The organism is Nonomuraea sp. NPDC003201, from assembly GCF_053590415.1.
On the sequence record NZ_JBSFTC010000001.1, the window covers coordinates 279,470 to 337,140 of the forward strand.

The following is a 57,671-nucleotide window of genomic DNA, read 5'->3' on the forward strand; positions in this document are numbered from 1 at the left end:
CACGGGCAGGCGATGCACACCGAGGGCCACAGCCCTCCGCTGCACCACCATGCGCGCCACGTGACCTCCCGCAGTCCAGAACCGGCCTCATTTGTCGTGAGGCCGGTCCATGGACTCACCCCTCAACGGTCCGTAACCGTAGCAGCACTCAACGTTGCCGCAAGAGCTTTTCAACGGAGACCCAGAAATTCGCCAACTCCCCACGGGCCAAACCGCCACCAACTGCCTCAACACCCTCTGGTGTACGTCAGCAAGGCCCCATCGGGAGCTCCCGCCCGCCCCATATCCGGGCCCGCGGAGACACCTCGGAGGGGCGAGCTGATTCTTGGTATGACGCACCCCTCAGAGTTTGCTAACCTTACTGAGCCGACGCGAGATGACGGTCCCGCGTGCAGGCACCAAGTCCGGGTGGCGGAATAGGCAGACGCGCTAGCTTGAGGTGCTAGTGCCCAGTGATGGGCATGGGGGTTCAAGTCCCCCCTCGGACACAAACCGGTCGCCTATGGGGTCCTGGTCACGTGCAGACGTGACCAGGACTTTCTGTTTTGACGGATGGTAGATCAGCCGCAGCCCGATGTTCGCGTAGATCTTGGCCTTCCGGATCGGGTCAGCATTCGAGAGAACTCGCACCATGTCTCCAAGCCTGTGCGTGATCTCCGCCAGCTCATCACGCCCCAGCCGCCTCTGAGGCAGTACGTGCGCGCGGCTGAGACGTTGCTCGGCCGCGCTCTTGCGGACAAGCTCTTCCTGGGTCCATCCGGCGACGAGCGCCGGGTCGGCGCCCGCCTCAAGGGCAGCTCGATGCTGGGCGAGCTTGCGGTCACACTCGGCGATCTGACGGCGTGCCATGGCGAGTGCTTGTGCCTCGGGCGGTGTCAGGTCCTGTGCGGCCGTCAGGACGTCGAGGGTCTGGTCGACGTTGTGGGGCGCGAACAGCCGGCCGAGCCAGCGGTCCAGCCGCGGGACAACACGGTCTTCTCGTAGATAGACGTTGCGGGGATGCATGAGGTGGTTGGCCAGGGCGTACTCCTCGGGGAAGCGGCAGCGGTAGTAGGCCGCGTCGTTGACCCATTGGCCCTGCATCCTGCGGTCGCAGACGCCGCAGTACAGCAGCCCCCGGAGCTGGTATGGCTTGGGGGTGCGCTTGCGGGTCTTGTCAGTGTGGCGATCGCCTCGCCCCGTCAGCGTCTCTTGGACGGCGTCGAAGTCCTCCGTGGACACGATCGGCGGGTGAACGACTGTCTCCGACCAGATCCAGTCCTGTTTGGAGTTCCACCTGAGCTTCGTGGTGTGGCCCAGCCCGACGTCGTCCACATCGATGAGGACCTCGTCCTTGCGCTGGCGGTTCCACACCTGGTGGCCGGTGTAACGGGGGTTGGTCAAGATGGCGCGCACCGCGCTCTTGGACCAGGCGATGCCGGAGCGGTGACTGTTCCGGCCGGGATCGTGAGCTGATGGGCTGGGAATCCCGTTGCGGGTCAGTCTCTCGGCGATGGCGAACAGGCCGTAGCCATCGAGAAAGGCCGCGAAGATCTCTTCCGCTACAGGCGCGGCGACGGGATCGAGTTCCAGCCGGTGAGCACGCTTGCCGTCGGCCGCCTTGGCCGGGTTGGGGTGTGGACCCGCGTCGGCCAGCCGGTAGCCATAAGGCGGCCGACCTCCCAGGAAGCGGCCTTCCATCTGAGCTTGGGCTGACATGGCGCTGCGCACGCGGATCTTGATGCGGTTGCGCTCGCCCTTGCTCATACCGCCGAACACGCTCATGACCAGGTCATGGGCCTCGTTGTTCGGGTCGATGGGGCCGCCCACCTCGGGCACCCAGAGCGGGACCCCGAAGTGCTCGAAGACGGGGAAGGTCAGGCCGTACTGGTTGCCGTAGAAGGCCCGGTGCGGCTCACCGATCACCACCGCGTCGAAGCCTCGGTCGGGGTTGCGCAGCTCGGCGAGCAGCGCCGCGGCGTACGGGCGGCGCTGCCAGGGGATCGAGCGGGACTTGTCGATGTCGAAGAACTCGGTGACGATCACGCCCCCGCGCGGCTCGATGAGCGCGCGGGAGCGGGTGATCTGCCAGGCCCGCGAGGACTGGGGATCTTGGTTGTCCTCGGTGGAAACCCGGCCGTAGAAGGCGAAGGGGATGGCGTCCATGGATTCCTCAGGCCGCGTCCGGGCGGCTGGTCTGCAGATTTTGGTGGGCCTCTAGCAGGATGGCGAGCAGTTCTGTCGCAGCGCCTGGCGTCAGGCGGGGCGGTCCACTTGGTAAGACAACGTGCGGAGTCGGTTGGTTACGAATGGTGGATGCGGACATGATGTAGGGCACTCCTATGCGTTCGTTTCTGGCGGTAGGGGTGCGGCCCCGGCGACGTGCTTGGCGGTACTGGCGTCGGGGTCGCTAGAAGTCGTGCTTCTGCGTAGATGCGCAGGTGGCGGGTGATGGCTCGGCAGGGCGGGAGATCGAAGACCGATTCCGTCCGCAGGGATGCCACGGCGGCACAGAGCACACGCGCCGGGACGGGAGTCACCGTGGATGCACACTGCGGTCTGGGCTTCGGCCACGGTGCGCCCATCCACGTAGGTCCGCCGGGATTTACGCGGTGGATCAGGAAGGTCGGCCAGGCGAGACACCAGCACGGCGTACGGGTTGCGTATTCCAGCGGTGTTGGCTCCCACGTACTCGGCGAGAACGTCGGGATCCCACCCAACGGCGAGCGCCTCAGCGACGGCGGGGATGAGGCGGCGAATCTGGCTGTGAGACAGCGGCCAATCGGGACCGAGCTTGGCTACGAACAGGTGAATCGAGGTGTTAGGGGCTTGCTCATGACTCCCGAGATCCCCGCCGCCCGTCCACCGGCTGTCCACACTCGCGCTGGCACTGAAGCCTGCCTGGGCGGCCGGAGGTGATTCATTTTTTGGTTCAGTGAAGGGTTCGGGTGCAACCGCTACACCCCGCGACTGCGCTGGTTGCACCTCGTCGCTATGTTGATTGCACCCCGTGGAGACAACGGGGTGCGTACGCTGCACCCCGCCTGCACGGTTATCCACAGGCTGTGTGCGAAAGTTATCCACAGGTGCTTCGTCGGCGGCCTTCGCCGCGTTCACGCGAGCGGTGACACCGGGAAACATGGCCTCCAGGGCTTTGAGTTCCTGAGGCTTCAGATCGGTACGTACGCGCTCCATCGCCAGGTCCCAGCCTTGCGGACGCCGGTCACCGCGCTTGATGTGTGCGGCCACGATGGCCGGATCGCAGGGCCGGATGATGGCGTGGGCCTCCAAGCGGTCGAGTGCCGTGCGGACGGTGCGCTCACACAAGCGGCTGTAGCGCACGAGCTTCCTGGTGCTGGGGAAGGCCCCAGTCCCGTCCGGGCCGGCATGAGTGGCAAGGCCGACCAGAACCGCGGCGCACGAAGCGCTGGGCGTACCGTTGGAGTTCATTGGAACGGGCGCGAGGTTCAGCGCCCAGTTGAGTGCTTCGAAGCTCATCTCTCGTCTCTCGTGGTTACCTGGGCAAAGTTCTGATGGCGAGCGAGACTCGGACGCTCATGGGCGTCTCCGATGTCGCCAGCCGCCGATGAAGTGACGCGCCTCTTCGGTCTCGGACCGGGCAGCAGGCCGCCGTCGCAATCGTGATCTTCACCTCCATCTGACAGATGCAGGCTGGCGGTGGTGTTGAACACTCGATCGATTTGGGCGGCGAGGTCCCGTGCCATCTCTCGGGACGTGGCCAGTTCTGACAAGACCCTGTCAAGACGCTCAGCGGGGTTGCCGAGGTCGTCACCCAGCCGACCTGATGCCTGCATGCGCCGCAGCGCCTCACCGAGTTGCTTCAGCAGTTGGTCGAGCCCCGCTGCGGCGAGAGCGACACTGCCGAGCACGTCATAGACAGTGGATGGATACGTGATGCCAACGCGTGATCGCGTCGCGTGGTTGAGGACGCGAACCGCCCCGGATAGGACGCCAGCCACCTCGCCGGTGTAGTCGTCACCGTGAGGACCGTCCGACGACAGTCGAATAATCTCAATCACCGTCCTTGACTCCAGTGCCCAAAACTTGTCAATATGCGCTCTGGCCGTCAAAGTGGTGACCAGAGTCAGCAGCCGACATACGAGCAGCAGAGGCGCCTTGGGGATGTCCATGCTCACGCTGAAGGCACGCTGAACACGACCGGCTCCTCTGGAGCGGGTATGGCGGGAGGCCCGGCGCCCAGCGCCGGGAAGCATTGCGGCGTCGGGCTCTCCCCTGTAGCGGACTAGATCACGGTCTTCGACCCGAGTGTTGATCTGTCCGAGATCGTGCCGGACCATCTACCGGCGATCGGTGGGTCCTAGCGTCTCGCCCCCTTCCCTATATGGGGTCACGCCCATAACAGGTGCACCAACTATAAGCAACAATCACTATTGACGGAAAGTTAAACAGCTTGTCAGGTTTTGGGGGACCCCTGCTTTGACGTTTCGCTTCCCGGCCGCCCACCTCCGGCGAACTCACCCCAGCTCAGCCTTTCAGCACGTCAACCCATCCGATCCAAGATTCATACCGGGCCGGTCTCACCCGAACCCCATGCCGTCAGATCAGAGCGGCCACCCATGACTCTCAGCAAGCGCCACGCCCAGCACCTCCTCGCGAGAAGCATTCACAGACTAGGTAAGCATGATTGTACTAGTTCAGTCTAGGTCTAACTCAACACCTCTTTCCTAGTTCAGACCGAGGGCCTAGCCTGGACATCGTGTCGGTGCCTGACTTCAGCAATCCTCGGCCTGCCTACCTTCAGATTGCGGACGACCTTCGCCAAGAGGTGACTGCAGGCCGCCTCCAAGAGGGCGAGCGACTCCCGGCTCGACGGCAGTTGGCTCAGCGCTACGGCGTTGCCGTCGAGACGATCCGTCGCGCCTTGGACGAACTCGCACGTGATGGGCTGATCAGCACCCAATCGACACGCGGCACATACGTGGTCAAGACTCCTGACCGGCCCGAGCCGTCCTTCGAGCTGCACCAGATCATGAATGAGATGCGACAGCTGTCCGTGCGGTTGGAGAGCCTGGAGGCCCGCGTGACAGACCTCGAAGGCCGCTGAGCACTCCAAGTTTGCTACGGCGCCAACACGCTTCTGAGGTCACACTTGGGCAATGCCACGCACTCCCTCAGAGCCCTTCCCGTGGTCCTTCCTCGTCAGTTGCCGAGCGGCCGCCGTGAAGCCGCAGGTCCAGGTGGAGCGGACCGAGCGCAGCGAGGGACGGCTACCTGGAGGCGCGGCGAACGACGGCCATACTCGGCCTGCGAGGAGGGACGAGGTGGCGTCGAAATCTCACTACGATCAGGGGCATCACCGTATGACCTCCTGGACTCTCCGCCAGAGTGCAACGGTCCGCTGGGTGAGAGTGTCCGTCCGATCTTGCTGGTTATCGGCTTAGTCCTTGTCCACGACGGGGTTCGTTGCCATTGGGACGGCGTGGTGGTTGGTATGCCTGTGAAGGGCCACGCTGCTCGATGCCGCCACCGTGGTCGTGCGGACCTGTCTCTTGCCGGGCGTCGGCGTGCCGTGATGTGCCGAGTTGTTCGAGGTCGCGCTGGTCAGGGGCCAAGTCAATGCCCACGATCTCGCGTTGGATGGCAATGAGCTCGTGCTGGGCGGCAGCTTGAGCTCGGCGTTGCTCATGAACATGTACCCGGGCACGTGCGACATCGCGTTCTCGTGCCGCACGGAGGCTGACGTCGAAGGTACGCAGCAACTCGGCGTGGCGTCGACGCACCTGTGGCCAGGTGTCCGAGTGCGGGGCCTGCGCTGCGCTCTGGCGCGCAGCCTCGTCCAGGGCCGAGGCCTGCGCATGGATCGGTGCTAGCTGTTGGTTGAGGCGCTCCTGACCCTCGTGAAGGTCGGTCAAGGTGGCTGTCAGGTCGCGGCGGCGGGCACGCTGCCAAGGGCGCAGGCTGGTCAGCCCGTGCTCGACGGTGCGTTCTTGCCGGCGTAGCTCGGCCAGACGCCGGCGACCCTCGGTGACGGTCTGGCGAGCTTCCTGGAGCCGGTGGGAGGCGGCCTCGGCCGTCTCGATCCGACAGGTCTGATCTTCAAGGTTGGCGCGCTCAGCCAGCAAGCGGCGTTCGTGGCGCCCACCGCCTTCAGCGGCCAGGCGTTCCATGGTCTGTTCGGCGGCCTCGACGTTGACCGTGGTCGTGGTGAGGCGTTTGCCAAGCTGACTCATGCGCTGGCGCAGCTCGGCATCGCTCGCCAGGCCGACTCCGTACGGGGAGCTGGTGAGGGATTGCCGGAGACGAGCGCGTTGCACGGCGAGGTGAGCCTCGCGGTCGGCGGCCTGCAACTCGGCACGTGCACGCTCCAGCTCGGCATCGGGAGTCTCCTCGGCGGACGGGATGGGGCGTTGCTGCTGGGCGATGGGTTCGGGTTCGGGAGTCAGGAGGCGGTCGGCGCGGTCGCCGTAGAGGGTCGTGGCGTAGGCGGCGAGAGTACGTCGCAGTTCGTCGTCCGGGCTGTGGACGGGCCCATGGCGAAGCCGGTCCGCGTCGCTTTCCAGGAGCTCGCGCGGGAGGTACAGGTGGGCACTGTGCCGGTCGCGGCTCATGGCCGTATATAAGGTGTGCGGGTCCAAGCCCAGGCCGTAGATCAGGGTATTCCGGCTGGTGAGGCCCTGGGCGGAGGCTACGGTCATAACGGTGCCGTGCGACAAACCGCCAGCTGCGATGTAGGCAGGACTGACCCATTCGCGAACCAGAGCAGGTCCGTCCGGCCCGGTCCGGCACCATTCGACCTGTACGCCGCGCCTGCTGTCGATGGCGGTGATCTGACCCCGGTAGCCGTTGAGCACGTCCACGGGGCCTTCGCCACGGCGGGCGCGGTAGTCGTTCTTCCGTACTCGTACGTGGTCCCCGACGGCCAGAGCGATGCTGGCGCCGCCGGCCAGGTGGTAGACACGCTCGGGACCGGATAGCTCGCCCAGCTCGCGGCGGATCGCTCGGGCGGCGAGGTTCAGCCGGTTGGCAGCCTCGTTCGTTCCGGCCAGCACCAGCAAGTCGGCCAGCTCGTCATGCGCTCCTGGGCCTGCGGCGGCCCGGTACGGTTGCCGGACGGTCGCCCAGTCGGCGATCAAGCGCGCCATCGTGTCATCGGCTCCGGCCTCGGCATGTACGCGGCCGCCCGCCGCCCAGGTGTCCAAGGCCTGACGGCGGTGACCGGCCCGGAACAGCTCCAGTGCGCGACGTTCGAGGGGGTCACACTGGCGGCGGTTGTGCCGTAGCACCAGCCCATCGACCTGGCGGTGGATGGCGGCGAATCCGCCGCCCACCCCGATCGCACGCAACTGCTTGGGGTCCCCGAGGAGGACCACCTTGGTGCCGTGCCGTTCGGCGTCGGTCAGCAGTGCGGCAAGTTGACGGTCATCGACCATGGCGGCCTCGTCGACCACCAGCATGTCCGCCCCGGCCAGTCCCGGACCGTTGTGGATGCGTAACAGCCAGGTGGCGACGGTGTCGGTGCTGATGCCGGATTCGGCGCGCAACGTGGCGGCAGCCACCGCCGCTGTGGCCGCGCCCGCGACGACCAGGCCGCGGGCCTCGTAGGCGGTGCGGGCGGCGGCCATCAACGTGGTCTTGCCCGCGCCGGGAACGCCGATGACCGCCTCTACTCCGTGTCCGCCGCCCAGGATGCGTTCCAGCACGGCTCGCTGCTCGCCGCTAAAGGTCAGGTGGTGGCTGACTTGGAAGGCGTCCAGAGCCAGGTGGACGGCGTCGGCATCCAGTACGGCCACGCCGCCGTTGTAGCGGCGGCGCACAGTGGCCAGCAGCGCCTGTTCGGCGTGCAAGATGTCGGTGCTGGTGTAGCGGGCGGAGTTGGCCATGTGCCGGGCCCCGGCGTCGGGCAGACGTACTGCTGGGGTCAGCGCCAGCACCTCGTCGGTGAGCGTCTCGGCCTCGGCCAGGTCCGCCACGCCATCGGGCAGAGCATCGAGGACGGCGGCCAGCACATCGGCTCGGGTGACCTCCTTGCGATGCGCGGTCAGCCCGCCCTCGGGCCGCCAGATCCATGCCGCGATCTCCGCCGGGGAAGGCCGGGCGGGCAGCCGTGCGCCGCTGCGGCACGCCTCGACCAGCGCGACCGGGTCCACGCCAACCGCGACGAGCTGGCGGTGCCAGTCGGCCCGCAACTCGTCCTGGCCGGGATCGGTTCTGCGCTGACGGCTCTCGGCAGAGGCCACCTTCTTCGCCCGGCGGGAGGCCTCGCCAACGGCGAAGCCGAATTTGGCCAGCACCTGCTTGACCTGGCCGTCGCGCTTGGAGAACAACGTCCGCACCGCGGCAGGGATGGCCGCGATCTCCCACGCACCCGTCTCCGGGGCCCGCGTCCAGGCGATGCCGTGGCGCTCGATCGTCTCCCGACGCACCCGCGCCTTGAGGAAGGCGTCGGCGGCGTGCGCGTGCCGGTGCAGGTCCCGTCCTCCGGCCGCGACTGCCGACCATTTCCCATCCAGCCCCCGCGCCGCGTTCACGATCATTACATGCGCATGCAGGTGAGGATCCGGCGCCGCCGCCCCCACCGGACGAGCGGTGCCGTGCCACATCACCCAGCCGAGCATTCCCGTTGTGGCCATCTGACCAGCCACCTGACCGTCCCCTTGGTGGCCCCGCTGCCCGTAGCCCACCCACTGCTCCACCGCAGCAACCGTCTCGAACACCGCATCAACGACCACGCTCTCCAACTCGGCCGCGAAGCCCGCGTCGGCCAGCCCGACCAGCACCGATGTGGATTTGCTCACGTCCAAGGTCAGGTCATAACCGCGATTGCCGATGCGGACCCGGGAGTCGCGCCACTTGCGCGCGTACGCCAACACCTCCGGTTCATACACCTCGGCCAAGTCGACAGCGGCGGCGCGGGCCAGCTGTTCCAGATCGCCGATGCGAACCAGGTGCGCTTCGCCCTCCCGAGCGATGCCACGCGCCATCTGGGCCGCGCGCTTGACCATCGCCGGGCGGGCGGCCAGCAACCCGTCAACAGTGGTGCCGCGACCAGCGGCGGCCTCCTCCAGCGCTTCCCCGAACGGGGCTGCGGGCAGCTTGCCGCGTGGATCGACGGCGTGCTTGGCCTTCAACAGCAGCCTGCCGGTATTCGGGTCCTCTCCGCTCATCAGCGCTCGCGCTTTGCCGTGCTGGTCGGGCGTCAGCGAGGTGCCCGGAATGATGCCCACCTCGCGCAGACCCTCACCAATCCATACCAGGGCGCGCCCGCCACTCAGACGGTAGCTCAGCTGCCCGTCAGGCTCCTCATGGCGTTCGTGGCCGTGCTCGCCAGCCTGCGGCACGCCGCAGCCGGCGCCCTCCTGTAATCGGTAGTCGACCTGCTCCATGCAGGGGCCGAGCACATTCACCCATGCCATGCGATCCCCCGTTCGGAGAGCGGTAGCAGTGACGCTGGCAGGACCGTGGACGGTGGGTGCAGCCCTAGGCGTATCGCAGATACCTTTCGTCTATTCCTTGACTTGATCTTGTAAGTAATTGTGACAGATCATGTCGATATGTAGTAGTGGGGCCTATGAAGTATTTGAATGAATGTGCGAATTATTCTGAGTAGGACTTGCTGTGGATCTGGCGCTTTGGTGATCAGAAGATCGCTAAGTATCGTCACCGGCTTGGTGGCCCGGCTGGGCGCGCTGTTCGCTCCCCCGACGAGCCGTTCCCCGGTTGAGGCGAATCCGCCCGTCCGCCCCCTGGCCGTGGTTGTGTCTGTGGCCAGGAGGGTCCGTCGGATCGGGCGGTTCTGCTGCCGTATTGCCGCTAATCGTCTGCCGCTGGGATGCTGGCCGCGCGGGCCTACCTGTCGATCTCTGTCCAGTGTCCGGCCCAGGCGTGCTTGTTCAAGGTGCCGTCTCGCTGGATCTGCAGGTTCTGTGGCAAGCCGAAGGTCTGAAACAGATCGTCGACGAGACGGGCGGTGGCGCGCGCCAATGATGGGCCGTCGTCGGCCAGGTCATTGAGATGGGCGTGGGATTCGCCGTAGGCGAGCCGGCTGAACCGGGTGCCCACCCGCCGGTTGTATCCGGGGCTTCGTGCGGGAGTGTCCAGCGCGAGGCGATATCGCTCGAAGTCGGGAAAGGAGTAGGGCGTGCTGTCGCGTACCGCGTATGGCAGCACATCCGGGTGGAGGTGGGTGTCGCTGACGAGCATGACCCGCAGCAGCGCCGACCCGTTGACCGCGGCCCGATCACGGGTGTGCCTGGCCAGATAGCGCAGGGCGCTGGCCACCCTGCGGACGATCTCGGCGTCGAGTACCCGCACCCAAAGCGCTCCTCTTCGTCCGGGCTGTCGGAGGCGAGGACGGTGCCTGGATGCACGGTAAACGCAATCGTCATCTTGGGTTCTTGGCCCGTTCTCGCAGGTCAAAGTGAGATGATCTTGTCGGGCACGTAAGGCATATTGACCGGCGTTGAAGGCATGATGCAACGCTGCCGGTTGGAGTCGATGTCGGCGCTGGGGCCTGGTCGGCCGCTGCGTCGCCGTCATCGTTCTGCGGGGTCATGGTCGGCGGTGATGCGGGCAAAGGGCTCCTTGCTCAAGGGGGACGTTGCGGCCGAGGCCGGCCGGGTGCTGGTGACGGGACTTGGCCTGCGACTCGGGCGCGGTGCGGCCAGCGGCGGCCAGGTAGGGTCAGCGCCGAGTGGCGCAGTTGGTGTAGCGTCCAGCCGTCGCCGGGTGTGCGGCCGTGGGTCGCCCGCACGGCGACCATGCCCGTACCCAGCCTTTCAACATGATGATCAGCGCATGTCGCTACTGGCTGCTCGGCTGTTCCTCCGGGCCGGAAGCACAAGAGATGATCAACATGATGAGGTCGCGCATCGGGGTCAGGAGGTCCCGGTAGGCCTTGGCGTTGAGGTCGTACAGGCGCCGTTGCGCCGTACCGTCAGCAGATCCGCATCGCGCGTGATTTTGAGATGATGGGAGGTGGTGGGCTGGGGCAGCTCCAAGTGCGCAGCGATGTCACTGACGCTGCGTGTGGGGCCGCGGACTCCAGGAGGAAGACGTCAGCGGTCGCGGGTGCACGAGGTCTAGAGGTGGCGCGCGCTGGCCGGCCAGCAACATGGCCCGCTGATGCGGCTGGCCAGGAGACGCGGCAGTAGCCGGTCGGTGGCGGCAGCTCAGCGCACGTATCCGAAGGCGTCGCCTTTAGAGGCGGCGCGGGCGTGGCGGAACTCGGGATCGAGGTCCTCAACGTTGAGGAATGATCTCCCCTGCTCTGGTAGCGGCTTCGTACAGGAGCCTCCAGAACACTCGTTCCCGATGGGCGTGGGCGAGGTTGGTGAACAGCGTCTCCATCGGGCGGCAGGGATGGCGCGGTCGCGGCGGCGGGCGGGTGTGCGGCGCTGCAGGCGGCGGGCGGGTGTGCGGCGCTGCAGGCGGCGGGTCGGATTGGCGGCCAGCAGGTCCTGGGTCTGGGCGCGTGGGGCGAAGGGCGCCGCTGGGCAGAACTCCCGGATAGTACAAAGACGTCACCTTACGGAGTGTCACATACCAGTTAGGGCTGTTATCCGTTTTGTGATGATCGCGTGTCTTGCCGGGAACGTCGTATTTTCTTACGTTGATCGTCGGAATGTGATCAGCTCCGAGCCGCGCGACCCGGAGGGCCGTGGCGGAGAGCGACGGTTGGTGCCTTTGTTGGTGTCCTTCGTTGTGGTTCGGAGTGTGATAGCGCATGCGCCGGGTTTCGTCATGGCGTCGTTCGGCTGGGATGATCCTTACGCTTGCCGGGTTAGCGCCGGGTCTGCTTTTGCTGCAGGCGTCACCGGCCGCGGCTGTCCCCACGGTGGGCGCGGTGGCTGACCTTGGTGCCTTACCCGCAGTGCCGCAGCAGATGATGGGGTCGGCCACGACGCTGCCGCCGTTGGTGCCCGCGACCGAGGTTCCGGCCGCGGCAAAGCCGTCGAACGGGTGGCGCTCGGAGGTCCAGCGGCCCAAGGGAGCGGTGCCGCTGGAAGACCGCACGGTGGATGCGGCGGCGTCCTCATCTGAGGATTCCGGGCTGCCGGCGGGGACGTTGCGGGCCGAGGCGGCCGATCGGGCGGTCATGGCGGTGCCGACCCTGACGAATTGGTATCCGGCGCAGGGGCACCTGGTTGATTCGCTTACGCCCGCCTTGCGGGCGTGGGGGCTGAGCAACAACTCCAGCACCTCGAAGCTGTCGTATTTGTTCAAGCTGTGCGACAACGAGGCCATGACGACCGGCTGCACCGGCTCCGGCACGTATGTGGCGGGTAACGCCAACAGCTGGAGTGTTCCGGCGGCCGGGAAGCTGGCTTGGGGCAAGCAGTACTGGTGGACGGTCACGGTCAAGGACTCCTACGACTCCTCCACCACCACCTCGCCCAAGCTGACGTTCCTCACCGGAGTGCGGCAGCCGACGGTCACCTCGTCTCTGGCCTCCGCAGGGGTGGCCGGACAGGAGTTCAACCAGCAGAGCGGTAACTACACCACCACCGCGACGGATTTGCAGGTGGCGACCGCAGGGCCGCCGCTGTCGGTGGTGCGCACCTACAACAGCATGGACCCGCGCACCGATGGCATGTTCGGGGCGGGCTGGTCCACCCGCTGGGACATGAAGGTCGTCAAGGAGGTGCGTGGCACCTCCACCTCGGCGCTGGTCACCTATCCGGAGGGGCGGCAGGTGCGCTTCGCGTCGAACGGGGACGGGACGTTCCAGCCGCCGCCCGGCATGTACGCGACGCTGGCCGAGGAGAGCGGCGGTTGGCGGCTGAGGGACAAGACCAACGCCACCTACCTGCTCAATACCGCCGGTCGGCTGACGAAGATGACCGACCAGCGGGGACGCAGCAGTGAGCTGACCTACGACACGAACGGGAAGCTGTCGAAGGTGACCGGGGCCGGGGGTCGGTCGGTGACGTTCACCTGGCAGGGCAACCAGGTCGCGACGGTGTCCAGCGACCCGGTCGATGGCAAGGCGCTGACCTGGACCTACGGCTATGACCAGGGGCGGTTGACGCAGGTGTGCGCGCCGGTGGCGGCGCCGAACTGCACCGCGTATGAGTACGGGAGCGGGTCGCTGTATCGCAGCAGCGTGCTGGACTCCGACCCGTTCGGCTACTGGCGGCTCGGCGAGGCCAGCGGCAGCGCGATCGACCTGGGCTGGGGCGCGGGGGATGCCACCTATGACAGCACCGCCAAGCGGGCCCAGCCGGGCGCGCTGGCCGGCACGACGGACGGCGCGGTCGAGCTGACCACCACCACCGGGGTGCGGCCCAAGGATGGGATCGTGCCCAAGATCGGCACGTACGCGACCATGGAGGCCTGGTTCAAGACCAGCTCCACCTCCGCCGGAACCGTCATGTCACTGCGCACCAGCAGTAACGTCAAGGAGGAGGTGTTCGGGGTCGGCACCGACGGCAAGCTGCGCAGCTCCTACCAGCCGACCGCCACCCCGATCACCACCGCCGCTGCGGTCAACGACGGCGCCTGGCACCACGCGGTGCTCACCGTCTCCGGCAACCTGCAGACCCTGTACCTGGACGGCGCGGTCGTCGGCACACTTACCGCAACCATCACCGGCACCGAGAACCGGTACATCACCACGATCGGCGAGATAGCCGGTCTGGTGGACGAGGTCGCCATCTACGACCGCCCGCTCACCACGAACGAGGTGCAGCGGCACTACGCGGCCCGTGCCGCGGCCCCGAACAAGCTCACCAAGGTGGCGCTGCCCTCCGGCAGGGTGCACGCGGTCAACACCTACGACGACAAGACCGACCGCATCGCCACGCACACCGACGCGGACGGCGGCACCTGGAAGATCGGCACCGTCGGGATCGAGCAGCAGTCCGGCGAAGCGCAGGTGACCGTGTTGGACCCGGACAACAAAGAGCTCAAGTATCTGTATGACGCCTGGCGTGGCTATCGCATCCGCGGTGTGACCGACCAGCGGCAGTTCACCACCTGGTACGAGTACGACCAGGCGGGCTACTTGACCAAGGTGATCGACCGCAACGACATCGCCAACGACATCTACCAGGACGAGCGCGGCAACACGGTGGGCCGGAAGTACTGCCGGGCGCCGGGCGAGTGCGCGATCGAGTACTGGACCTACTACCTCAACGAGAACGACCCGTTCGACCCGCGCAATGACCAGGTGATCGCGTATCGGGACGGCCGGTCGGCGAGCGACACCGACCCCACCCACGCGACCACGACGGAGTACAACAGCTTCGGCGAACAGACCAAGGTGACCACTCCGGCGACGTCGGACTTCCCGCAGGGCCGCTCGGAGAGCATCGCCTACACCGACGGCACCGAGCCGGCGGTGAACGGCGGCACCACCCCGGCCGGCCTGATCAAGACCAAGACCGACGCGCGCGGCAGCAAGTGGCACTACCGCTACACCGCGGCCGGTGACCTGGCCGAGCAGAGCGACCCCAAGGGGCTGGTCACCAAGCTGGAGTACGACGTGCTCGGCCGTATGATCGCCAGCACACGCATCTCCGAGGCCTTCCCCGCCGGGGCGAAGACGACCTTCGCCTACGACGGCTGGAACCGCCTGACCACCTCCACCGCTCCGGCGGTGAAGAACGAGATCAGCAACGTCACGCACACCACTCAGACGCGGACCGGCTACGACCCGGACGGCAACCCGCTGACGGAGACGATCGCCGACCTGACCGGCGGCGACCCCGAGCGCACCACCACGTTCACCTATGACACGCACGGCCGCCAGGACTCAGTCACCGGCCCTGAGGGAGGCGTGGCCCGGCAGGAGTGGAACCACCGCGGCCAGGTCATCCGCATCACTGACGCGCGCGGCACGGTGATCGAGCAGGCCTACACCGTCCGGGGTGAGCTGTATACCAGCACGCTGAAGGGTTGGACTGGCAGCCCGGTCAACCCGCAACCGGCCAAGGACGTGCCGCTGGAAACTCGCACCTACGATGCGGGCGGACGGCTGACGTCCATGGTGGACGTGATGGGCCGCAAGACTACCAACGCCTACTGGATGGACAACCGGCTCCACGAGCAGATCGCCGACGACGCCATGCTGAACGGCTCCACCGCACCTCGTGACGTGGTGGTCAAGGCCGAGGAGTACGACGCGGCCGGCAACCTGACCGAGCAGATGACCGGTAACGGCATCACCATCAACACCTTCGACTATGACGCGGCCAGCCGGCTGATGGAGCAGGTGCTGGACCCGGGCAGGCTGGCCCGCGCCACCGAGTTCGTCTACGACGAAAACGGCAACGTCCTCAAGAGCACGCGAACCGCGGCGGGCACCAGCCGCAGCGAGTCCACGAGCTACGCCTACAACGAGCTCAACCAGCTCATTAAGCAGACCGTCGAGAACGGTGCCCAGGACATCGTCTCCACCACCGACTATGACGATCGCGGCCTGCCCGTCGCCAGCACCGACCCGCGTGGCAACGCCGAGGGCGCAAATGCCGCCAACTACACCACCACGATGCGTTACGATGCGCTGGACCGGCTGGTGGAGACCGTCGCTCCCGAGGTACAGGTGGACAAGAACGGTTCGGCGAGCGCGGCACGGCCGTCCGCCCGGGTGGGCTACGACGCGGTAGGCAATCAGACACATCAACGCGACGCCGAGGGCCGCACCTCCGTCTCCACCTACGACAAGGCCGGGCGATTGACCAGCGCGGCGGCGCCCTCGTACACGCCGCCCGGCGGCAGCGCGATCACCTCGATCGTCCGCCACGCCTACGACGCGGCCGGGCAGCGCAAGAGCACCACCGACCCGCGCGGCTACGTCACGTCCTACGACTACGACCAACTCGGGCGTCAGGTCCGGGTCACCGACCCCGCCGCCGAGGGTCAGGCCGCAGGCACGTGGGTGAGTGAGTATGACATGGCCGGGGAGAAGCTGGCAGACGTCGACCCGACCGGAGCCCGAACCCAGGCCACCTACGACGACCTCGGCCGCCAGATCACCGCCACCCAGATCGAGCGCAAACCCGCCAACACCAGCTACATCACGAAGATGGAGTACGACGACGCCGGCCAGCTGACCAAGCAGACCATGCCCGGCCCAGGAACCGGCACTAAGGTCACCAGTTTCGAGGTCAATGCGGCCGGTGAGACCATCACGGCAACCGACCCGGCGGGCGCGAGCACCATGGAGTACGACCTGGCCGGACGCCTGGTCAGAACCACCAATGCGAACGACAACGCCAGCGTCGCCGAATACGACCTGGCCGGCCGCAAGACCACGACCAAGGACCTGGACAAAACCGGCGCGGTGCTGCGCACCTACGAATCGGGCTACGACGCCGCGGGCAACCCGATCAGCGCCACCTCACCCGAGGGCCATGTCACCCGGCAGACCTTCGACGCCCTGGGCCGCCTGACCTCGCGCATCGAACCGGTCTCGGCCAGCCAGTCGATCACCACCAGCTTCGGCTACGATGCCACCGGCGCCCGCACCCGCATCACCGACGGGCGCGGCAACACCACCTGGACCAGCTACAACAGCCTCGGTCTGGCGGAAACAGTGACCGAGCCGTCCACAACGGCGCACCCGAACGCGGCTGACCGCACCTGGACCCACCTCTACGACGAGGCCGGCAACCCGACGGCCACCATCCAGCCCGGCGGGGTCCGCACCGACCGCATCTACGACCACCTGAGCCGCCTCACCAAAGAGAGCGGTGCGGGCGGCGGTGCCACCACGGCCGAACGCACCTTCGGCTACGACCTGGCGGGCCGCCGCACCGCCGCCAGCGACCTGATGGTCGACTACAACGATCGCGGCCTGCCCTTGAAGGTCTCGCGCGGCACCACCCAGGAGAGCGCCTACGTCTACGATGCGCTCGGCAACACCACCCAGCGGATCGACGCCGCTGGCACCGCCACCTTCACCTACGACATTGCTAACCGGCTCAAGACCGCCACCGACCCGGTCACCAGCCGCACCCTCACCTACGGCTACGACAAGACCAGCCGACTGGAGACCATCACCGCCACCAGCGGCACGGCCAGCACCCAGATCATCGGCTACGACGACATGGACCGGGTCACGAGCCAGACGCTGAAGAACGGCTCTGGTGCCCAGCTCGCCGCGATCGCCTACAAGTGGGACAAGGACGACAACCTCACCACCAAGACCACCGCCGGCACCGCCGGGGCGGGCACCAACACCTACGGCTACGACCACGCCGGACGCCTCACCTCCTGGACCGCCCCCGGCGGCGCGACAACCGCCTACGAGTGGGACGCCGCGGGCAACCGCACCAAGGCCGGGAACGCGACGTTCGCCTACGACGAGCGCAACCGCCTCACCTCCGGCGACGGCACCGACTACACCTACACGCCGCGCGGCACCCTGGCCACCAGCACCAAGGCGGGCACCACCACTCCCCACACGTTCGACGCCTTCGGTCGGCTCATCGCCGACGGCGACAGCCTCTACAGCTACGACGCCCTCAATCGGACGACCAGCCGGATCCGCGGCACCGCCAAGCAGACTTTCGCCTACTCCGGGCTGGGCAACGACCTGGCCGCCATCAGCGACAGCGGCGGCACCGTCCAGGCCAAGTACGCCCGCGACCTCGCCGGCGGCCTGCTCGGCCTGAAGGAGGGCACCGGCGCTTCAGTGGCAGCACTCAGCGACCTGCACGGCGACCTGGTGGCCACCTACACCACCAGCCTGCAGACCTCGACCGCCTACGACCCGTTCGGCACCGCCACCGCCCAGACCGGCACAAAGACGCAGCTCGGCTACCAGGGCGAGTACACCGACCCGGACACCGGCAAGGTCAACATGCACGCCCGCTGGTACCAGCCCGGCACCGGCACCTTCACCAGCCGTGACACCGCCACCCTCAACCCCAATCCGTCGGTTCAGGCCAACCGCTACACCTATGCCAACGCCTCACCGATGACCGGCACCGACCCCACCGGCCACGCCACCGTCATCGACAGCGGCTCGATCGGTGGATCCGGCTACGGCGGTTCTGGCTACAGCAGCTCCGGGTCGAGTGGCGGCTACACCACCATCCCCGCAGGCAGCTACAGCAACGGCGGAAGCAGCGGAAGCGGAACGTGCATCGGGAGCTGTGGCAGAGAAGATATCGGAGGCGGAGCAACTGCCTGCGACATCCAGTCCTGCGGAAGCGCTACCGTCGACCCGAGCTGGGCCCGGCTGATCGAGCTGGAGAACGAAAAGAAATTCTGGCTCGGAAAGGACGAGGTTGAGAGGCTGGGCTTGGAAGTCATGCCCAACGGCCGCCCTGTCGACCAGCCCAACTTCTGGTTCGCCAGCGAAAAGGTACAGAACGAATACATGGCGAACTGGTCGCCCACGATGACTGACAGGCAACTAGCATTCAGCTGGGTGAAAGCGGGCGGGCTGGAAAGCTTCACAGCCATGGAGAAGGCAGCCAAGAAGAATTCAAACGACGCAAGGCTTGGCGAATACCGGAAGATAATGCGGCAAGCCCATGCCCTCAACCTCACCAGACAAGGGGGGTTCGCAAAGAATCAGGTTAAGCTCAATGGAACCGCAGCTTCTAAATACTATTATTTCAGCAAGTATAAGGATATTATCTCATACAAAACTTATATAGTAGATGCTGCGCGGACTCACAAAATTAAGCCCAGAGTTCTGGCTGCGCTCATCATGTGGGAAAGTACACACGCGAGCGAAGGTGGCACGACCCGGTTTCATGCAGAGCTAGCCATGGCGGGAGATGCCTTTAAAAATGGCGGATGGGGGGCATCAATCGGGGTCGCACAGCTTGAGCTCTATAAAGCAATGATCATGCTGCGGAAACATTTCCCGAAGCAGTGGGAAGGCAAGATCAGTATAGACCGGGTAAAGGAACAGTTGTTGGATCCAAAGCAGGCCATCTGGCTAGCTGCTGCATGGCTGAGACACCTCAAGGAGACAATTAGTTACGTGCCTAGAGGAGAGACTCGGAAGCGGAATTTAAATGACGAGGAGGCGGCAATCGCCTACTGCGGCTGCTCTGGGGTGACGGTAAATAGCAGAAAGAAGCTCTTTGAACCCAAGCAGAACGCCGACGTCTTCATCGCGTGGATGCAGTCAAACAAACTAGATCGCACTAATCCCGATGACGGGATTAACAGGCGTAGGGATCTGGAGGAGCTGATGGCGGCAGGAAACGCGGGTGACGAATATTTCAGGTGCGCCATGGACCCGGCATGTCGATAGATCCGAAAGTCTTCAGAATGGCGACCCGGAGAACGCTCGGAGCGGCGCGGAGGCTAGCGGCTATTTTGTTTGGGTCAGCTCTCCTCGTATCTGGATGTGGTTTTTTCCCCCCGCCTGTTGACCGCGTACCCACTAACGCTCTGGATGAGGTGCGCAGTATCGGAGTGGTCCGAGGAGAGGGAAGTAATGAAGTCGGCCTTGCTGGCGAGGCCGAAGAGGTTCATACCTTCGTCATCGATGTTGGACAGACGAGTGCCAGGAGGGCGCTCGATAAAGCAGTTGAGGACATCGGCAAACGTCAGTGGGAAATTCTTGGCGAGAAGCAGCCGTCGATGGTCTCAATGAAGTCCACACGATGGGACGCCCATTTAACCGTAACCCCATTTTATCCAATCTATCTGGAACACCATCCCGAAATCCTGCAGACCATCCAGGGCGAATCGGTGAAAAAGGAAGGCCTTGTGATCGTTAAGATCGACGTTTATCAAGCTGGTTGATATGCGCCTGCTTCCTGTGGGGCCCTTGTCGCTGGGAACCACCGCTCGCGTGATTTTGATGGTGAGTAGAAGGAGCGTTTGCCGGTCAGTTTGGACAGCACTCGGGGGCCGATCGGGCCCGGAATGTCGGTGAGAAGTAGCAGCACCTGGAGGCTCGACTACTCGCCTTATGTGTTCATTTGATTGCTGAGAGGGTGTGGCTGAACTTTTGATCTTGGAGAGCAGCAATCTGGAGCAGCCGGCACAAGAGCCGTGATATCTCTTTGGCCCACAGCCCAAGTACGGCCGGAAGGGGCAGCCGGTCGACATAGAGTCTGATATCGGGCAGCAGCCACTACGGGAGACGGGGAGCTGCATCTAATGTAGGCGCTCCCGTCTTCTGGTGCCGCCGAGCGGGACGCAGGCGGTGAGCACGTTCCACACAGTTGGCCCCGAACCTTAGGGCGTGTTTGAGAAGATTGTTTATGTTTGGCGTGACGGCGTGACGAGAGGCGTTGATGTGTCAAGTAGGAGGTGCATCCGTGGTACGGGCTTGAGGCCTGCAAACCCCCGAACAGCTCCGCTATCACACGCCCGTCTCGCAGAGCCGTTCCTGCGCAGGCTGCGGTAAAGCGTCAGCTCTTCCGGAACAAGGATCCCGGCCGCTACAGTGACGCCTGCCGGTGATCACGATCATGACTCCAGGGCAGAACGCCTGGAAGGACGAGGAGATGGCGCGACGTGCAGTAAGGATGGGTGCCGGAACGCTGGCGGTCGCGCTGGGTCTCCTGGTATCAGGCACGTGCTGGCATACGCCCGGGGTGATGGCGACGCCGGTCGCCCTCGCTGGCCAACCTGCCAGGTCTGCATCCCCTCCAGACGCTCCGCCCTTTGGAAGTGAGCTGCGCGGACCGTTGAAGGGTCACACACGCGGCATCAGCGCGCTCGCGGTCGGCGAGCGCAGCGACGGCACCCGAGTCATCGTCTCTGCCGGCTTCGACAAGACGCTGCGGGTGTGGAGCCTCGACACAGGCAAGCCGCTCGGCAGGCCCATCACCGGCCATCACCGGCCGGCGTACGACGTGGCGATCGGCAAGCGCAGCAACGGCACTCCTGTCATCGTCTCCGGCGGTGAGGACGGCACCGTACGGATGTGGAACCTCGACACCGGCAAACCCTTGGGCAAACCGCTCAGAACCGGACACGCGCTCGTCCACGCGGTCGCCGTCGGGAAGCGCAGTGACGGCACGCCGGTCATCATCTCCAGCGGCGAGGGCCGCAAAACGGTGGCGCTCCACATGTGGAACCTGAACACCGGCAAGCTCATCGGCAAGCCGTGGTGGGGTCACTATTCCGGCGTCATGGACATCGAGGTCACCAAGCGCGCCGATGGGTCGCCAGTCTTTGTGACCGGCAGCACCGACGCAAGGATGCGGATCTGGAACCTCGACACGCGTAAACCCATCGGCAAGCCTCTCAACACCTGCTTCACCTGCATGGTGTACGGGATGGCGATCGCGGAGCGCAGCGATGGACAGCGTGTCGTGATCTCGGCAGAGGTCCCGAACTTCCCCCTGGACGAGGGAAGCCCACCAGCGACGCTGCGCATGTGGAGTCTGGAGTCGGGCCGGCCCCTCGGGGAGCCCCTGACGCATGAAGGTGATGCCCACCATCCTGTCGTCGTGGCGACCAAGGACGGTGACGGCACCCCGGTCATCGTCTCGGGTGGCAACGACCGCAACGTGGTGGTACGCAACCTCGACACCGGCCAACCTCTTAGCGGCCCCTTCACCGGCCACACCGACAACGTCAGCGCTCTGGCTGTGGGCACACGCGAGGACGGCACCCCCGTCGTCGTCTCCGGCAGCCTCGACACCACGATCCGGATATGGAGTCTCGCCTGAGCAATCCATCACTGAATCTTTTCCAACCTCCATGGCCCATCCCCTGATCACAGCGTGATCCCGAAGCCGCCGTTCGGCCGGTGACGTGAGAAAGCTCCTGGTAGACGGGTTGATCACCACAACCCACACCGTCGCAACCAGGAGCTTCCGGTGCTGTTCTACCGTGCTGCCGTCGATTTGTCGCATCGGACCCTGAACTACGTCGCCGGGATGATCCGGCGTCACCGGAAGGGGATCGGGTCGCTCTGGCGGAGGCTGAACCCCGGGCAGCAGGCCCTGCTGGTCCTGGTCTACCTGCGCAAGGGCGAGACCTTCGCCGAACTCGGGGCCGGCTTCGGCGTCTCCACGGCGACCGCGTGGCGGTATGTGGAGGAGACCGTGGCGCTGTTGTCGGCACGGTCGCCCAAGCTCGACAGGGCGCTGCGGAAAGCCAAGCGGGACGGGCTGCACTATCTGGTGCTGGACGGCACGTTGATCCGTACCGACCGGATCAAGGCCGACCGGCCGTATTTCTCCGGCAAGCACCGGGTGCACGGCATGAACGTGCAGGTCATCGCCTCACCGGACGGGACGATCCTGTGGACCTCGGGAGCGCTGCCAGGTAAGACACATGACCTGAGCGCCGCCCGGATCTGGGGCATCCTACGAGAACTGGAGAAAGCCGGGATCATCGCCCTCGCCGACAAGGCGTACCAAGGCGCCGAAGGCCCAGTTGTCACCCCATACAAGGGCAAGGACAAGCCCGAGTCCCAGAAGCAGGCCAACCGCGCCCACGCCAAGCTCCGCGGACCCGGCGAACGCGCGAACGCCCAGCTGAAGAGCTGGAAGATCCTCCGCAAGCTACGCTGCAGCCCTTCCAAAGCGGGCCACTTGTGCAAGGCCATCGCCGTCCTTCAGAACCACCGCGTCGCGCAGGCCGCGTGAGGTTGAAATTGGTTCACTGACGCGAGGCCGGGTAAGCCGCGAAAAGCGCGTATCCCAGATTGTCAGGACTTAAGTCTGTGAGGTGGGTCCGACACGCGCACGGCGGCTCGACCGATCCCAGGGTGTTGGTGAGCGCGCGCCGCCCCCATCGCTACCCCGCTAAACCCTGACCCCACTCGGCTCGCGGCAGATAGATGGCCGCGCCCGGACCCGCCCGCACGGGAGTCCGGGCGCTGTGGGGCACTGGCATGGTGACGGCGAGGCCATTGTGACCCCTGCGAGGCATGCCGAGCGGGCGGTGCCAGGTGAGGATGCGACTGTGGTCAGCCTCTGGCCGACGGCTTCCAAAACCTGAGAGGTGCACAGTGGAGCACAAAATACGCTTCCGGTCGGGCTCGCTCGTGGTGCTTGAGGGGCTGGATCGCAGCGGGAAGTCGACTCAGCGTGAACAGCTCTCAGCTCTCGACTGGGCCGCCCCTGGCCCACTGTTCACACACATGCCGTCTGGCTTGACTCGCGTGACAACGAGCATCTACGCACTCACCGAAGGTGTCGAGATCAAGTCGTCGCTAGCACGCCAGCTGTTACACCTTTCGTGTCACGCCGAGAACATCACCGCAATTGCTGACGCCCGTCGCGCCCGTGGCGTTGTACTCGATCGATGGTGGTGGTCCACTGTGGCCTATGGCTGGTATGGCGGCAATCTAGCTGACGCCGGGGTAGATGAAAGCTCGTTCTTTGGACTGATCGACTCCGTCTGGGCGAGCCAGCCAGCCGACGTCGTCTTCTTGTTCACCTCGCCCTTTGTAAGGGATGAGTTGAACCGCGACCAGGTTCGACGCAGTTACACGGATCTCGCTCGTAAGCATGCTTCCATCACGGTCGAGGTGCCTCGTGCGGACGAGGCGACGACTACAGCCTTCCTCCTTGAGCAGTTGGCTTTGCGGAAGCTGGTGACGGTGTAGCCGCGGACGACCCTACGTAGCACTGCACTGCGTTCTCAGAGTGATAGACCGCAGTGAGCTGCAGGACACGCCTCCGCCATGACCTCGCGCGATGTTTCCATTCGCCCGTGTCGGTGCTCTGACCTCAGTCGGCAGGCATGGGAGAAACGATGAGCGTCTGGGCGTGCATGTCCAGATCGATGACACCACCACCGGCTTGGCGCAGCTGTCGCCAAGCGGAGTAGCCACCCAGGATGGCCTTCTCCCAGTCAGCAGCACGATGGGCGGAGACTTCCAGGTGCCCAACCATAAAGTTGATGGTGTCGAGTAGCTCGTTGTCGATGCGGGCCTTGCCATCCAGGTAGTTGTGACGGCTGGCGTAGGAGAACACGAGTGCGGAGATGCCTTCCTCGATGGCGATGGCTCGGCCGCCGTCTTCCGCTTCGTCGATCTGAGGGTTGGAGCGGCGCTTGCGCCCAAGAAGGGCTCGCATCACCGGCGACCAGCCAAGGACCGCCGCGTAGGACAGGTGGAAGATGTCGTGCATCTTGTAGTCGTCGTTGACGTGGGACGCGTCGGTAAGCGGGTCTCCCACCGCCACGCCATCCCAGGTGAGCATCGACTTCGTGACGCCGTTCACTTCAGCGAGACGAAGAATAAACCGCGCGGTACGTGGGAGCTGCTCTTCGGGCGGATAATCCTCATCGAAGGGAATCTGATCTGCGGTGGTCGGCCGCCAACGATCAGCGATCTTGTGCAGGTTGGCGACTGCGACATCGGTTAGATCGAGGCCGGCCTGCTCGGTGAGTACGGCCAGGTACCACAGGGCATCGCCGAGCTCCTCCCGCAGTTGCGCTTTGAAGGTTGGATTGGCGCGCCCGTCACGTAGTTGCTTCTTGTAGGCGGTGGCAACGGCGCCGACCTCACCGATCAGCCCCAGGAGGGGCACGGCTACAGCGTCCGCACCTGCTTCTACCTGCTGAAGCGTCTTGCAGGCGGCCCGCTGGTAGTCGTTCAGGTCCACACTCACTCCTCTGTCGGGTTATCCGGCACGCCTTGAAGGATAACCAGGAGTGTGGCATTCTCGGACCAGGTTCGCAGGAAAATTCGACAGCCGAGGAGGGGAACATGGCTGCGGATATGACGCGGGAGGGAGTGATTGAGGTCACCGTCACCCTCATAGCCGCTGAGCAAGATCGAGATCCGGCTGAGCTGCGGGAGGAACTGGAGAGCAAGGGCTCCGAGCTTCCGATCGACTCACAACTGATCGCGGAGGTACTGGCTCGAGTTGAGGAACATTTCGGGGTGCGCATCCCAGCCGACAACGAGGCCGCCCGATCTCTCCGGTCGCTACACACGTTCGCTACCACGATTCTCGCCGCAGCCACCAGGGCTGTCGCGAGTCAGGAGGTTTCATGACTGTCCCTGAAGGTCAGATTGCGCGAGACTCCGACTGGGATCCGAGCTGGGAACTGGTCGGGGAGCGACTGCGTGCCGCCCGCGAATATCTGAACTTCTCTCAACAGCACGTCGCAGATCGGACAGGGATTCCACGAACCGCCATCAGCGACATCGAGCGTGGAGCACGGAAGGTTGACAGTCTGGAACTGCGCAAGCTGGCGCGATTCTATCGACGTCCCCTCGGCTACTTCCTAGACGAAGACGCCGAGGCTGCGATTGCCGACCACGCGGCCGCGATGCTCGCACGGGCTCTGGGGCCGCTCAGTGACGGCGACCGACAGCAGGTGGTCAAGTTCGCAGAGTTCCTTCAGTCGGCGTACGCGGCCGAACAGGAGCAGCGAGGGGATACCGGGGAGTCTGGTCGGTGACCTGGGGGCTGGCCCATGGGCGGGCAATGATCAGGGCGGCACATGCACATCGGGACCTAGGGCTGGACCAGAGCCAGTACATCGACGTGTACGAGGCACTCCACCGTGAGGACTTGCTGGTGTATTGCGCACCAATGTCGGCCCTTTTCGGGGCCTATCTGCCGGCCGCCATAGGCCCCACCGGCAGGAAAGCGGGCGTGCTGCTAAACGAGAATCGCAGCGTTATCGATCAACGCCATAGCGCAGCTCATGAACTGGGCCACCATGTTTTCGGGCATGGCGAGTGCGTCTCTGAAGGCTCCCAAGTCTTCGAGGATAATGATCCGGGAGCATGGCCAGTCCGCGAGAAGGAGGCCGAAGCCTTCGCTGCCTGGTTCCTGATGCCCCGCGTGGCGACTCGTAAGGTGATCGCCGCACTGGGCATTGCCGCTGTCACACAGCCCGACGAGGTATACCAGATAGCGCTTCGCCTGGGTACGTCCTATCGGGGGACGCTCCGCCACCTCGTCAATTTGAAGCTCATTTCCCAGACCAACGCCAACAGTTGGGCGCGACTGCCCAAGGGAAAACTGCGAGCCCGAGCTGGCGGTCGGCCCGTCTCTCGGGAGGTAGGTGATGTCTGGGTTCTCGGTCCGGCCGCACACGGCACTACGTTGCACGTGCTTTCGGGTGACCGGCTGGTGATTGACATGCCTCTGGTTGAAGGCTCGGCACAGCCACCAATCCAACCGGCTGGGATACGACTCGCTTACTCCTCTGATGGGGCAGAAGCAGGCATGCTGGAACTTGAGCCCCATCTCGGCCCCCTGGAACTCGACGTAACAACCCAGTTCAGCACTCGGGGACCGTTGCGACTCCAGGCACCGGGAGGGAGCGAATGGGAGGTGACGCTAGTTCCTGTCCGAGTTCCAAGGCACGGCTTCAACGAACCCGCTTGAGTTATGGATCGCAGGCAATCCGCGTCAGACCCAACAGGACGCGGCTTAATTCCCGTGTGACGCCTGCAGTCGAAGAAGCGTCAAACAGGCGTTCCCAGCGTAGGTCTTGGGGCCTGTAGGACCTGCCGTGGCAGGGCTCGTGACTGCGCAGCCGCTCAGCTCGACACCATGATCCGTCTACCGCGAGAAACGGACATCAGATGTCAGTCCTCTGCATCCAAGCATCGAACATCTCCGAAGCCTGGCTCCAGGCTGTACGCGAGCTCGACCGACGGCCAGACCCCCGCGCCCTGCACATGATCGTATCGATAGAGGCACCGACTATCGAGGATGAACCGATTCGAACTGCAGTCGACAGACTGTTGAACGATCTCAAGCAGCCGGGTATCGACACGGTCGCCAACACGATCTTCCCCGCTGCCATTGCGGCCGCCTGCTCCAATCACAAGGAACTCGTGGAGCGCTACCTGCGCTATCTCCCGAGGCTGCGCAAGTTTCCCGGCAATCAGTTCGGTACCTACTTCGCCAGGTTGATCGCATATCCCGGCGTCAAGGGAGAAGTCGATCAAGTCGCTGCCGTCGTAGACCGACTTCAGAAGGGCGGGCGCGCTCCGTTCACCCGCTACGAAGCACTCATCGACCAGCCTGAGGCCGATGGCGTCGTTGACGCCAGGGTGACTACGTTGCAGGGGGACGAATCGTCGAGCGCCGGGCGGGAACTGCATGACGTGGCGTCCGTTCCCATCTACACGCCCGGCAAGGATCGCACTCCAGGCCACTTCCCGTGCCTTAGCCATTGCTCATTCCAGAAGGACTCCGAAGCCCGTGTGCACTTGCTCGCGTATTACCGGAGCCAGTCGATGGTGGAGCGGGCCTACGGCAATTACCTGGGCCTGGGCCGGCTACTGCAATACGTCGCTGATCAGGCTGGGTTGCGTACCGGCCAGCTCACCGTGGTAGCAGGTCAAGCACGGATCGAGATGGCACGTCGCCAAGTGCGGCGCGTGGCGGCGCAACCCGAGATCCTTCCCGGGTTTGTCGCTCGTAGCCGGTGATCAGAACAAGGGACCAGCACCCAAGACTGACGCACGCAAGCTATGTGCATTAAGCACCGGTTGCATTCTGCCCTGATCAAACGGGGTCAGCAGGCGGAATATCGCTTTTATTAATCTTCCATTTGGGAGGAAACCACGCAGTAAGCTGAGATGAATCAGCCTGGTAGCTTTGCTTGATGCGGGTTCGACCACTGATGCCCTGCACGTCGGGGTGAGCGACCCGCGAGTATTTGTCAACTTCGCAGAAGAGGTTTTGACAGTCGATCAGATGCAGGCGCCTGCCAAACAAGCCAGGAAAGTGGAGTCCGAGGCGCTCAAACTGCTCCTCCTGCGTGTCCGACATGTAGCGGATCACCTCGGCCTCAATACCTTGAGCGGCTGGGCCAAAGCATTTTCGGATGCCGTCTCGGGCTCCCGGGCCAGCTACCACAAATTCCATCTCGCTGAAGCTCAAGGCTGACGTGTAGTTCAGGTCGATCAGGAACTGGTACGCGAGAAAGTCACCTATTCCGGGGTGTCCCTTTAGCACGTCAAAAGCGTCCGCCATGGTGGGTGCAGAGGCGATCTTGGCTGGCGCATCGGTTGCCATCATCAGCTCCAGCAGTCGCAGATGATTGCCGTACTTGCGATGCTCGCCAAGGGGCGGTTGCGGGATTACGTAGGCTGGCGAGTACAGACGCTGCCCATCTTCGAACGCAGCGCTAAGTACCGCGTCATATGCCTGCCATGAGTAACCGGACCAACTGATCTCACCGAGCTTGTTGCGCAACAACCGCCAGGTGGAGACTCGGTTGAACAACTTGAACAGCATTACGCGAAAGAACACTTCACGCCATTCGGGCGTTCCTCGATAGATGACTTGGGTGATGAGGTGTTGGCTAACCCGGTCGCTAGCCCGATAGCAATTCGTGAAGCGATGCCTGGTCAAGATCGGATCTGCCGTCCACGGGCCCGCCTGCCCGGCCAGCTTCCGCTCGTACACGCGTTGCCGCTCCGCCGCGAAACGCCAGTAGGTGTCGAACACCGTGGTGGGCATCAGCCGTCGACCTGCGATCATCATCTCCAGTGGGAGCTCGCTGCCGCGCCTCCGCCTAATCGTTGTCGCCGCCACGGGAGGATTATATAACTGATATACATCTCTCCCCAACGATCGAGAGAAGAAGGAGGCATGGAATTCCTCAAGGATTCAGCCAAGCGCACCACGTCCGTGCGGTGGCCGGACGCGATTGACTCCCGGCTTGAAGTCTTGGTGGCCGTGGCGTCTGCAGCAGGAGAGCAGGTTTCGAGAGCGCAATTGCTGGCGGCGTTGGTTGCCGCGGCATCACTCGACGAAGCCGATCTTGCAGCAACGGTGCATGCCTACAGGAGGCAGTTGCATGAGGAGTTCGCCAGGACCACAGCTCAGGTTGAAGATCTCCCACCGGTGAGGCGGGCAGGGCCCAAGCGGCGGCCGAACTGAATCTCTCCAGATTCCACTGTGAGACGGACGGTGAGAGCCGTGATACTCCATCCGGCTCTAGGTCCTCAGCGGCGCCGGCTGGCACGAACCGTCGTGCTCCTGCGGGTCGTACGGGCCTTGGCCGATGCCCCTCAAACCCATAGCGTGACCAAAGGCAGACTCTGGGCGCCCATCACCGAGCACGAGCGCTGGCCCGGAGCGCCAGGCGCAATATCAACCGGATGCCCCGGTGTCGTCGTGACCATCCCCGCAGAAGCATGCTGCGCCCCGATCGCACGTGAGCCGCTCTCGGAGACCGACGCCGCCGACCTTGCCACACTGTTGAAGGCGGTCGCCGACCCGGTACGGCTGCGCCTGCTGTCGATGATCGGCTCGCACCCGGGGGTAGGCGTGCGTCTGCGATCTCACCGACGCCTTCGACCCTGACGGCCCCCACTATCTCTCACCACCTGAAGGTGCGGCGCACCACTGGGCTGATCGACAGCGAGCGACGCGGCACCTCGGTCTACTACTGGATCGTCCCCAAGCAGGTGGCCCGCCTCGGCGAGCTGTTCACACACCACTGGCCGAGTCAGTCATCACTGCATGAGACCTGAGATCGAGATGTCGATCGTCGGTGGCTGCCAACCGGCCGGTCGCGGCCAGGCGTCTAGTTGCGGCCAGAGCGGAGAGACTTGACACGCATACGCCAGCAGTTGCTTCGGGCTACGGGCGGAGGTGAGCGTGGGCCGGAAGGCTTCTCGTACCTGATCGATCGCCGCCACAACATCGGATGGGCATCCGGCGCCTCGTACAACTACGGCGCGCGCTTCGAGTGAGGCTTGGTCGGCGAACAGCACCCCGATAGCCACGAAGTTGGTATTGGCCTTGCCCAGGAGACTCTGCAGCTTCCCTTCCCACACCCAGTCCGGCCTGATCGAAGCCAGGCCAGTCCGGCTAGCCTCCACCAAGAGCAGCGTGGGAGCGGCTGCGGCTTGGCGATTCTTGGCATCCTCGGTGAGCTTGCCGACGATGCGCATCTCGACCTCGCTCATATGATCGGTGAGCTCAGCGCCGGTGACCTCGTACGTCACCCATTCACCGGCTTCTTCGGGTGAGTCCTTCGCGGGTACGCCGCTGATCACCATGTCGACCGTCACCGGCGGGTAGCCGATCTTGAGTGCCTCGACGATCCGGAAGGGTCTCCCTGCCATGGCCTGGACGCGCACATTGGCGCGGATGCTCTCCCGTTCGGCGTCGCTGATGCGAACAGGAGCTACCTCGCACTGGATCTCGATCTGATACCCGGCGCCCTCCAGATCCATATCCAACTCGTCGCGCAGCTCTTCCAAGCTCGGGGTTCGTCGGCTGGTGACCTCGATGCGCAGTCCGCTCATAGCGGGGTTAAGCAGTGCAATGTCCGGCTGAGAAACTCCGCCTTCAGGAAGGAACTCGTATGCGATCCCCGCCTTGGTCAGGTGCGCCGCGACCAGGAACTCGGCGCGTTGTTGCAGACATTCCTCCATGGTGTTGGCAGAGGAGAAGATCTTGCGCTTGGAAGCGAGCCTGGCGGGATTCGCTTGTTGCAGGTCGCAAAGAAGCCGTTCCCACACGTCCAGCGACACGGCTCGTGAAGGCTTTCCCCTCAGGGCACGTAGTGGGTGGTTGGAGTTTCGACGAGTCCACTCGGTGAGCGTGGGCCAGCGGTCAGGGACGTCGGGAGACGTAGCGGCGGTCATTGCGAGGTGTTCCCTATGTCGAGGTGAAGCACCGAGCGCGATGCCACCGGCACGTTCGATCATCATGCCTCAGATCGGTACTGCGTCATGTCCCGTTACAACGAACACCACCCCTCTGCGCTGCCTGTGGGTGATTGCTGGAGCTCGGCGCCGCTCACCAGGCGCAACGTGCCGCCGACGTCGGCCAACGATCGACCTGGCGGTCAGCACGCGAGCCGTTCCGTCCTCCCTTGGGGTTAAGCCGCAGGCAGGATCTCGCTGATCAGCTTGTCGATCCGGGTGCGGATCTCGTCGCGGATGGGGCGGACGGCCTCTATGCCCTGCCCGGCCAGGTCCTCCAGCTTCCAGTTCTCGTACCGCTTGCCGACCTGCGGCACGGCATGTTGATCCGGACAGTTTCGTCTGAAGTCGTTTAGGTCTTCTTGTCGAGTGAGCCGGCGTGCGGTGCTCAAGGCTTCTCAGTTACCTGAGATGCGAGATGTACGGCTCAGTCCGGAGTCATGGGCTACCGCTATTGTCCGCGGTTGGTGGCCCGGTCGACGCCCTTGTGCACCCCGCACCGTGCGGTCGATGAGCTCACGCAGCGCGCTCTCGTCGACGTCGTTGAGCCGTTTCAGGTAGAGGTATCCCTTTCCGGTCCTGTGTGGACCGAGCCGGGCGAGCGCTGATCCGGACCTACCTCTGTACGGGCTGTGCGGCGATGACGCGAGCTGCCCGAACGTCCTAGAACGATCGCGTCTAGAGGGTTGACGGTAGCGCCGAGTCGTAGTCCCCTCGTGGTGAATGTTCTCGAAATCTTCTCTCCGGAGGCAGGTATGAGGGTTACGTTCCTCGGTTCGAACTCGCAGAACGGCGGCTCGCCCACGCTGTACGCCACAGACCGGGGCAGTCTCGTGGTGCGCGGCTACTGCATCACTGATCCGCAGGCGCTCGCCGATCTGGGGGAGGTTCCTGCCGGTGAGGCCGACATCGAGATCCCCCTGGAGTTGCTGAGCTTCTACCAGGCGCTGGCCGCCCACGACGCCGCTACGACCGCAGCGGCCGACGAAAGCGCTGAGGAGGCGCGTTGACCCTGGTTTCCGGCGACGCGTTCGGTGATCTGTTCAGGTCATTCGAGCACACAGCGTTCCGGCTGGAGCCGCGAGAGCGCTACAACTCTCCGGGCGAGCACGAGCCGCTCCGCAAGTTCCTCGCCGGTGAGCCCGACGACCTGGCGTGGAATCGGCCCTGGCTCGACCTCATGGCCGAACACACGGCCAAAGGGAAGTTCGTCCACCGGGTGCGGGTCGTCTCCGTTCCGCTGTCGGACTACTCCCGCTTCGGCTTGTGGTGCGCGGAGTACGCCATTCAGGCCGGCGAGGACATCCGCTACCTGAACCGGGCGCAGGCGCATGGTCTGCCCAACTTCGACTATTGGCTGTTCGACTCCAAGTGGGCCGCCCAGTTGAAGTTCGACGAAGACGATGTGCTGCTCGGAGCCGAGATCGTCACCGACCCGGCCATCGTGGTCGAGCTGGCGGCGGCTCGTGACGATGCTTGGCATCGGGCGATCACTCGTGATCAGTTCCTGTCCGACCTGGCACGAGGGTAGGACGTCTGAGTAGAAAAGGGGGCGTGACCAGCGTTCAGCAAGCCAGAGAGGCGCTCGGCAACAAGCTGCGCACCCTGCGTGCGTCCGCCGGCCTGACGGGCCGGGAACTCGCCGGGCGTCTTTCGTGGCCTGCCTCGAAGATCTCGAAGTTGGAGACGGGGAAGCAGACCCCCACCGAGGCCGATGTCATCAGTTGGGTTGGCGCGACGACCGGCGACGAGCAGGACAGCGCCTCGGTGCTGGCCATGCTGCGCACGATGGAGTCGGCGCACGCGGAGTGGCAGCGGCTTTTGAGCGGGGGCACCCGGCATCATCAGAGCACGTGGGCCGATATGGAGCGGCGGGCCACTCGGCTTCGAGTCTTCGAGCCCGCCTTCATTCCCGGGCTACTTCAAACAGCGGGATATGCCCGTCATCGGCTGGCTCAGGCCATCACCGTGTTCGGGACCACGAACGACATCGACGACGCCGTTCGCGCCCGGCTGGCTCGGCAGGAGACCCTCTATGACTCCCGGAAACGCTTTCACTTCGTGATCACCGAAGCCGCTCTCCGGTACAGGCTGTGCCCGCCGGAGCTGATGCTGCCCCAACTCGATCGGCTGGTGTCCGCCTCGACACTGCCCAACGTGCGGCTCGGAGTCATACCGTTCGGCACGCCGTTCGTCATCGGCCCTGGATGCGGGTTCTGGATCTTCGACGACCGCCAGGTGATCGTGGAGATCTTCTCAGCCGAATTGACGTTGACTCAGGCCCAGGAGATTGACCTGCACGAGAAGGTCTTCGGGGCGATGGCGTCCATCGCGGCCTACGGAGCCAGCGCTCGCGCCGTCATCACACAGGTGATGGGGGAACTCCGTTCGGCGCTGCCCGACGACGATGACGAAAGTCCCAGGACGTCGTAGCTCGATGTTTCACCTCAACCCTTCTGGCCGACGAGATTCGAGAAATCCCTAGAACTTTCCTCGTCGTTCTCCTCACCCCCATGTCACGCTGACAGCGCCATCCACGGTCCTGACCTGGAGAGTGTCGTGAGTTCAGCGTTCATCCCCTTGCTGCCCAGGGAAGCCATCGCCGCGCTGCCGGAGCGGGCCCGCGCTGTGGTCGAGTACCGGAAGTCGGGGCTATCCCTCAACCACGTGCAGGGCTGCCCGCTCGGCTGCGCGTACTGCATCCGGCACACTTACGGACTCTGGGACGCACGCCGACCGCGCGCCTTGATGAACGACGGCGAGGTGGTCGAGCAGCTCGTCAGCCACCGGTATTTCCGGCCGCACGACACCCCGTTGCAGGTCTTCAACCGGGCCACCGACCCGTTCCTGCCGGGCGTTCGTGACCACCTGTTCGCCGTGCTGGAGGACCTGGACGGCCGCGGGCTCACGAACCACGTGCTGGTGATTACGCGCGCTCACGTGGACGTCGGCGACTGCGAGCGGCTCAACGCCTTGAAGAACGTGAAGGTGACGCTTCTGTTCACGTACTCAGGGATTGACGACAAGCGGATTGAGCCGCACCCCTCGGGGATCGCCGTGCGTTCCATGCGGCTGGCCACGACTCATGGGCCGCGCCGCTACCGGACGGTGTTCTACTGGCGGCCCTTGGTGCCCGGCCTGAACGACACCGCGGCCCACCTGGCGCGGGCCGCGAGTCTGTCGAAGTGGGCCGACGCCACGGTGTTCACCGGCCTGTTCTACCGGGACGAGATCGCGGACTACTACCGGGCCAACGGCCTGCCGGAGCCATACCAGGAGACCGCGCGCCGCAAGATCGTCCCTGAGACGATGGAGGAGCGCATCCTCGCGGCGTTCGCCCGCCGACCATCCGACGCACCGCCGCTGTTTCGCAAGACTTCGTGCGCCGTCTCGTACGCCCACGGCCTGCCGGACTACAACGGCCACTACGGCATCAACGAGCTGTGCGACATCTGCCCGGCTGCCCAGCTCGACCTGTGCGCCCAGGCTCATCGAGTGCCGACCGCGCGCCAGTTGCAGGAGGCCGCCGGCGCCCTGCCTGAAGCGGTAGGGATGCGCGTCATCGAGGTCACGGAACGGGCGGCGCAGGTTGAGGGGCTGCCGTCCGAGCAGCCGCGCTACTACCTCCAACACCGGTTCGGCTTTCAGATCCATGACGCCGCCCACCCGCATCGGCAACAACGGCATGGCCGAGCCGAGATCGGATGGGGGAACACGAATGGCTGACATCGATGGTCAGGCCCCGTGGACGGAGTTCCGCTACGCGGTCGCGGATGTCGAAGGCAACGGCCAGCAGCCTCCAGATCTCGTTGAGCTGGCCGTCGTCCTGATCGACCAGGGCACGGTGGGAGAGCCGCTGACGTGGCTGGTGAAGCCTCCGAGGCCGATCACACCTCTGGCCTGCCGCATCCACGGCATTTCCAACCAGCAGGTGGCGTCCGACTTGCCTGTCGCCAAGTACGCCAAGGACATCATGGCGGTCTTCGACGGCGCTGTCTTCGTGGCGCACAACGCTCACGTGGATCTCAGCGTGCTGGCTCGGGAACTGCCCGGCTTCCAGCCCGCCCAGGTCATCGACACTCTGAAGCTGGCCCGCCGCCTCGTTCCCGACCGCCCCTCGTACAAGCTGGGCACGCTCGCGAAGGAATTCGACCTCGCCGCGGACATGCCCGCCGGCCTGAAACCCCATCGGGCTGCCTACGACGCTCTCGTCTGCGCCCGCCTCCTCGCGCACCTCGCCGCCGACGCGGACCCGCTGCCGCTGGCCGCCCTCCTGGCCGAAGCGAAGACGACCTCCTGCGAAGGACCGACCGATGACGCAGCTCAGCCCCTTTTCTGATCACCGACGCGGCCTGTTCATCAGCATCGACGGCCCCTCCGGCGCCGGGAAGTCGACCATCGTCGCGCACCTGTCGCAACTGCTGGTGGCCGATGGCGAGCACGTCCACACCACCGCCGAACCATCCAACGGGGTCCTCGGCAAGATCGCTCGCGAGATGACCGAGACCGTCACCGGTCCCGCGCTGGCCTGCCTGTACGCCGCCGACCGCTACCACCACCTTGAGACCGAGATCAAACCTCACCTGGACGCCGGCGAAGTCGTCCTCTGCGACAGATATGTACCGTCCGCCCTGGTCATGCAGCGCTTCGACGGAGTGGACCCGACATTCCTGTGGGGCCTGAACTCCCTGGCCGACCGGCCGGACTTAGCGGTGGTCCTCGAAGGCGCACCCGAACTGATCGCGACACGGCTGGCGGAGCGAGGGGCGCACAACCGATTTCAGCTCACCCCCAGGTCCAGCCATGCCGAGGCCCACTTCTACCGACAGGCATGCGAGCGGCTCATCCAAGCCGGATACGACGTCCTACGCATCGATATCGGCTCGGCCGACGCCCACCAGATCGCGGTCACGATCAGGAACCGGCTCAAAGACTTCTTCGCCGTACCCGACGACCAGGCACCGAGGGCCGCCGCATGGTGACACCCGCTCCGGTACCAGTCCTGCGGCTCCCCTTCCTCGAAGCGACGGCGAGCCTGGGTAAGCCGCCAGCCCGCACTCGAACCCCAATCCGCCCCCTCCCCTGAAGGTCTCAACCTCATGGACTCCCGCAGCGCAACCCCGGTGAGCTCGGCCGGCCCAGGAACCCCCGGCGATGCCCCGTCGATAGCCCGTGTCTACGACGCCGCGACCAAGGGGAAGGACAACCGGGCCAGCGACCGGGACGTGGTCAAGGCAATGACGGAGATTGCCCCGGAGCTCCCGGAGGCGGCCCGCGCGAACCTGGAGTTCGTCCCACGCGGGGTTGAGGCAGCCTCCGAGCTGGGCGTCACGCAGTGGCTGAACCTCGGCTGCGGCCTGCCGCAGGTAGGCGAGGAAACCACGCTGGAAACGGCCCGCCGCATTCACCCGGGCGCCCAGGTCGCGTACGTGGACAACGATCCCTCGGTCGCCGTCTTCGGGCGGGCGCTGCTCGCGGCGGAGGGCGCGATGATGTTGGAGGCGGACGCGCGGGACGTGAACACGGTGCTTGCACACGTCCGCCGTCATCTCGACCTTCGCGAGCCTGTGGGGATCGTGGCCACGGCGCTGGCGCACTTCTGGCCGGACGAGCAGAAGCCTGGCGACATCCTGCGTCAGTACATGGCGGCATTCCCCGGCGGCTACCTCGTTTTCAGCCACGCTCGGGGCGACCTGCTGACTGCTGACGAGCTCGACCAGCTTCTCGCCGCGTACAAGCGGACCGCCGACATCTACCCGCGCCCGCTCAACACGATCCGAAGCATGTTCCTCGACGGCCTGCCCCTGCTGGAGCCCGGCCTTGTGGAGGCGTCGACGTGGCGGCCCGCCGACCCGATCCCACGCGATGTCGGCAGAGCCCACTTCGTCGCCGCGGTGGCCGCCTTCGGCTCGTGCGCGGAGGCGGCATGAGGCACCGGCGCAACCTACGGCTCACGAGATGGCGGCTCACCGTGGCTACAGGAGTTTCGGGCTGCAACGGTGCGGCACCCGTCGATGACCAGTACGCCGCCACCACGGACGAGTACCCCGACGACGAGAAGGGCGCCCGCTGGGCGGCCGAGCTGCAGGACGAGTACGGAGTGACCGTGTTGGTGCTTTGGGAGGTCGCGGGCAAGCACCTGACCGCGTTCTACAAGGGGCCGACGCCGGAAGGGATCTTCGTCAAGGGGCGTACCCCGAAGGACCTGCGACGGCGCGTGTCCGCGAGGCTCGGCGAGTTGCAGCTCGCCAGGTCGACCCCCGTGCAGTACCCCATCGTCATTGAGACGCTTCCCGGCCTCTTGAGGAGGCTCGGGTGACAAGACGAGACGCGGCCAGGCAGGCGGCCCCGCGCGCAGGCGGGAACGTCACGTCGTGTCTTGGCGCGGCCGGTCGAGGGCGGCTCATCCATGGCCGGCCGTGCACTCCGGCGCGGACCCAAGTCCCGAATCCGAACATCCGTCGTGGTCCGCGCCGCCTACAACTCGCAGTCCCACGGTGGGCCCCTGGCCACCGTGGGCTGCGAGCCCCACCACCCGGCCGTCATCCCACGTATGCGCCGCACCCCTTGGCGCCCCCGCGGCCGGGACCGAGGGAGGCGGATCTAGGCAGCAGTCTGACCGCCTCCCTCACCACCTCCGGGCGTGTGACGCCTGAACCCTGCACGCGAAGGGCCTGATATGGACGCTGGCATCGCATGCGCTGCCATCTTCACCCTCGACACCGTCAGGAGGAGCCAGTGCACGCCGCCTGCTGAGGACGGCGCTGACCGCCCTCCCGTTACTGCTCACGCCACGGCAGAAGACAGTCAGACCCGTGCGGAGAGTAGTGCAGACGATGGCCAGAGCCCGACAACCGCAGGTTGAGCCGGAGCAGGACAAATCCGCGTTCAAGTGGGAGTCGTACAGGACGGTCGGCGGCCCGCTGCGCGTCTCACACACCTCGTGCTGCGGCCGATACGAGTGGGCGTCCGAAGGCGGGCAGTTCTTCGTGCTGTGCCGCACCGGCGACAGCTACGAGGAAACCGGGCGCGGCCTCTATCGCCAAGCCCTCAACATCTACATCGCTCTCGCCGAAGCGCACCACGCCGAGCACCTGCGCTGCGGGGAGACGCCGGAGCCCGACATCTTCCTCAATCGCAAGGGACGGCGCGGCTAACCCGCTCAGCAACCCACCAACAGCCACCATCAACCAGTTGCCCATCACGACAAAGAAGAGGGGACCCATCTGTGACCACCGACAACGACGTCCAGGACGCCGCCGCCCTGCGTGACGCCATGACCACCGCCGTGGCGACCACATGCGCGCAGTGGGGCTTCCCGCTCCCGGTGCAGGTCGAGGCCGCGTTCCGTACGGTTCCCCGGCATCTCTTCGCCCCCGAGGTGTCTCCGGAGAAGGCGTACGCGCTGGATATTGTCGAGGTCAAGCGCAGCGAGCACGGCGTGCTGACCTCCACGATGTCCGCGCCCGAGACCCAGGCCGTGCAGTTGGTGCAGGCTGACATCAGCCCGGGGATGCGGGTGCTGGAAATCGGCTCGGGTGGTTACTTCGCGTCCCTGATCTCGGAGCTGGTTGGCCCGACCGGTCAGGTCACGACCATGGACATCGACGCCGACGTGATCAGCCGAGCCCGCGCTTGCCTGGACGCAGCCGGCTATGAGCGAGTGCGGGTTGCAACCGGCGACGCCGAGTACGGTCTGAAAGGCGATGCCCCCTACGACCGCATCATGGTCACTGTCGGCGCGTGGGATGTCCCTCCGGCCTGGCGTGAGCAACTCGCCCCGCGCGGCAGGATAGTCGTCCCACTGCGGATGAAGGGCATCAGCCGGTCGCTCGCTCTGGAACCTGCGAACGATCATCTCGTCGCCGTGTCGCAGGTGGTATCCGGCTTCGTCTGGATGCAGGGCGCCGGCGCCAATGACGGTCACCTGTGGCTGCTGCGCGGGAAGAAGGTTGGGCTGCGCTTCGACGACGGGAATCTGGAGCGGCCCAGTGCTCTCGATGGCGTCCTGGACAGCGAGCCCGCCGCGGCCTGGTCCGGGGTGACCGTCCAGAGGTCGGAACCGTTCCCGGACTTGGCGCTGTGGATGGCGACCGCGTTCCCTGGCTTCTGCCACCTGGTCGTGGACACCAGTGACGGTGACCCCGGAGTCGCGGTGGAGCCGGGGGGCCGCCGGTTCCCGTTCGCAGCGGTCGATGACGACGGCGACTCCTTCGCCTACCTGTCGGTCCGGCCGGCGGGCGAGGGCGTCGTCGAAATGGGCGCGCACGGTTACGGGCCTCACGGGTCTCAGATCGCCGAGGCCATCGTGGAACAGGTGCGGGTGTGGGACCGCGACTACCGCAACGGCCCCAGCCCCGACTTCGCCGTCTGGCCGATCGGCACCCCTGAGACGGCGTTGCCTGAGGGCGCGCTGGTCATCGACAAGCGCCACACGAAGATCACGATCTCCTGGCCCGACGTAGCTGCTCGGAGCCAGGTAGCCCCACCCACCAAGTGAAGGAGGAAGCAGTGTCCATCGACACCATCGAGGCATCCAACGGGTTGCCTGCCAAGGAGATCCCCGCCGACGAGTTCGAGCTCGACATGCGCGTGATCGAGGCAAGTATGCCGATGCCCGTGCTGGCGTGCGACACCAGCGACGGCTGCAACCCCTCGTGCGCGAGTTCCTGCGCCACCGCCGTCGCCGACCCGTTCTGACGACGGAATGATCCCGCTGTCGGCGCCTGCCCTTGGCGGCGCCGACAGTCCCACCCCCTGAGGCGGAGGATCATGAGATCAGCGCCGTTCTTCCGGCCCTCTGGCCCGGTACTGGCCCGGGTGAGCACCTACCCGGACGGGTTGGAGGCGCCCAATCACCTCAACAATGCGGACGCCCAGGCCGAAGCCGATCGGCGATGGCTGACCCAGGTCTGGGCTCGTCCCGACGTCCGGGCAGCCCTGCGCTTGGCCAGCCCGTCCCTGGCCGGCCAGCTCGACATCGTCACCTCCGAGGAGGCGAGTGCCGAGCGGCTACGGCGGCTCACGCTGACCGTAGTGTCCTATCTGCTGCGCTGGCAGCGCCGACCGGTCCCGTTCGGGTCGTTCGCCGGGATCGCACCAGCACGCGTCGGAGACGCTGTGAAGTCCTGCTTCGGCTCGGACCATCAGGTGGTGATGCGCGCTGATGGTCAGTGGCTCGCCACGCTCGTTGACCGGCTGGAGAGGCATCCCGAGCTCCTGGCCCGTCTGCCGGTGCTGGTCAACAACACGTGCTTCGTGCGGGGCGACCGGCTCATCATCCCCGACCGCCCGAGCGTCGGGCAGCCAGGTCCGCTGACCGAAATCTCGATCCGCCACACCAGGCCCGTGCGGCTCGCCCTGAAGGCGGCAAACGCGCCGGTCCCGTTCGGACGCCTCGCCGAGCAGCTTCACGCGGCGTTCCCCGCCGCCACGCTCAGCACGGTCAGCACAATGCTGGCCGACCTCGTCACGCAAGGGTTTCTGCTGACCGCCTTGCGTCCGCCCTCGACTGTCGTGGACGGCCTGTCGTATGTGATCGCCCAGCTGCACGCCGTCGGCGACGGCCTTGCCGATATCGCGGACCTGCTGAGGGATCTCGAAGGCATTCAGGACGAGCTCGCCCGACCTCCCACGGAGGACCCCCTGGCGCACGCCAACATGGCCGCCGTCGCGGACCGGATGATCTCCGTCTGCGGCGGCACCGATACCGTGCTGGCCGCCGACACCGCGGTGGACGGGCGGATCAGCCTGCCGCGCACGGTGCTGGACGAGGCAGCCACAGCCGCGTCGATGCTGCTACGCCTGACCGCGCGCCCGTTCGGGCCAGAGGTCTGGCGGGACTTCCACCTCGCGTTCCGGGCCCGATACGGACCCGGCGCTCTCGTGCCGATACGAGAACTGATCGCAGACTCAGGGCTCGGGCTTCCCGCCGGATTCCTCGGCGCGGCGCGGGAGCGGCCTCTCCAATCCCTGAGCGACCGCGACAGCACCCTGCTGGCGCTCATCCAACAGGCCGCAGTGGACGGCCGCCCAGAGATCACGCTGACCGAGCCGCTGATCCGACAATTGACGGTCGGCGACCCCGCCGAGATGGTCGTCCCGCAGCGCGCCGAGTTGCCCTTCCAGGTGGACGCGGAATCGGCGAACGCGGTCGCGCGAGGCGCATTCACCTTGTGGGTCACCGGCGCACCGAGGACCAGCAGCAGCATGGCCGGCCGATTCGCCCACCTGCTACCACAGGAGGAACGCGACCTACTGGCGGTCTCCTTCGCGCCTGATGATGACGCGGTCGCGGCGCAGCTGTCCTTCCCACCCCGCCGCAAGCACAACGAAAACGTCGTCCGCGTCCCGCAGCTCCTGCCCGGGGTGATCCCTCTGGCCGAGCATCCCGCCACCGGCACCGACCCGATCAGCGTGGACGACCTCGCAGTGACCGCCGACGCGACCCAGATGTACCTGATCCAGCTCTCGACCGGCCACCGCATCGTGCCCTGGGCATTACACGCGCTGGAGGCGTCGCTACACACCCCGCCGCTGGCCCGGTTCCTCGCCGGAGTACCGCGCGCCCGCCACGCCGTCTACGGGCTATTCGACTGGGGCGCGGCCCGCAAGCTGCCGCACCTGCCGCGCCTCCGCTACGGCCGTACGGTGCTGGCCCCGGCCCGCTGGATCCTCAATGCTTCCAACCTGGGCACGCGGCGCGACCCCGTACCGGTGTGGGAGAAGCACCTTGATGCGTGGCGTGACCGATGGTGCGTCCCCTCCTGGGTCGTGCTGTACCAGGAAGAAGCTCGGCTCCCGCTCGACCTCGACTCTCGTCTGGACCGGATCCTGCTGCGCAGCCGCCTCGACCGCGCCGGGCAGGTCGAACTTCGCGAACACCCCTCCGGGAACTGGACCGGCCGGGCGTGTGAGTTCCTCGCCACGCTGACCGCTGCCCCACCCACGCACCGCTCTGCCCCGCCCACTGTCCTGGAGCGACCCGCCGCGATACTGATGCCCGGCGCCAGCAGCATGATCCACGCGCAGTTGCACGGTCACCCCGACCGTTACGACGAGATCCTGACCGGCCACCTGCCCCGCCTCCTTGAGGCCCTCGACCTAGATGGCTGGTGGTTCCGCCGCCACCGCGACACCCTTCGGCCTGACAGCGCCCAAGAGCTGTGGCTCTACCTCCAGCTCGCCCACCCCGACCAGTACGGCGCAGCCGCCGCCCACCTGGCCGACTTCGCAAGCGACCTGCAAGCGCAGGGACTGCTCGCCCACCTGTCGCTCGCCGCCTACCAGCCGCAGACCGGCCGATACGGACCCGGGACGGCGATGGCGGCCGCGCACCGGGTGGCCGCCGCCGACTCCGCTGCAGCACTGGCACAGATCACGATGGCCACGCTCGCCGGGCTGTCCGGCCAGGCGATCGCCGCGGCGTCGATGGCCGATCTCGCCGCCGGCCTCGCCGCGTCCGAAGAGGGGTACGGGTGGCTGGTCAACCAGCTCGACCGCGAGTTCGGGGAGCTCGACCGGGCGCTGCGGGACACGACGCTGCTCCTGGCCGACCCCGCCAACCACTATCAGGTCTTGCGCGGCCACCCGGGCGGCGCGGCGGTGGCCGACGTATGGGCGGCGCGGCGGGCCGAGCTGAACGCGTACCGCGCCCAGCTCGGCCGCCACCACCGTCTGCCCATCACCGTGCTGCGGTCCCTGCTGCACGACCATCACGTGCGTGCCCTCGGCGTCGACCCCGTCACCGAGGCCGTCACCAACCGTCTGGCCCGCGCCGCCGCAATGCGCCGCCTAGCCCTCACCGAACGGATTACGCCATGACCACGCCACCCCATGCACCGGCGCAGTCGCTGGCCAGGGGTGTTGCCGGAACGGCGCTGCTACATATCGAACGCGCCCACACGGGAGCGCAGTCATGGCGCGCTGTGCACACCTGGATTCAGGCTGCCACCCGCGACGACATCAGCGCGGCCGACGACGCCGGACTCTATTTCGGAGCCCCGGCCATCAGCTTCATCCTGCACGCGGCTCAGATCGGCCATGCCCGCCGCTATGACACCGCCGCTATCGACGGCTCCGTCATCCGGCTCGCTGAACGACGGCTGGCGCACGCGACCGCCCGCGTCGATCGGCGCGAAGCGGCGACGTTCGCGGAATACGACGTGTTCTATGGCCTGACCGGGATCGCCGCGCTGCTCCTCCGCTACATTCCGGACGCCGACGTCCTGCCCTCGATCCTGTCCCACCTGGTACGGCTGACCCAGTCGGCCGACGACGGGCTGCCCGGTTGGTGGGTCAGCCACGGCCCCGGTCCAGCCTCACCCACCCCGGGCGGGCACGCCAACTTCGGCATGGCCCACGGCATCACGGGCGTGCTCGCCCTGCTCTCCATAGCCTCGCGCGACGGCATCGTCGTGGACGGGCAGGCCGACGCCATCCAGCGTGTCTGTGACTGGCTGGACCAGTGGCGCCAGGACGGCGAGACCGGACCGTGGTGGCCGCAGTGGATCACCCGCTCGGAGCTGGAGACCGGCCACGTCCTGCAGAAGGCACCGCTGCGCCCCTCATGGTGCTACAGCACTCCGGGGATCGCCCGCGCTCTCCAGTTGGCCGGAATCGCCCTCCGCGACACAGCCCGCCAGGACATGGCCGAGCACGCCATGGCCGCCTGCCTCGCCGATCCCACCCAGCTCGGGCACCTCACCGAACCAGGGCTCTGCCACGGCGTCGCCGGCGTCTACCAGACCGCATGGCGCGCGTCCCGCGACGCCCTCGGCCCCGGGATCACCGCCCGCCTTCCCACGCTGGCCATCCTGCTCAACAAGCACGACGTAGCAGAGCGGTACTACGACGGCAGCCTGCTCGACGGATCCGCTGGCCTTGCTCTGGCCGTGCACACCTCCGCGTACGACACACCCCCGCACTCGGGATGGGACACATGCCTACTGATCACCTGACCACTGCCGAGCCAAGCCGGCTAACCGATGCCGTGCTGGCGGTTCTATCCGGCACCCCCGTAACCGTGGCTGCGGCGGCGATCGACGCACAACCCGGCAACCTCACCGACGCGATCGAGGTCTACCAGGCGGCCGGACGCGAGGCGCTGGAGGCCCGCGGCGCCGACAACGCCTGGTACCAGGTCAACGCGGATTTCCCCGACACAGCCGATACCGCAGCCGCTGCCATCGGCCAGCAACTGGACCGCCTTCACGAACTGGTCGGCGCCTGGTGGTTCATCCGCAAGCAGCCCGGCCTGCGGCTACGGCTACGCCCACGCTCCGACTGCACCGCCATGAGAGCGGCAATCAACGCCGCACTGAACGACCTCGCCCGCTCCGGGGCGATCTCACGCTGGCGGCCGGCCATCTACGAGCCGGAAACCGCCGCGTTCGGCGGACCCACCAGCATGGACATCGCCCATGACCTGTTCTGTGCCGACAGCCGTCACATCGTCACCTACCTGCGGCAATCGGCGCCAGACGTGGGCCGCAAGGAGGTATCGATGCTGCTTCTCGGCACCATGCTGAGCACCTGCCTGGACCGTTTCGAACGCGGCGACGTCTGGCACCGCGTCGCCGAACTACGCCCTCTGCCCACGCCCCCGTCTCCCGGCCAGATGGAGGCGCTGGCTGACAAGATCCGCCCTCTGGTCGCCTCTCCTCTCAGCCCCATCGCCCCTGCCGGGCCGCTCGCCTTTGCCGCACCTTGGGCAGACGACTTCCGCCAGGCTGGGCAATCCCTGTACGAGGCGGCCACCGCCGGACACCTCACCCGGGGCATCCGCAACGTCTTTACGCACCACGTGATCTTCCACTGGAACCGGCTCGGCCTGTCCGCAACCGCACAGGGTGTCCTCAGCCGCGCAGCCTGCGAAGCGCTCCTCCCCGCCGGGAGCCGGCCATGACGGCGGCCGATATGGCCCGGCTCGCCCGCTGGTTCCCGCTGGTCGACCGGCCGCGCCCCACGTACCCGCCCCTCGCCGAACGGGTGGCCGAGGTCCATATTCTCGCCCGCGACGTCGAGGACGCCGCCGACCCGCTTCTCGGCGCCGCCCGAGCGCTCAATCGGGCCGCCCTAATTGCCAGCGACTGCGGCCTGCCCGAACTGGCGCGAGAACTGTGCTGGCGGCAGGTCGCCCCGTATCGCAACGCTGGCCACCTCACCGTCCGGCAAGCCATGCACATGCTCGAACCCGTGGTGAACCTGGCACGGCTGCGCATCCGGGCAGGCGACGCCGAGACGGCTTGGGCTTCACTCAGCACCCTCTCCCACGCCCTGAAGACCAACACTCTTGCCGTCATCGAGGGCCGGTCGCTGCCGACCCAGGACCTGACCGGCAGCCCGGAGGAGCACCAAGAGCTACGCGTCTGGGCGTATCGCGTCTACCTGTCCGAAGGAACCCGCGCCCTCGTATGCCTCGGCCGGTGGCAGGAAGCGCTCGCCCACGTCGAACAGAACAAGGGGATCGGCCTGCACCTGCTGGACGGCCGCCAGGTCAAGATCGTGAACGCCTGCCTCGGCGGGGACGCGGACGCCGCCCTGGCCGTGCTGGACGGCAGCACGATCACCCAGCCGTGGGAAGCCCAGGTTTCCGCGTGCCTGGAGGTGCTGTGCCGCCTCGTGGACAACCCGCACGCCGACCGGGAGACCTTCCTGATGATCGAACGGTACCTCGCTGGTAGGCCAGAGCCTGGACACGCCGTCTTCCGCGCCCGCCTGGGCCTGGCCGTCGTCGACCTCGCCACCTGCGCCGCTCCCGCCAGGGTCCACTCAGCGTACGCCCGCCTCATGGAAGACGCTCTCGACTCCGCGGACGGCTACGTGGCACGGGAAGTACTCGCCCACGACGGGTGCCGAGCGTTCCTCAACCACGTCGACGAGAAGGCGCTCACCTCCGCAGCAGAAGCCGCCGGGCTCGGGCACAGCACTATCCCGGACCCGCTGATGGCTGATCTCCTCACAGCCGTGGAGAGCAGCGAGACAGCGATCGAACGCACCCTGGGGGCGTCCACACGTGTCGTCAGCGGGTCATCGCGACCTTGAAGGCCTGCGAGGCGCTGACCAAGCTGCGCCGCTCCCCACGCCGCACAGTCCCGATCGTACAGGCCATCCTCGTATTCCCCTTCTGAGAGGGGCGTTACTCATGGTGACAAGGAGTCAATTGCCCGACCTTCTCGAAACGGTCATACAGGCACTTACTTCGCGCTAGCCGTGAATTTAGGCTGAGCCCTATCTCGCCAAGGCATGCATTTTAATCAGCAGGTACTTTCTGCACGCAAAGCCTCGAACGCTTCCATCTATTAGAACAATGACACCCAATAGCTCAAGAATTCAGGGAATAGGTAGGGGCATATGAGCAGATATCGTTCACATGTTCGCCTACTGCTGCCCATTCATCGCAAAGCAGCCCTACAAGGACGGAAAGCATCGGGGAGTAGCAAACGCGCTCGACCATGAGGGTTCGGTAATACGCCTCGCATTCCTGTTTGAACGGGCACATACGACTTCTAGGGGCATCACAGACCCCGCTAGCGGCCGATCAGGCTACCCCGCCTCGTCGCGTCGGCGCAGGTGAACGCGATCCACATCAACGGCGAAACTTCCGAACGCGCCAACAATCGCAAAGACTTGGCGCGCAACTATTGCTGTTGCTTTACCTTTGGGCGGACAATTCAGCTTCAGTTCAGCGACCGACAGGGCCCGATACGACAGCGGAGAGACTGCATGCTCGAAGGTCGGTGGACCACAGTCACTGAGTCCGAGTTTGACCATGAGCGCCGTGGCCTGGAGGCCATCCGCGAGAAGCTCCCGGACGCCGAGCCTTGGCGGGCCTGGTCGAACTTCACCTTCACTGCACACGCCGGGCACGTGCGTGAAGTCGACCTTCTCATCGTCACTCCCGGCGGCGTGTGCATTGTCGAGCTGAAGGACTGGCGCGGCAGCCTCACCACCGAAAACGGCACTTGGGTGCAAACTACCAAGGATGGCCGCCGCATCCCCCATGGGAACCCCCTGCACCTGGTGAACAAGAAGGCCAAGGAGCTGGCGGCGCTGCTGGGGCAGTACGGCAAGCGCGTGTGGGTGTCCGCTGCGGTCTGCTTCACCGACTCCTCGCTCAGGGTTCGCCTGCCCGCCCATGATCAGAACGGCGTCTACACGATCAACGGGCTTGTGGAAATGCTGCATCGGCCGGCGCACGACGACCGGCGGCGGATCACCCCGAGAGACTCCCGGGAGGTCAAAGCCGCCCTGGAGCAGGTGGGCATCCGCCGCAGTGACGCCGAGTACAAGGTCGGCCCGTACCTCCTGGAACGCAAGTCCTTCGACACCGGCCCCACCTGGGCTGACTATCTGGCCCGCCACAGCGAACTGCCCGAGGTGGCCCGGGTTCGCATTTACCTGCGTGAGCGTGGCTCGGACGCTTCGATCCGCACTTCGGTGGAGAACGCTGCCCGGCGTGAGGCGGCCGTACTCCGCCGCTTCCACCATCCCGGCGTCGTCCAGTTGAAGCAGTATGACCCCTCAGGACACTCGGCCGGCCCTGCGCTGATCTTCGAATACCGCCCTCAGACCTTGCGCCTAGATGACTACCTGGTTCAGCACGGCGACAAGATCGACATCCTCGGCCGAATGGCCCTGGTCCGGCAGCTGGCCGAGACGATGCGCTCGGCGCACTCCAGCCGCATCCATCACCGCGCGCTGGCCGCGCGATCCGTGCACGTGGTCCCCCGCGACCGAGGCCGCGAGGGCAGGACCATCGGGGAGGAGACTGCTTGGCGCGCCCCACACCTACAGATCTCCGACTGGCAGATCGCCACGCAACGCAACGGCAGCGGGCCATCGCAGGGCATGACGAGGTTCGCCCCGACAACTCTGTCAACAATCCACTTGGCCGACGACTCGGACGCGTACCTCGCCCCCGAGCTGACCGCGGTGAGCCCCGACCCCATCGCCCTCGACGTGTACGGGCTCGGCGTCCTCGCCTACCTGCTGGTGACAGGCAGGCCCCCGGCCACGAGCCAGGCCGAGCTGCTGGCGCGACTGGAAGCTGGGGAAGGACTGCGACCCAGCACGATCGTGGACGGCCTGTCGGAGGACATCGACGATCTGGTCCAGGCCGCGACCGCCTACCGACCGGCGCAGCGGCTCGCCACGGTCGACGAATTTCTGGAGATGCTGGAGTATGTCGAGGACGCGCTGACAACCCCCGTCTCCGGCCCGGCCGACAACGACGCGGTGGCGCAGGCCTCGGAGAAGGATCCGCTGGAGGCCGTGGCAGGCGACGTGCTGGCCGGTCGCTGGGAGGTACGGCGTCGTCTAGGAACCGGCTCGACGAGCCGCGCCTTTCTCGTCCGCGACCTGCGGGCGGACCCGGCGATGCGCGGTGCCCGCGCACTCTCCGTACTGAAGGTCGCCCTGTCCGACAGCCGAGGCGAGGTCTTGGCCCGGGAAGCCGAAGTCATGGGACGGCTCCGCGCCGACTCCCGGATTATCCGGCTGGTCGAGCCGGAGCCGCTGGTCATCGGCGGCCGCACGGCTCTCGTCCTGGAGTATGTCGGCGACGAGCGAGATCCAGAAGAGAACGGGGAATCCGCGGGCGGAACGCGCCGCCGCGAGGAGACCGTGGCGCGCCAGCTGCGCGAGCGCGGCCGACTCCAGGTTGACCAGCTGGATGCGTACGGCGACTACCTGTTCGGCGCGGTCGATTTCCTGGAGGGCGAGGGCGTCTGGCACCGCGACATCAAGCCGGACAACATCGCGATCCGTGTCCGTCCCAACCGCACCCGTGAGTTGGTGCTGATCGACTTCTCACTGGCCGGATACCCGGTGCAGGAGACGGACGCCGGCACGGACGGCTACCTCGACCCGTTCATCGGAACGCTGACCCGGTCGGTGTACGACGCCCAAGCCGAGCGGTACGCCCTCGCCGTCACCCTGCACGAGATGGCCTCCGGCGAGCTGCCCAAGTGGGGCGACGGCAAGGTTTCGCCCCGCCAGACCGATCCCCAGGAGTGGCGGTTCGCGAAGATCGCCGCTGACGCGTTCGACCCTGCGGTCCGGGACGGGCTCGTCGCGTTCTTTCGGAAGGCCCTCCACAGGGACGCCGCGCAACGCTTCCGGGACCTCAAGCCCATGCGGGACGCCTGGAAAAAGATCTTCCTGGACATGACGCAGACGGCACCGTCCGGCCCTCGCGCATCCAGGCACCCGGCGCCCGCCCCGGCCAAGCAGGCAAGTCCGGCGGAGGTCGTCCCGACGATTGCCGACGCCGAGCCGGAGTCCGCCGAGCAGCAGCGTGACCGGCTCGCTGCCGAGGTCACCCGCGAAACACACCTGTCAGCCGCTGGCCTGACGCCGGCCGCCGAATCGTTCCTGTACGGCCTGAGCGTGACGACGGTGGGCGAGCTACTGGACTACAGCCAGCGCAACCTTGTCAACGCCCCCGGCCTAGGCGCCAAGACGCGCAACGAGATCCAGCGCCGTCAGCGAGAGTGGGGCGAGCGGCTGCGCCAGATGCCCCTTTCCCCGCTCACCCCCGAGGGCCGCCTCGCCGCCAAGGATGAGTTGGAGAGGCTCAGTGCTGCAGAGTCCGCCCTGGTGGACACCTTCGCCGTCATCGACGGCGCGGATGACCTTCCCCGGCGCGCCCTGCGCTCCGTCAGCCTCGACACCCTCGCCGCACTGTTGGTCCCAGAGCTGAAGAAGAATGGGTCGAACCAGAACGAGGTCGAGATGGTGCGACTGCTGCTGCGCCTGCCCGACGAACGGGGCGAGCTGCCCGACATCGGGGTCTGGCCGAAGCAGAAAGACGTCTCCGACGCCCTCGGCTTGAGCCGAGGACGTATCCCGCAGATGCTGAAGACTCAGCGGACGCGATGGAAGAAACTTCCAGCCGTGCAGACGCTGCGTGAAGAGATCCTTTCGCTGCTGACCGAGTTTGGCCGGGTCGCCTCCGCTGCTGAGATCGCCGATGCTCTGGCGGTACGGCGCGGCACCCGCCTGCAGGGTCGCGAGCAGCGACGGGCCATGGCCCTGGCCGCCGTGCGGGCCATTGCGGAGGTTGAGCAGCTCGTCCCGGAGGAGAGCGCGTTCCGGCACACCGCCAATCGCGAAGCCACGGACGAGGCGACGAGCGCAGGCCTGCTCGCTCTGGAGGTCGACGAGAACGACGCCCCTGACACCCCCTCCGCTCCCGGCCTGCTCGACTACGCACATCGTCTGGGGCAGGTAGCCGACCGCCTCGCGAAGCTCGACACGCTGCCGACGGCGACGACCGTACTGAGCGAACTGGCGGCGATCTCCCCTCCGCAGGGCGCCATCGAGTGGGACGAGCGCCGTATGGTCGAGTTGGCTGTTGCTGCCTCTCGGAACGCCGCCGCCACCCCGCGGCTGGAGGTCTACCCCCGCGGCCTGGCGCTGGTGCGGGCCCTGCGGCTCACGCAGGCTGGTCTGGTACGGCTCATCCCCGGCGTGCCCGAGGGACGGCAGCCGGGTCTTACCGCCGACGATGTTCACGAGCGGGTGCGCGCCCGCTTCCCTGAACTGACGGACGGCCGGGGCGGGCACGCCCTGCCGACCGGAGGAGCGCTGACCAAGGCTCTGCGGGACGCCGGATTCGACCTGGCCCTGTCCACCCGAGAGGACACCGGGACCCTGCGCTATCTGCCCAAGCGCATGGACGTCGCCTCCAGCTACCTCACCGTACGCGCCTGGCGGCACACCACTGCCAGCACTGGCATCACCCAGTACGCCGATGACCCGCAGATCGCCAGTGCGGCCCGCGCGGAGGAACGGCTCGCCGCCTCGACATGGCGGGACGGCTTCCGGGTGCTGACCGTGCGCGCGGGACTGACCCGGGCGGCCGTCGCCGAGATCTCGGGTGCGTTCAGCAGGTTCGAGGCCCAGGCGGTCTCGGTGACCGAGCTGTTCCTTCAGGTCATGCACGAGCTAGTACCGCCGGGCACGAAGCCCACCTGGGAGACCATCCTCCGCGCGGACAGCGCCAAGCCCGGCACGCGGGCGGCACTGAAGTTCGCAGAGTACGCCCGCACGGCCTGGGGCCGGATCGAACCCAACATCCAGGAGCTGCTGGAGACCGGTACCGGCCCGGTGCTGCTGACGGACGCCGGAGTGTTCGCCCGCTACGACGCGATGGGCGTGCTCGATCGGCTCGCGGCGGCAGCCCGGCAGGGCAGGCGCGGCCTCTGGCTGCTCTGCCCGCAGGGCGACCCGGGACGCGAGCCGCGCCTGGGCACGGTCGCCGTGCCATACCAGGCCGGGTTGGGCGAGTGGATCGAACTACCGGACTCGTGGGTGAGCAACCAGCACCGAGCCGGCGTGAATAGCCAGACGGTATCCGGAGGGGCGAAATGATCGACCGCAAAGCGCTGTTGGATGATCTGAAGCAGCAGGTCAAGGCGGTCGAGAGCGACCTCGCCAAGCAGGCTAGGGGCCTGCCGGAAGTCGGGACGCGGCTGCGCGCCGAGTACGACCAGGCGCGCAAACTGGGTCGGACGGCAACGACCTGGAACACCTGGCTTTACGGTGACGGCAAGAAATATGAGGGACGCATCACGCAGGTTGCCGCGGCGTGGGTGCTGGGCACGGTCTTCGTGCGCTTCTGCGAGGACAACGGGTTGATTCCTGAGCCCTACCTGACTGCTCCGGCAGCCGAGCGCCGAGACCTGGCACAGGCACGGTACGAGGCGTACGTCGAGGACGACCCCGACCCCACATATCGCGGCTGGTTGGAACGTGCCTTCGCGGAGCTGGGCGAGGGCCAGGCGGGCAAGCTACTGTTCGACCGGGTGCACAACCCGCTCTTCCAGATCCCGCTCTCGCACGACGGGGCCCGCGTGCTCGTGGACTTCTGGCGGGAGCGGGACGAGGCAGGCGTGCTCGTTCACGACTTCACCGACCCGCTGGACGACGACAGCACGCGAGGCTGGGACACCCGCTTTCTGGGCGATCTGTATCAGGACCTCTCAGAGACGGCGCGTAAGACGTACGCGCTGCTGCAGACGCCGGAATTCGTGGAGGAGTTCATCCTCGACCGGACGATGGACCCAGCGGTTCGGGAGTTCGGCTTCGAAGAGCTGAAGATGATCGACCCGACCTGCGGGTCGGGTCACTTCGTGCTGGGCGCGTTCAGTCGGCTGGTACGGCTCTGGGCCGAGCGCCGGCCGGATGCCGACCGGCACGAGCGGGTGCGGGCGGCGCTGGACTCGGTTCACGGGGTAGACGTAAACCCGTTCGCGGTGGCGGTCGCCCGGTTCCGCCTGTTGGTGGCGGCAATGGCCGCGGCGGGCAAGCGGACGCTGGCGGACGCCGCCAAGTACGACTGGCCGATCCACCTCGCAATCGGCGATTCCCTCATCAAGGAGCGGCAGCTCGAACTGACCCTGGGCGACGAGGTTCCCCACGACCCGCTAGCGGAGTTTGCCTACTCGGTGGAGGACGTGCACGAGCACCCGGGCATCTTGGAGCACGGCCGTTACCACGTGGTGGTCGGCAACCCGCCGTACATCACGGTCGCGGACAAGAAGCTGAGCGAGTTGTACCGGAAGTTGTACAGCGCCTGCCATAGGGAGTATGCGCTGTCGGTGCCGTTCGCGCAGCGGTTTTTCGAGCTGGCCAAGCGAGGAGACGCCGACGGGCGAGGGTACGGCATGGTCGGTCAGATCACAGCGAACTCGTTCATGAAGCGGGAGTTTGGCGAGAAGCTAATTGAGGAGTTCTTCGCCCATGAGGTGGAACTAACCGAGGTTATCGACACGTCGGGGGCATATATCCCCGGACACGGAACTCCGACGATCATCCTCGTAGGCACACGGCGTTCAGACAAGGAACGGTCAGAGACCATCCGAACAGTTCGGAGCGTCCAGGGTGAGCCAGCAACACCCGAGATCGGTGCGGACGGACTGGTCTGGCGGGCGATCATCGAGCAAATCGATAGGCCGGACTCGATTAGCCCATGGGTGTCGGTAGGCAATCTCGAACGCAAGCGATACTTCAACAGGCAGCCATGGATCTTGAAAGATGGCGGCCTAGAAATGCTCGAAATAATCGAGCACGCATCACAGCTAACTCTCGGCTCCACATGTATACGAATCGGCTTCACCGGAATGACCCATGCTGACGATGTGATGATTCGCCCAAGTCACTCATGGCCTACTGGATTGACTTCGCATCTGATCCCTATCGGATCTGGAGACGAAGTTCGAGATTGGAGTTCAAACACCAACAACGCGGCCTTTTTTCCCTATGCAGAAGATAAGAAACTTAAGTATATCGATAAAGATACAGCAGATTCCCCTGCAATATGGCCTTATCGGACCTATCTGGGGAATCGAGCGGATTTCGGTGGCGGAACCTACTATTCCGCAGGTCGTATGTGGTGGGCGTGGCATCAGTTGCCCAGAGATATCGAGGCTCATCCTTGGTCCATACCGTTCGCCTTTGTGACTACACACAATCATTTCGTGCTGAACCGAGGCTGGGTGCTGTTCAAACAATCCGCACCGGTGATCAAGTTGCGGAAGGAGGCAAGCAGAGAAGAGCACCTTCGACTACTTGGGCTACTCAACAGCTCTACCGCGTGTTTCTGGCTCAAGATGGTGAGTCACAACAAGGGTAGCCAAGGGGTCAACGAAGGGTTCAAGGCGCAGGAATGGGAACGCTTCTATGAATTCACTGGCACCAAACTCCAGGAGTTTCCGCTCCCCGCTGAATACCCCACACATCTCGCTGCCATCCTCGACGACCTCGCTCAAGAGTTAGCCGCCACGAGCCCTTCGGCCATCACTAATTCCGGGCCTCCCACGGCTACTGCTCTTCGTGAGGCCAGAACCGCCTGGCACTCCATCCGTGCCAAAATGATCGCCCTCCAGGAAGAACTAGACTGGGAGGTCTACTCTCTCTACAACCTCCACCCCGAGGGCCTGCGCACTCTTGACGAGGCCGACATCCCTGAACTGGTTCTTGGCGAACGGGCCTTCGAGATCGTGCTCGCCCGCAAGGTGGTCAAGGGAGAGGCGTCCGACGAGTGGTTCAGGCGGCACGAATCCTTGATGATCACGGAGATCCCAGCTCACTGGCCTGAGCCGTACAAGCAGATCGTACAGAGGCGCATCGACGCGATCGAGTCGTCCCAAGCTATCAGGATGATCGAGCGGCCGGAATATAAGCGGCGCTGGGCGACCGAGGGGTGGGACGCGCTCCAGGAGAAGGCGCTGCGATCCTGGCTACTGGACCGAATCGAGAAGCGTGAGCACTGGTACGACGAGAATAGACAGCCTGCCATGGTCACGCTTGCCCGGCTTGTTGACGCCCTCTCCCGTGACGACGAGGACTTCGTCTCCGTTGCCGCCTTCTACGCCCCCCGCCGGGAGCTGGCGGCCGTGGTCGCCGACCTGATGGTCGACCAGCACGTGCCGTTCCTTGCCGCTCTGAGCTACAAGCCGAGCGGGCTAAAGAAGCGTGCCGACTGGGAGCACGCCTGGGATTTGCAACGCCAGGAGGACGCAGCTCCGGACGAGTCGGTCAAGCGGAAAATCCGGGATTCGATCCCGGTGCCGCCGAGGTACACCTCGGCCGACTTTGTCAAGCCGTCTTACTGGCGGACGCGTGGCAAGCTTGACGTGCCCAAGGAGCGGTTCATCTCCTACTCCTCGACCACGTCCGGCGCCCCTGAACTGTATGGCTGGGCAGGCTGGGACCACCGGGAGCACGCGCAGGCTCTGGCCACGTACTTCACCAACCATCCCCTCACGACCGAGGAGATCACGCCGTTTCTGGCGGGTCTGCTGGAGCTGCAGCCGTGGTTGTACCAGTGGCACCACGAGATCGACACGATGTACAGCGGCTCCCCGGCCGACTTCTTCGCGAGCTACCGGCAGCACATCCAGGGTGAGCACGGCCTGACCGACGACGACCTGCGGAACTGGCGAGCGCCTGCGCACGCCCGTGGACGCCGTCCCGCCACGAAGACGTAGCGGGGCGCATCGGGCACACGACACAGACGTACGGCACGGCGGCAGCGAAGGAGAACGAGACAGTCCATGGCAGAGCAGCCTCTCCTAAGGGATGTCATCGACATCAAAGAGTCCATCTCCACCTCGGACTTCGTGCTGAGCCTCGCCGAGGCGGTAACGACCGAGGGGGCCGGGCACGCCCTCAAGGACTACGTCGTCACCGAGCGGCTGCTGGAGAACTTCGACGAGGCGCTCGGGCTGATCAAGTCCGCTCTCGATGGGCGCACCTCAAAGGCCTCCTACCTGCACGGTTCGTTCGGCTCCGGTAAGTCACACTTCATGGCCGTGCTGTACGCGCTGCTCAGCGGGAACCCGGCAGCCCGCGCACGCGGTGAGTTCGATCGGGTGCTGGCCAAGCACGAGTGGCTGGACACCGACGGTAAAAAGTTCCTGCTCGTGCCGTACCACATGCTCGGTGCCAAGGCCCTGGAGCAGCGGGTGCTGGGCGGCTATGTCAGCCATGTCAAGGAGCTGCACCCGGACGCGACAATCCCGCAGGTGTACCGGACGGACGCGCTGTTCATCGACATCCGGGCCATGCGGGAGAGCATGGGAGACGCGGCGGTCATCGGCGGGCTGGGCTACAGCGGCGGGGAGGTGGACGAGGACGACGAGTGGGGTGAGTCGTTCGCCTGGACGCCCGCGCTGCTCGACGCGGCGCTCTCCGCCGAGGAGGCGCACGACGGTGGTACGCCGCTGGACCTCGTGCACCCGAGCACCCCGGCCGAACTGCGGGCCAAGCTCGTGCATGACGCGAGCACCTATCTGCTGCCCGGGTTCGCCAAGAACGCGGCCGAGGACGAGCACGGGTTCATCTCTCTCGACGCCGGCCTGTCCGTCATCGCTGAGCATGCCAGGTCGCTGGGCTACCACGGCCTGATCCTCTTCATGGACGAGCTGATCCTGTGGCTGGCGACGCTCATCCACGACCAAAGGTTCGTGGCCCGCGAGGCCAGCAAGATCACGAACTTTGTGGAGGGCGGGGACGCCAGGCGGGCTATCCCGATCGTCTCCTTCATCGCCCGCCAGCGCGACCTGCGCGAGCTGGTCGGCGAGGAGGTCTCGGGCGCGGCGGAGGCGTCGATCCAAGACACGCTGAACCTCGCCTCAGGACGGTTCGACAAGATCACGCTGGAGGACCGGGACCTCCCGCGGATCGCACACGCCCGCCTGCTGACGCCCCAGCCGGGCCAAGAGGCTCTGATCGGCGCGGCGTTCGAGCGGACCAAGAAGATCGGCTCGCAGGTTTGGGACACGCTGCTCGGCTCGGACAAGGGGACGACGGGGGCGGACGAGGATTCGTTCCGGCTGACCTATCCCTTCTCGCCCGCCTTCATGGACACCCTGGTCCACATCTCCTCCGCACTACAGCGCTCCCGCACTGGTCTCAAGCTGATGGGCCAGCTGCTCGCCCGCCGCCGGGACGACCTTCGGCTCGGGGATCTGGTCCCGGTGGGCGACCTGTATCCGGTGCTCGCCGATGGTGGTGACAAGCCGTTCGTGGACAGCCTGAAGGTGGTCTTCGAAGCCGCCGACAAGCTATACAAGACGAAGCTGCGGCCATACCTGCTGACCTCTTACGACGTCAGTGAGGACGACGTCGAGCGGTACCTGCACCGGCCCGACAGAGTCACCGACCCCGGTCTGGTCCAGCGCTGCAAGTCGTTCGTCGGGGACAACCGTCTAGTCTGCACACTGCTGCTCTCGGCGCTAGCGCCCAGCGTGCCCGCTCTCAGCGACCTGACGATCCGCCGCCTCGGCGCGCTCAACCACGGCTCGGTGATCGCGCCGATCCCGGGCAGCGAGGTCGGCATCATCAAGAGCAAGGTGGCCGAGTGGGCCGCCCGCTTCCCCGAGGTCAAAGAGACCGGCACCGGCGCCAACGCGGGTGTGCGGCTGGAGCTGTCCGGTGTCGACGTCGACTCGATCATCGCGAACGCCGCTGTCAACGACAACCCTGGCAACCGGATGGCACTCGTCAAGCGACTGCTCGCCGATGAACTGGGCGTAGACCGCTCCGACGGCAGGCTCGGCGCCGACGACCTGAACTTCGTCTGGCGCGGCTCCAATCGCTCGACAGAGGTGATCTTCGGCAACATCGCTGACGACGACGACCTGCCCGACCACGAGCTGCAGCCGCAGCTCGACGGCCGGTGGCGTATCGTCGTCGACCTGCCCTTCGACGAAGGGGTGTACGGTCCCGTCGACGACGTCAACCGTATGCGCGCCTTGCGGGAGCGGCAGAGCGAGCCGGCCCGCACAGTCGCCTGGGTGCCCACCCACCTGTCCGCTCAGCGGTTCGCGGACTTCCGCAGGCTCCTCGTCATCGACAAGGCGCTCGACAACGAGCACCGGTTCGCCACGCAGTATGCCGCCCATCTCAATGCCGACAACCGGGCCCGCGCCAAGGGCCTGTTGGAGACCCAGCACGCAGCCCTGCTCAGACAGGTGAAGACCGCTTTCAAGCAGGCGTACGGCCTGGCGGACAAGAAGGCGTCCGACGTCGAGCTGGACTTCGACGACCACCTCGTGGCGCTGCCCGACATCGGCGGCCTGACCATCTCCTTCGCCAAACCGATGCGGGACTCCATCAGGGACATCGCGGGCAAGCTGCTCGCCCACCAGTTCCCCGCGCACCCGGACCTGGACCGGGACGGCACTGGGGTCGCGGTGAAACCGGCCGACGCCAGGACTGTCTTCGCTCACATCCGTACGGCTGCCGAGGCCCGCGACCGTCGGGCTGAGGTACCCGAGAAGGACCGCAAGCTGATGAAGCGGGTGGCCGAGCAGTTGGAGCTCGGACACCAGAAAGAGGCGTATTTCGAGCTGTCCACCCGCTGGGCGGACCACTTCCGCCGGATGGCGCAGCGTGAGGGCTTCACTGGCGACCTCAGTCTGATAACCCTCGTGGACTGGACGGACAAGCCGGACAAGCGCGGGCTGGAGTCGTTTCTCGCCAACCTGGTCGTCGCCGCGTTCGCGGAGATGGACGACCGGGTGTGGGTACGCGGAGGGGTCCCGCTGGACCCAGCGCCGGAGCTATCGCAGGTCAAGGCGGGAGATGCGCTGCGCAGCCAGCCGCTGCCGAGTGAGGACGACTGGATCGAGGCCCGGCGGCGATACGAGGCCATCTTCGGGAACAAGGCGCCGGC

General features: G+C 65.9%; 39 protein-coding genes, 1 tRNA gene and 3 pseudogenes (2 of these 43 running past the window's edge). 32 read left to right on the forward strand and 11 right to left on the reverse strand.

Features of this window, described 5'->3' with window-relative positions:
- Positions 1-51, reverse strand: partial view of a hypothetical protein gene (locus tag ACWDX9_RS01370; protein ID WP_449947739.1) — the beginning only. The gene continues 546 nt to the left of window position 1, outside the view; 51 of the gene's 597 nt are visible here — the first part of the coding sequence; it begins with the start codon at positions 49-51; its stop codon lies off the left edge, out of view.
- A gap of 351 nt (positions 52-402) precedes the next feature.
- On the opposite strand from ACWDX9_RS01370, the gene ACWDX9_RS01375 reads away from it, so the two are divergent.
- Together ACWDX9_RS01375 and ACWDX9_RS01380 are read left to right on the forward strand one after the other, a co-directional pair.
- A tRNA-Leu gene (locus tag ACWDX9_RS01375) sits at positions 403-488 on the forward strand.
- A gap of 64 nt (positions 489-552) precedes the next feature.
- Positions 553-984: a hypothetical protein gene (locus tag ACWDX9_RS01380; protein WP_449947623.1), complete on the forward strand. Its 432-nt coding sequence runs from the start codon at positions 553-555 to the stop codon at positions 982-984.
- 48 nt (positions 985-1,032) lie between these two features.
- Here ACWDX9_RS01380 and ACWDX9_RS01385 read toward each other — a convergent pair.
- The 3 genes and pseudogenes from ACWDX9_RS01385 to ACWDX9_RS01395 all read right to left on the reverse strand — a co-directional run.
- Positions 1,033-2,145, reverse strand: a pseudogene (locus tag ACWDX9_RS01385) (recombinase family protein); the annotation flags it as partial.
- Between the two features lie 174 nt (positions 2,146-2,319).
- Entirely contained in the window at positions 2,320-3,477 is a 1,158-nt protein-coding gene (locus ACWDX9_RS01390; protein ID WP_449947626.1) for a helix-turn-helix domain-containing protein, read from the reverse strand.
- Positions 3,474-4,130: a hypothetical protein gene (locus ACWDX9_RS01395; protein ID WP_449947629.1), complete on the reverse strand. Its 657-nt coding sequence runs from the start codon at positions 4,128-4,130 to the stop codon at positions 3,474-3,476. Before ACWDX9_RS01395 ends, ACWDX9_RS01390 begins: the two co-directional genes overlap by 4 nt.
- A gap of 587 nt (positions 4,131-4,717) precedes the next feature.
- Between ACWDX9_RS01395 and ACWDX9_RS01400 the strand changes: the two genes are divergently transcribed.
- Entirely contained in the window at positions 4,718-5,065 is a 348-nt protein-coding gene (locus tag ACWDX9_RS01400) for a GntR family transcriptional regulator (protein WP_355193310.1), read from the forward strand.
- Between the two features lie 325 nt (positions 5,066-5,390).
- On the opposite strand, the gene mobF is transcribed toward ACWDX9_RS01400, so the two are convergent.
- The 3 genes and pseudogenes from mobF to ACWDX9_RS01415 form a co-directional block, all read right to left on the reverse strand.
- Positions 5,391-9,365 carry a MobF family relaxase gene (gene mobF, locus ACWDX9_RS01405; protein WP_449947632.1) on the reverse strand — a complete coding sequence of 1,325 codons (3,975 nt, stop codon included), beginning with the start codon at positions 9,363-9,365 and terminating at the stop codon, positions 5,391-5,393.
- Positions 9,366-9,807: 442 nt separating this feature from the next.
- Complete coding sequence (locus ACWDX9_RS01410) at positions 9,808-10,272, reverse strand: hypothetical protein (RefSeq protein ID WP_449947634.1); 465 nt, start codon at positions 10,270-10,272, stop codon at positions 9,808-9,810.
- Positions 10,273-10,835: 563 nt separating this feature from the next.
- A pseudogene (locus ACWDX9_RS01415) lies at positions 10,836-10,982 on the reverse strand (ArsR family transcriptional regulator); the annotation flags it as partial.
- A gap of 848 nt (positions 10,983-11,830) precedes the next feature.
- Between ACWDX9_RS01415 and ACWDX9_RS01420 the strand changes: the two are divergent.
- The 5 genes from ACWDX9_RS01420 (at position 11,831) to ACWDX9_RS01440 (ending at position 23,446) form a co-directional block, all read left to right on the forward strand.
- Positions 11,831-19,177 carry an RHS repeat-associated core domain-containing protein gene (locus ACWDX9_RS01420; protein ID WP_449947636.1) on the forward strand — a complete coding sequence of 2,449 codons (7,347 nt, stop codon included), beginning with the start codon at positions 11,831-11,833 and terminating at the stop codon, positions 19,175-19,177.
- A gap of 149 nt (positions 19,178-19,326) precedes the next feature.
- Complete coding sequence (locus tag ACWDX9_RS01425) at positions 19,327-19,674, forward strand: hypothetical protein (RefSeq protein ID WP_449947639.1); 348 nt, start codon at positions 19,327-19,329, stop codon at positions 19,672-19,674.
- Between the two features lie 662 nt (positions 19,675-20,336).
- Positions 20,337-21,557, forward strand: coding sequence for a WD40 repeat domain-containing protein (locus tag ACWDX9_RS01430; protein ID WP_449947642.1), 1,221 nt, complete (start codon positions 20,337-20,339; stop codon positions 21,555-21,557).
- A gap of 150 nt (positions 21,558-21,707) precedes the next feature.
- Positions 21,708-22,481 carry a transposase family protein gene (locus ACWDX9_RS01435; protein WP_449947644.1) on the forward strand — a complete coding sequence of 258 codons (774 nt, stop codon included), beginning with the start codon at positions 21,708-21,710 and terminating at the stop codon, positions 22,479-22,481.
- Between the two features lie 311 nt (positions 22,482-22,792).
- Positions 22,793-23,446 (forward strand): hypothetical protein, encoded by a 654-nt coding sequence (locus ACWDX9_RS01440; RefSeq protein WP_449947647.1) that lies wholly within the window; start codon positions 22,793-22,795, stop codon positions 23,444-23,446.
- A gap of 124 nt (positions 23,447-23,570) precedes the next feature.
- Here the strand turns inward: ACWDX9_RS01440 and ACWDX9_RS01445 are convergent, their stop codons facing one another.
- Complete coding sequence (locus tag ACWDX9_RS01445; protein ID WP_449947650.1) at positions 23,571-24,449, reverse strand: MazG nucleotide pyrophosphohydrolase domain-containing protein; 879 nt, start codon at positions 24,447-24,449, stop codon at positions 23,571-23,573.
- Positions 24,450-24,553: 104 nt separating this feature from the next.
- Between ACWDX9_RS01445 and ACWDX9_RS01450 the strand changes: the two genes are divergently transcribed.
- The 4 genes from ACWDX9_RS01450 (at position 24,554) to ACWDX9_RS01465 (ending at position 27,247) form a co-directional block, all read left to right on the forward strand.
- Positions 24,554-24,844 carry a phosphopantetheine-binding protein gene (locus ACWDX9_RS01450; protein ID WP_449947653.1) on the forward strand — a complete coding sequence of 97 codons (291 nt, stop codon included), beginning with the start codon at positions 24,554-24,556 and terminating at the stop codon, positions 24,842-24,844.
- Positions 24,841-25,254, forward strand: coding sequence for a helix-turn-helix domain-containing protein (locus tag ACWDX9_RS01455; protein ID WP_449947656.1), 414 nt, complete (start codon positions 24,841-24,843; stop codon positions 25,252-25,254). Before ACWDX9_RS01450 ends, ACWDX9_RS01455 begins: the two co-directional genes overlap by 4 nt.
- On the forward strand, positions 25,251-26,192 hold the full coding sequence (locus ACWDX9_RS01460) for an ImmA/IrrE family metallo-endopeptidase (RefSeq protein WP_449947658.1): 942 nt from the start codon (positions 25,251-25,253) through the stop codon (positions 26,190-26,192). Before ACWDX9_RS01455 ends, ACWDX9_RS01460 begins: the two co-directional genes overlap by 4 nt.
- Before the next feature lie 200 nt (positions 26,193-26,392).
- Positions 26,393-27,247: a hypothetical protein gene (locus ACWDX9_RS01465; RefSeq protein WP_449947661.1), complete on the forward strand. Its 855-nt coding sequence runs from the start codon at positions 26,393-26,395 to the stop codon at positions 27,245-27,247.
- Between the two features lie 76 nt (positions 27,248-27,323).
- Here the strand turns inward: ACWDX9_RS01465 and ACWDX9_RS01470 are convergent, their stop codons facing one another.
- Positions 27,324-28,358 (reverse strand): nucleotide kinase domain-containing protein, encoded by a 1,035-nt coding sequence (locus tag ACWDX9_RS01470; protein ID WP_449947664.1) that lies wholly within the window; start codon positions 28,356-28,358, stop codon positions 27,324-27,326.
- A gap of 57 nt (positions 28,359-28,415) precedes the next feature.
- Between ACWDX9_RS01470 and ACWDX9_RS01475 the strand changes: the two genes are divergently transcribed.
- The gene (locus tag ACWDX9_RS01475) at positions 28,416-28,706 is read left to right on the forward strand and encodes a hypothetical protein (protein ID WP_449947667.1); all 291 of its coding nucleotides are present in this window, start codon (positions 28,416-28,418) and stop codon (positions 28,704-28,706) included.
- A 270-nt stretch (positions 28,707-28,976) separates the two neighbouring features.
- A pseudogene (locus ACWDX9_RS01480) lies at positions 28,977-29,302 on the forward strand (ArsR/SmtB family transcription factor).
- Here ACWDX9_RS01480 and ACWDX9_RS01485 read toward each other — a convergent pair.
- Together ACWDX9_RS01485 and ACWDX9_RS01490 are read right to left on the reverse strand one after the other, a co-directional pair.
- Positions 29,285-30,310 (reverse strand): hypothetical protein, encoded by a 1,026-nt coding sequence (locus ACWDX9_RS01485; RefSeq protein WP_449947670.1) that lies wholly within the window; start codon positions 30,308-30,310, stop codon positions 29,285-29,287. The pseudogene ACWDX9_RS01480 and the gene ACWDX9_RS01485 sit on opposite strands and share 18 nt — an antisense overlap.
- A 350-nt stretch (positions 30,311-30,660) precedes the next feature.
- Entirely contained in the window at positions 30,661-30,801 is a 141-nt protein-coding gene (locus ACWDX9_RS01490; protein ID WP_449947673.1) for a hypothetical protein, read from the reverse strand.
- Positions 30,802-31,203: 402 nt separating this feature from the next.
- Between ACWDX9_RS01490 and ACWDX9_RS01495 the strand changes: the two genes are divergently transcribed.
- The 18 genes from ACWDX9_RS01495 to pglY form a co-directional block, all read left to right on the forward strand.
- A complete protein-coding gene (locus ACWDX9_RS01495; RefSeq protein ID WP_449947676.1) occupies positions 31,204-31,494 on the forward strand; it encodes a hypothetical protein in 291 nt (96 codons plus the stop codon).
- Positions 31,491-32,015, forward strand: coding sequence for a DUF6879 family protein (locus ACWDX9_RS01500; protein ID WP_449947678.1), 525 nt, complete (start codon positions 31,491-31,493; stop codon positions 32,013-32,015). The genes ACWDX9_RS01495 and ACWDX9_RS01500 overlap by 4 nt, the downstream gene beginning before the upstream one ends.
- A 23-nt stretch (positions 32,016-32,038) precedes the next feature.
- Positions 32,039-32,917, forward strand: coding sequence for a helix-turn-helix domain-containing protein (locus ACWDX9_RS01505; protein ID WP_449947680.1), 879 nt, complete (start codon positions 32,039-32,041; stop codon positions 32,915-32,917).
- Between the two features lie 126 nt (positions 32,918-33,043).
- Positions 33,044-34,210 carry a hypothetical protein gene (locus ACWDX9_RS01510; protein WP_449947683.1) on the forward strand — a complete coding sequence of 389 codons (1,167 nt, stop codon included), beginning with the start codon at positions 33,044-33,046 and terminating at the stop codon, positions 34,208-34,210.
- Positions 34,137-34,823: a 3'-5' exonuclease gene (locus ACWDX9_RS01515; protein WP_449947685.1), complete on the forward strand. Its 687-nt coding sequence runs from the start codon at positions 34,137-34,139 to the stop codon at positions 34,821-34,823. Before ACWDX9_RS01510 ends, ACWDX9_RS01515 begins: the two co-directional genes overlap by 74 nt.
- Positions 34,798-35,466: a dTMP kinase gene (gene tmk, locus ACWDX9_RS01520; RefSeq protein WP_355193209.1), complete on the forward strand. Its 669-nt coding sequence runs from the start codon at positions 34,798-34,800 to the stop codon at positions 35,464-35,466. Before ACWDX9_RS01515 ends, tmk begins: the two co-directional genes overlap by 26 nt.
- Positions 35,467-35,583: 117 nt before the next feature.
- Entirely contained in the window at positions 35,584-36,414 is an 831-nt protein-coding gene (locus ACWDX9_RS01525; protein ID WP_449947688.1) for an SAM-dependent methyltransferase, read from the forward strand.
- A 41-nt stretch (positions 36,415-36,455) separates the two neighbouring features.
- Positions 36,456-36,803: a hypothetical protein gene (locus ACWDX9_RS01530; protein WP_449947691.1), complete on the forward strand. Its 348-nt coding sequence runs from the start codon at positions 36,456-36,458 to the stop codon at positions 36,801-36,803.
- A gap of 496 nt (positions 36,804-37,299) precedes the next feature.
- Positions 37,300-37,641, forward strand: coding sequence for a hypothetical protein (locus ACWDX9_RS01535; RefSeq protein ID WP_449947694.1), 342 nt, complete (start codon positions 37,300-37,302; stop codon positions 37,639-37,641).
- Positions 37,642-37,712: 71 nt separating this feature from the next.
- Complete coding sequence (gene fxlM / locus ACWDX9_RS01540) at positions 37,713-38,984, forward strand: methyltransferase, FxLD system (protein ID WP_449947696.1); 1,272 nt, start codon at positions 37,713-37,715, stop codon at positions 38,982-38,984.
- An 11-nt stretch (positions 38,985-38,995) separates the two neighbouring features.
- Positions 38,996-39,184: an FxLD family lanthipeptide gene (locus ACWDX9_RS01545; RefSeq protein WP_449947699.1), complete on the forward strand. Its 189-nt coding sequence runs from the start codon at positions 38,996-38,998 to the stop codon at positions 39,182-39,184.
- A 72-nt stretch (positions 39,185-39,256) separates the two neighbouring features.
- Positions 39,257-42,307 carry a lantibiotic dehydratase gene (locus ACWDX9_RS01550; protein ID WP_449947702.1) on the forward strand — a complete coding sequence of 1,017 codons (3,051 nt, stop codon included), beginning with the start codon at positions 39,257-39,259 and terminating at the stop codon, positions 42,305-42,307.
- On the forward strand, positions 42,304-43,443 hold the full coding sequence (locus ACWDX9_RS01555) for a lanthionine synthetase C family protein (RefSeq protein ID WP_449947705.1): 1,140 nt from the start codon (positions 42,304-42,306) through the stop codon (positions 43,441-43,443). Before ACWDX9_RS01550 ends, ACWDX9_RS01555 begins: the two co-directional genes overlap by 4 nt.
- Complete coding sequence (locus ACWDX9_RS01560; protein ID WP_449947708.1) at positions 43,425-44,390, forward strand: thiopeptide-type bacteriocin biosynthesis protein; 966 nt, start codon at positions 43,425-43,427, stop codon at positions 44,388-44,390. The genes ACWDX9_RS01555 and ACWDX9_RS01560 overlap by 19 nt, the downstream gene beginning before the upstream one ends.
- Entirely contained in the window at positions 44,387-45,529 is a 1,143-nt protein-coding gene (locus tag ACWDX9_RS01565; protein ID WP_449947711.1) for a hypothetical protein, read from the forward strand. The genes ACWDX9_RS01560 and ACWDX9_RS01565 overlap by 4 nt, the downstream gene beginning before the upstream one ends.
- Positions 45,530-46,057: 528 nt before the next feature.
- On the forward strand, positions 46,058-50,860 hold the full coding sequence (gene pglW, locus ACWDX9_RS01570; RefSeq protein WP_449947713.1) for a BREX system serine/threonine kinase PglW: 4,803 nt from the start codon (positions 46,058-46,060) through the stop codon (positions 50,858-50,860).
- On the forward strand, positions 50,857-54,480 hold the full coding sequence (gene pglX / locus ACWDX9_RS01575) for a BREX-2 system adenine-specific DNA-methyltransferase PglX (protein ID WP_449947716.1): 3,624 nt from the start codon (positions 50,857-50,859) through the stop codon (positions 54,478-54,480). Before pglW ends, pglX begins: the two co-directional genes overlap by 4 nt.
- A 66-nt stretch (positions 54,481-54,546) precedes the next feature.
- A protein-coding gene (pglY, locus tag ACWDX9_RS01580; RefSeq protein WP_449947719.1) for a BREX-2 system ATPase PglY crosses the window boundary here: on the forward strand, positions 54,547-57,671 show its 5' portion. It continues 751 nt past the right edge of the window; the window shows 3,125 of its 3,876 coding nt (coding positions 1-3,125); it begins with the start codon at positions 54,547-54,549; its stop codon lies beyond the right edge, outside the window.

Coding starts and splice junctions, on each gene's coding strand:
- ACWDX9_RS01380 (WP_449947623.1), top strand. CDS start 553: ATGGTAGATCAGCCGCAGCCCGATGTTCGCGTAGATCTTGGCCTTCCG.
- ACWDX9_RS01390 (WP_449947626.1), bottom strand. CDS start 3,477: ATGAGCTTCGAAGCACTCAACTGGGCGCTGAACCTCGCGCCCGTTCCA.
- ACWDX9_RS01395 (WP_449947629.1), bottom strand. CDS start 4,130: ATGGACATCCCCAAGGCGCCTCTGCTGCTCGTATGTCGGCTGCTGACT.
- ACWDX9_RS01440 (WP_449947647.1), top strand. CDS start 22,793: ATGCGACTGTGGTCAGCCTCTGGCCGACGGCTTCCAAAACCTGAGAGG.
- ACWDX9_RS01450 (WP_449947653.1), top strand. CDS start 24,554: ATGGCTGCGGATATGACGCGGGAGGGAGTGATTGAGGTCACCGTCACC.
- ACWDX9_RS01455 (WP_449947656.1), top strand. CDS start 24,841: ATGACTGTCCCTGAAGGTCAGATTGCGCGAGACTCCGACTGGGATCCG.
- ACWDX9_RS01465 (WP_449947661.1), top strand. CDS start 26,393: ATGTCAGTCCTCTGCATCCAAGCATCGAACATCTCCGAAGCCTGGCTC.
- ACWDX9_RS01475 (WP_449947667.1), top strand. CDS start 28,416: ATGGAATTCCTCAAGGATTCAGCCAAGCGCACCACGTCCGTGCGGTGG.
- ACWDX9_RS01515 (WP_449947685.1), top strand. CDS start 34,137: ATGACGCCGCCCACCCGCATCGGCAACAACGGCATGGCCGAGCCGAGA.
- tmk (WP_355193209.1), top strand. CDS start 34,798: ATGACGCAGCTCAGCCCCTTTTCTGATCACCGACGCGGCCTGTTCATC.
- ACWDX9_RS01525 (WP_449947688.1), top strand. CDS start 35,584: ATGGACTCCCGCAGCGCAACCCCGGTGAGCTCGGCCGGCCCAGGAACC.
- ACWDX9_RS01550 (WP_449947702.1), top strand. CDS start 39,257: ATGAGATCAGCGCCGTTCTTCCGGCCCTCTGGCCCGGTACTGGCCCGG.
- ACWDX9_RS01555 (WP_449947705.1), top strand. CDS start 42,304: ATGACCACGCCACCCCATGCACCGGCGCAGTCGCTGGCCAGGGGTGTT.
- ACWDX9_RS01560 (WP_449947708.1), top strand. CDS start 43,425: ATGCCTACTGATCACCTGACCACTGCCGAGCCAAGCCGGCTAACCGAT.
- ACWDX9_RS01565 (WP_449947711.1), top strand. CDS start 44,387: ATGACGGCGGCCGATATGGCCCGGCTCGCCCGCTGGTTCCCGCTGGTC.
- pglX (WP_449947716.1), top strand. CDS start 50,857: ATGATCGACCGCAAAGCGCTGTTGGATGATCTGAAGCAGCAGGTCAAG.